The sequence below is a fragment of the Streptomyces sp. SID8352 genome (genome assembly GCF_009862265.1).
Taxonomy (GTDB): Bacteria; Actinomycetota; Actinomycetes; order Streptomycetales; family Streptomycetaceae; genus Streptomyces.
This window is the reverse complement of sequence record NZ_WWGX01000006.1, coordinates 120,427-175,214: the sequence shown is the minus strand read 5'-3', so window position 1 is coordinate 175,214 and position 54,788 is coordinate 120,427. Positions and strand designations below refer to the sequence as shown.

At 75.9% G+C, this 54,788-nt stretch carries 52 protein-coding genes and 2 pseudogenes (2 of these 54 only partly in view); 26 read left to right on the top strand and 28 right to left on the bottom strand.

Features of this window, described 5'->3' with window-relative positions; translation table 11 throughout:
* From GTY84_RS01920 to GTY84_RS01890, 7 genes and pseudogenes are all read right to left on the bottom strand, one after another.
* Nucleotides 1-418 (bottom strand): annotated as a pseudogene (locus GTY84_RS01920) (aminotransferase class I/II-fold pyridoxal phosphate-dependent enzyme); it reaches 759 nt to the left of the window's first position.
* Between the two features lie 168 nt (nucleotides 419-586).
* Nucleotides 587-772, bottom strand: a complete 186-nt coding sequence (locus tag GTY84_RS01915) for a hypothetical protein (protein WP_161224245.1) — start codon at nucleotides 770-772, stop codon at nucleotides 587-589.
* Nucleotides 773-919: 147 nt separating this feature from the next.
* A complete protein-coding gene (locus GTY84_RS01910; RefSeq protein ID WP_161224244.1) occupies nucleotides 920-1,615 on the bottom strand; it encodes a L,D-transpeptidase family protein in 696 nt (231 codons plus the stop codon).
* 143 nt (nucleotides 1,616-1,758) lie between these two features.
* Nucleotides 1,759-2,559, bottom strand: a complete 801-nt coding sequence (locus GTY84_RS01905; RefSeq protein ID WP_161224243.1) for an SDR family NAD(P)-dependent oxidoreductase — start codon at nucleotides 2,557-2,559, stop codon at nucleotides 1,759-1,761.
* Between the two features lie 101 nt (nucleotides 2,560-2,660).
* The gene (locus GTY84_RS01900; RefSeq protein ID WP_161224242.1) at nucleotides 2,661-3,293 is read right to left on the bottom strand and encodes an MBL fold metallo-hydrolase; all 633 of its coding nucleotides are present in this window, start codon (nucleotides 3,291-3,293) and stop codon (nucleotides 2,661-2,663) included.
* Entirely contained in the window at nucleotides 3,293-4,381 is a 1,089-nt protein-coding gene (locus GTY84_RS01895; RefSeq protein WP_161224241.1) for an S-(hydroxymethyl)mycothiol dehydrogenase, read from the bottom strand. Before GTY84_RS01895 ends, GTY84_RS01900 begins: the two co-directional genes overlap by 1 nt.
* 133 nt (nucleotides 4,382-4,514) lie before the next feature.
* Entirely contained in the window at nucleotides 4,515-4,796 is a 282-nt protein-coding gene (locus GTY84_RS01890) for a hypothetical protein (protein WP_161224240.1), read from the bottom strand.
* 170 nt (nucleotides 4,797-4,966) lie between these two features.
* Here GTY84_RS01890 and GTY84_RS01885 point away from each other — a divergent pair, with 170 nt between their 5' ends.
* Nucleotides 4,967-5,332 carry a nuclear transport factor 2 family protein gene (locus GTY84_RS01885; protein ID WP_161224239.1) on the top strand — a complete coding sequence of 122 codons (366 nt, stop codon included), beginning with the start codon at nucleotides 4,967-4,969 and terminating at the stop codon, nucleotides 5,330-5,332.
* A 323-nt stretch (nucleotides 5,333-5,655) separates the two neighbouring features.
* Here GTY84_RS01885 and GTY84_RS01880 read toward each other — a convergent pair whose 3' ends face one another.
* On the bottom strand, nucleotides 5,656-5,835 hold the full coding sequence (locus GTY84_RS01880; RefSeq protein ID WP_161224238.1) for a hypothetical protein: 180 nt from the start codon (nucleotides 5,833-5,835) through the stop codon (nucleotides 5,656-5,658).
* A gap of 176 nt (nucleotides 5,836-6,011) precedes the next feature.
* On the opposite strand from GTY84_RS01880, the gene GTY84_RS01875 reads away from it, so the two are divergent.
* The 3 genes and pseudogenes from GTY84_RS01875 to GTY84_RS33315 form a co-directional block, all read left to right on the top strand.
* Nucleotides 6,012-7,040, top strand: a complete 1,029-nt coding sequence (locus GTY84_RS01875; RefSeq protein WP_161224237.1) for an iron-containing redox enzyme family protein — start codon at nucleotides 6,012-6,014, stop codon at nucleotides 7,038-7,040.
* Between the two features lie 25 nt (nucleotides 7,041-7,065).
* Nucleotides 7,066-7,731, top strand: coding sequence for a HemK2/MTQ2 family protein methyltransferase (locus tag GTY84_RS01870; protein WP_161224461.1), 666 nt, complete (start codon nucleotides 7,066-7,068; stop codon nucleotides 7,729-7,731).
* A pseudogene (locus tag GTY84_RS33315) lies at nucleotides 7,712-7,906 on the top strand (CDGSH iron-sulfur domain-containing protein); the annotation flags it as partial. The gene GTY84_RS01870 and the pseudogene GTY84_RS33315, both read left to right, overlap by 20 nt.
* A 1,040-nt stretch (nucleotides 7,907-8,946) precedes the next feature.
* On the opposite strand, the gene GTY84_RS01860 reads toward GTY84_RS33315, so the two are convergent.
* Together GTY84_RS01860 and GTY84_RS01855 are read right to left on the bottom strand one after the other, a co-directional pair.
* Nucleotides 8,947-9,330 (bottom strand): toxin Doc, encoded by a 384-nt coding sequence (locus GTY84_RS01860; protein ID WP_161224235.1) that lies wholly within the window; start codon nucleotides 9,328-9,330, stop codon nucleotides 8,947-8,949.
* 3 nt (nucleotides 9,331-9,333) lie between these two features.
* Nucleotides 9,334-9,579 carry a hypothetical protein gene (locus GTY84_RS01855; protein WP_161224234.1) on the bottom strand — a complete coding sequence of 82 codons (246 nt, stop codon included), beginning with the start codon at nucleotides 9,577-9,579 and terminating at the stop codon, nucleotides 9,334-9,336.
* Between the two features lie 685 nt (nucleotides 9,580-10,264).
* Between GTY84_RS01855 and GTY84_RS01850 the strand changes: the two genes are divergently transcribed.
* Together GTY84_RS01850 and GTY84_RS01845 are read left to right on the top strand one after the other, a co-directional pair.
* Nucleotides 10,265-12,643, top strand: coding sequence for a SpoIIE family protein phosphatase (locus GTY84_RS01850; RefSeq protein WP_161224233.1), 2,379 nt, complete (start codon nucleotides 10,265-10,267; stop codon nucleotides 12,641-12,643).
* A 223-nt stretch (nucleotides 12,644-12,866) separates the two neighbouring features.
* Nucleotides 12,867-13,631: a DUF4232 domain-containing protein gene (locus tag GTY84_RS01845; RefSeq protein WP_345943307.1), complete on the top strand. Its 765-nt coding sequence runs from the start codon at nucleotides 12,867-12,869 to the stop codon at nucleotides 13,629-13,631.
* A gap of 168 nt (nucleotides 13,632-13,799) precedes the next feature.
* On the opposite strand, the gene GTY84_RS01840 is transcribed toward GTY84_RS01845, so the two are convergent.
* Both GTY84_RS01840 and GTY84_RS01835 read right to left on the bottom strand, forming a co-directional pair.
* Entirely contained in the window at nucleotides 13,800-14,768 is a 969-nt protein-coding gene (locus tag GTY84_RS01840) for an aldo/keto reductase (RefSeq protein ID WP_161224232.1), read from the bottom strand.
* 162 nt (nucleotides 14,769-14,930) lie between these two features.
* Nucleotides 14,931-15,365 (bottom strand): nuclear transport factor 2 family protein, encoded by a 435-nt coding sequence (locus tag GTY84_RS01835; RefSeq protein WP_161224231.1) that lies wholly within the window; start codon nucleotides 15,363-15,365, stop codon nucleotides 14,931-14,933.
* Between the two features lie 187 nt (nucleotides 15,366-15,552).
* On the opposite strand from GTY84_RS01835, the gene GTY84_RS01830 reads away from it, so the two are divergent.
* The 3 genes from GTY84_RS01830 (at nucleotide 15,553) to GTY84_RS01820 (ending at nucleotide 17,640) form a co-directional block, all read left to right on the top strand.
* Nucleotides 15,553-16,002 (top strand): nitroreductase family deazaflavin-dependent oxidoreductase, encoded by a 450-nt coding sequence (locus GTY84_RS01830; protein ID WP_161224230.1) that lies wholly within the window; start codon nucleotides 15,553-15,555, stop codon nucleotides 16,000-16,002.
* Between the two features lie 269 nt (nucleotides 16,003-16,271).
* Nucleotides 16,272-17,300 (top strand): glutathione S-transferase C-terminal domain-containing protein, encoded by a 1,029-nt coding sequence (locus GTY84_RS01825; RefSeq protein WP_161224229.1) that lies wholly within the window; start codon nucleotides 16,272-16,274, stop codon nucleotides 17,298-17,300.
* A gap of 40 nt (nucleotides 17,301-17,340) precedes the next feature.
* Entirely contained in the window at nucleotides 17,341-17,640 is a 300-nt protein-coding gene (locus GTY84_RS01820) for a DUF4235 domain-containing protein (protein ID WP_161224228.1), read from the top strand.
* 125 nt (nucleotides 17,641-17,765) lie between these two features.
* Here GTY84_RS01820 and GTY84_RS01815 read toward each other — a convergent pair whose 3' ends face one another.
* On the bottom strand, nucleotides 17,766-18,161 hold the full coding sequence (locus GTY84_RS01815) for a VOC family protein (protein WP_161224227.1): 396 nt from the start codon (nucleotides 18,159-18,161) through the stop codon (nucleotides 17,766-17,768).
* A gap of 311 nt (nucleotides 18,162-18,472) precedes the next feature.
* On the opposite strand from GTY84_RS01815, the gene GTY84_RS01810 reads away from it, so the two are divergent.
* A complete protein-coding gene (locus tag GTY84_RS01810; protein WP_161224226.1) occupies nucleotides 18,473-19,504 on the top strand; it encodes a 7-epi-alpha-eudesmol synthase in 1,032 nt (343 codons plus the stop codon).
* A 366-nt stretch (nucleotides 19,505-19,870) separates the two neighbouring features.
* On the opposite strand, the gene GTY84_RS01805 is transcribed toward GTY84_RS01810, so the two are convergent.
* From GTY84_RS01805 to GTY84_RS01785, 5 genes are read right to left on the bottom strand one after another with little or no spacing between them, the layout of a single operon-like run.
* Nucleotides 19,871-21,112: a cytochrome P450 gene (locus tag GTY84_RS01805; RefSeq protein WP_161224225.1), complete on the bottom strand. Its 1,242-nt coding sequence runs from the start codon at nucleotides 21,110-21,112 to the stop codon at nucleotides 19,871-19,873.
* Entirely contained in the window at nucleotides 21,109-21,714 is a 606-nt protein-coding gene (locus GTY84_RS01800; RefSeq protein WP_161224224.1) for an ATP/GTP-binding protein, read from the bottom strand. Before GTY84_RS01800 ends, GTY84_RS01805 begins: the two co-directional genes overlap by 4 nt.
* Nucleotides 21,695-22,066, bottom strand: a complete 372-nt coding sequence (locus GTY84_RS01795; RefSeq protein ID WP_161224223.1) for a DUF742 domain-containing protein — start codon at nucleotides 22,064-22,066, stop codon at nucleotides 21,695-21,697. Before GTY84_RS01795 ends, GTY84_RS01800 begins: the two co-directional genes overlap by 20 nt.
* Entirely contained in the window at nucleotides 22,063-22,476 is a 414-nt protein-coding gene (locus GTY84_RS01790) for a roadblock/LC7 domain-containing protein (RefSeq protein ID WP_161224222.1), read from the bottom strand. Before GTY84_RS01790 ends, GTY84_RS01795 begins: the two co-directional genes overlap by 4 nt.
* 5 nt (nucleotides 22,477-22,481) lie before the next feature.
* On the bottom strand, nucleotides 22,482-24,302 hold the full coding sequence (locus tag GTY84_RS01785) for an ATP-binding protein (protein WP_161224221.1): 1,821 nt from the start codon (nucleotides 24,300-24,302) through the stop codon (nucleotides 22,482-22,484).
* Between the two features lie 361 nt (nucleotides 24,303-24,663).
* On the opposite strand from GTY84_RS01785, the gene GTY84_RS01780 reads away from it, so the two are divergent.
* Together GTY84_RS01780 and GTY84_RS01775 are read left to right on the top strand one after the other, a co-directional pair.
* Complete coding sequence (locus GTY84_RS01780) at nucleotides 24,664-25,050, top strand: anti-sigma factor antagonist (protein ID WP_161224220.1); 387 nt, start codon at nucleotides 24,664-24,666, stop codon at nucleotides 25,048-25,050.
* Between the two features lie 248 nt (nucleotides 25,051-25,298).
* A complete protein-coding gene (locus tag GTY84_RS01775; protein WP_161224219.1) occupies nucleotides 25,299-25,850 on the top strand; it encodes a VanZ family protein in 552 nt (183 codons plus the stop codon).
* 701 nt (nucleotides 25,851-26,551) lie between these two features.
* Here the strand turns inward: GTY84_RS01775 and GTY84_RS01770 are convergent.
* A complete protein-coding gene (locus GTY84_RS01770; RefSeq protein WP_161224218.1) occupies nucleotides 26,552-26,788 on the bottom strand; it encodes a hypothetical protein in 237 nt (78 codons plus the stop codon).
* Nucleotides 26,789-26,980: 192 nt separating this feature from the next.
* Between GTY84_RS01770 and GTY84_RS01765 the strand changes: the two genes are divergently transcribed.
* Nucleotides 26,981-28,021, top strand: a complete 1,041-nt coding sequence (locus GTY84_RS01765) for a PHP domain-containing protein (protein ID WP_161224217.1) — start codon at nucleotides 26,981-26,983, stop codon at nucleotides 28,019-28,021.
* Nucleotides 28,022-29,666: 1,645 nt separating this feature from the next.
* Here the strand turns inward: GTY84_RS01765 and GTY84_RS01760 are convergent.
* Nucleotides 29,667-30,956 (bottom strand): ROK family protein, encoded by a 1,290-nt coding sequence (locus GTY84_RS01760; protein ID WP_161224216.1) that lies wholly within the window; start codon nucleotides 30,954-30,956, stop codon nucleotides 29,667-29,669.
* 328 nt (nucleotides 30,957-31,284) lie between these two features.
* Between GTY84_RS01760 and GTY84_RS01755 the strand changes: the two genes are divergently transcribed.
* From GTY84_RS01755 to GTY84_RS01745, 3 genes are all read left to right on the top strand, one after another.
* Nucleotides 31,285-31,779 carry an FBP domain-containing protein gene (locus GTY84_RS01755; RefSeq protein WP_161224215.1) on the top strand — a complete coding sequence of 165 codons (495 nt, stop codon included), beginning with the start codon at nucleotides 31,285-31,287 and terminating at the stop codon, nucleotides 31,777-31,779.
* Nucleotides 31,780-32,008: 229 nt separating this feature from the next.
* Nucleotides 32,009-33,250 carry an FUSC family protein gene (locus GTY84_RS01750; protein ID WP_161224214.1) on the top strand — a complete coding sequence of 414 codons (1,242 nt, stop codon included), beginning with the start codon at nucleotides 32,009-32,011 and terminating at the stop codon, nucleotides 33,248-33,250.
* 184 nt (nucleotides 33,251-33,434) lie between these two features.
* The gene (locus tag GTY84_RS01745; RefSeq protein WP_161224213.1) at nucleotides 33,435-34,478 is read left to right on the top strand and encodes a hypothetical protein; all 1,044 of its coding nucleotides are present in this window, start codon (nucleotides 33,435-33,437) and stop codon (nucleotides 34,476-34,478) included.
* A 44-nt stretch (nucleotides 34,479-34,522) separates the two neighbouring features.
* Here GTY84_RS01745 and GTY84_RS01740 read toward each other — a convergent pair whose 3' ends face one another.
* The 5 genes from GTY84_RS01740 to GTY84_RS01720 all read right to left on the bottom strand — a co-directional run bounded on the left by GTY84_RS01740 (nucleotide 34,523) and on the right by GTY84_RS01720 (nucleotide 39,668).
* Nucleotides 34,523-35,251: a DUF2470 domain-containing protein gene (locus tag GTY84_RS01740; RefSeq protein WP_161224212.1), complete on the bottom strand. Its 729-nt coding sequence runs from the start codon at nucleotides 35,249-35,251 to the stop codon at nucleotides 34,523-34,525.
* A gap of 444 nt (nucleotides 35,252-35,695) precedes the next feature.
* Nucleotides 35,696-36,538 carry a pentapeptide repeat-containing protein gene (locus GTY84_RS01735; protein ID WP_161224211.1) on the bottom strand — a complete coding sequence of 281 codons (843 nt, stop codon included), beginning with the start codon at nucleotides 36,536-36,538 and terminating at the stop codon, nucleotides 35,696-35,698.
* Between the two features lie 51 nt (nucleotides 36,539-36,589).
* Entirely contained in the window at nucleotides 36,590-37,492 is a 903-nt protein-coding gene (locus tag GTY84_RS01730; RefSeq protein ID WP_161224210.1) for a sigma-70 family RNA polymerase sigma factor, read from the bottom strand.
* Nucleotides 37,489-38,232: a PIG-L deacetylase family protein gene (locus GTY84_RS01725; protein WP_161224209.1), complete on the bottom strand. Its 744-nt coding sequence runs from the start codon at nucleotides 38,230-38,232 to the stop codon at nucleotides 37,489-37,491. Before GTY84_RS01725 ends, GTY84_RS01730 begins: the two co-directional genes overlap by 4 nt.
* A gap of 131 nt (nucleotides 38,233-38,363) precedes the next feature.
* Nucleotides 38,364-39,668 carry an alpha/beta fold hydrolase gene (locus tag GTY84_RS01720; protein WP_161224208.1) on the bottom strand — a complete coding sequence of 435 codons (1,305 nt, stop codon included), beginning with the start codon at nucleotides 39,666-39,668 and terminating at the stop codon, nucleotides 38,364-38,366.
* 669 nt (nucleotides 39,669-40,337) lie between these two features.
* Between GTY84_RS01720 and GTY84_RS01715 the strand changes: the two genes are divergently transcribed.
* The 8 genes from GTY84_RS01715 (at nucleotide 40,338) to GTY84_RS01680 (ending at nucleotide 49,747) form a co-directional block, all read left to right on the top strand.
* Nucleotides 40,338-41,195, top strand: coding sequence for a MoxR family ATPase (locus tag GTY84_RS01715; protein WP_161224207.1), 858 nt, complete (start codon nucleotides 40,338-40,340; stop codon nucleotides 41,193-41,195).
* A complete protein-coding gene (locus GTY84_RS01710; RefSeq protein WP_161224206.1) occupies nucleotides 41,192-42,640 on the top strand; it encodes a VWA domain-containing protein in 1,449 nt (482 codons plus the stop codon). The genes GTY84_RS01715 and GTY84_RS01710 overlap by 4 nt, the downstream gene beginning before the upstream one ends.
* A gap of 283 nt (nucleotides 42,641-42,923) precedes the next feature.
* The gene (locus GTY84_RS01705) at nucleotides 42,924-43,439 is read left to right on the top strand and encodes a GntR family transcriptional regulator (protein ID WP_161224205.1); all 516 of its coding nucleotides are present in this window, start codon (nucleotides 42,924-42,926) and stop codon (nucleotides 43,437-43,439) included.
* Nucleotides 43,436-44,359, top strand: a complete 924-nt coding sequence (locus GTY84_RS01700) for an ABC transporter ATP-binding protein (protein ID WP_161224204.1) — start codon at nucleotides 43,436-43,438, stop codon at nucleotides 44,357-44,359. The genes GTY84_RS01705 and GTY84_RS01700 overlap by 4 nt, the downstream gene beginning before the upstream one ends.
* Entirely contained in the window at nucleotides 44,356-45,312 is a 957-nt protein-coding gene (locus GTY84_RS01695) for a transporter (protein ID WP_161224203.1), read from the top strand. Before GTY84_RS01700 ends, GTY84_RS01695 begins: the two co-directional genes overlap by 4 nt.
* A gap of 72 nt (nucleotides 45,313-45,384) precedes the next feature.
* Nucleotides 45,385-46,185 carry a class I SAM-dependent methyltransferase gene (locus tag GTY84_RS01690; RefSeq protein WP_161224202.1) on the top strand — a complete coding sequence of 267 codons (801 nt, stop codon included), beginning with the start codon at nucleotides 45,385-45,387 and terminating at the stop codon, nucleotides 46,183-46,185.
* A 333-nt stretch (nucleotides 46,186-46,518) separates the two neighbouring features.
* A complete protein-coding gene (locus GTY84_RS01685) occupies nucleotides 46,519-48,183 on the top strand; it encodes an alkaline phosphatase D family protein (RefSeq protein WP_161224201.1) in 1,665 nt (554 codons plus the stop codon).
* A 226-nt stretch (nucleotides 48,184-48,409) separates the two neighbouring features.
* The gene (locus GTY84_RS01680; protein WP_161224200.1) at nucleotides 48,410-49,747 is read left to right on the top strand and encodes a S1 family peptidase; all 1,338 of its coding nucleotides are present in this window, start codon (nucleotides 48,410-48,412) and stop codon (nucleotides 49,745-49,747) included.
* A 138-nt stretch (nucleotides 49,748-49,885) separates the two neighbouring features.
* On the opposite strand, the gene GTY84_RS01675 is transcribed toward GTY84_RS01680, so the two are convergent.
* Both GTY84_RS01675 and GTY84_RS01670 read right to left on the bottom strand, forming a co-directional pair.
* Nucleotides 49,886-50,518 (bottom strand): class I SAM-dependent methyltransferase, encoded by a 633-nt coding sequence (locus GTY84_RS01675; protein ID WP_161224199.1) that lies wholly within the window; start codon nucleotides 50,516-50,518, stop codon nucleotides 49,886-49,888.
* Between the two features lie 614 nt (nucleotides 50,519-51,132).
* On the bottom strand, nucleotides 51,133-52,131 hold the full coding sequence (locus tag GTY84_RS01670) for a mechanosensitive ion channel family protein (protein ID WP_161224198.1): 999 nt from the start codon (nucleotides 52,129-52,131) through the stop codon (nucleotides 51,133-51,135).
* Between the two features lie 275 nt (nucleotides 52,132-52,406).
* On the opposite strand from GTY84_RS01670, the gene GTY84_RS01665 reads away from it, so the two are divergent.
* Together GTY84_RS01665 and GTY84_RS01660 are read left to right on the top strand one after the other, a co-directional pair.
* Complete coding sequence (locus GTY84_RS01665; protein ID WP_161224197.1) at nucleotides 52,407-52,610, top strand: hypothetical protein; 204 nt, start codon at nucleotides 52,407-52,409, stop codon at nucleotides 52,608-52,610.
* A gap of 166 nt (nucleotides 52,611-52,776) precedes the next feature.
* Nucleotides 52,777-53,178 carry a TIGR03618 family F420-dependent PPOX class oxidoreductase gene (locus GTY84_RS01660; RefSeq protein WP_161224196.1) on the top strand — a complete coding sequence of 134 codons (402 nt, stop codon included), beginning with the start codon at nucleotides 52,777-52,779 and terminating at the stop codon, nucleotides 53,176-53,178.
* On the opposite strand, the gene GTY84_RS01655 is transcribed toward GTY84_RS01660, so the two are convergent.
* A protein-coding gene (locus tag GTY84_RS01655; RefSeq protein WP_161224195.1) for an efflux RND transporter permease subunit crosses the window boundary here: on the bottom strand, nucleotides 53,148-54,788 show its 3' portion. Its footprint extends 522 nt past the window's final position; the window shows 1,641 of its 2,163 coding nt (coding positions 523-2,163); its start codon lies off the right edge, out of view; the stop codon is at nucleotides 53,148-53,150. The genes GTY84_RS01660 and GTY84_RS01655 overlap by 31 nt on opposite strands.

Sequence of the window (54,788 nt, the reverse complement as noted above, 5' to 3'; positions counted from 1 at the left end):
CGGTCCATGTGGGCGACGAACTGGTGGAACGGCGGGTGGACCGGGGGTTGAGGATCACGGGGTCGCCGGGTCCGGTGACCGGCTTGAGCATCCCGACGACGCCGGGCATCACGTCGGGCACCAACGCGACGCGCTCCACGGCGGGGCACTCCCGGTCCCAGCGCCGCCGGGCGAACCCGGCCAGGGCCTCGGCGCGGGCGGTCCCGGCGGCGTATCCGGTGTCGCCGAGTTCCAGGGCGTCGGTGACGGCGCGGACGACGGGGCGGGCGAGCGGCACGTCCGTCTCGGCCACCCACAGCGGCAGCACGTCCTCGGGGCAGGTGCGCCACTTCATGCTGGCGCGCCGGCGCAGCCGGTCGAGGTCCAGCGCGCGCAGGGGGTCGGGTTCCCCGGCGGGGTCCTGCGAAGTCCTGGTCATGGGGCCCAGGACAGGCGGCGGGACCGGGTCCGGAAAACGGGGCGGACGGGGTGATCCGGCGGCCGGCACGGGGTCAGGCGGCCGGGGCTCGGCGGAGGGCGTGGGCCGCGGGGTCGTGAGGAGGGCGGCGGCGCGGGCGGCGCCCGAGTGCCGGGAGGGCCGGGCCCGTCAGGCGGCGGTCTTCCGCTCCGGGGCCGCGGTGGCCCACTCCATGACGAGCCGCTGGTACTCCGCGCGCTGCTCGACGCTCAGTGTCCCGCCCGACCGGAGCCACAGGGCCCGGATCTCCTCGTTGACCTCGTCAGCCGATCGCTCGGAGGAAGGCTCAACAGTGGTGGACATGGTGTGAAGCATACGGTGCCCGGCGTGAAGGCGCTGTGAGCAATCACGCCGGAACCGGACATAGTGGACCGTGTCCCTGGTCACGTCGATCTTCTCATCTGTCAAGGTCCACCGGTGAGTTCGTTTCCGGAACGTGTTCTCCGGCGGGCGGTGCGGGGGTCAGGTGCCCGGCTTGCGGCCGTACACGTAGACGTCGTCGCCGTTCTTCAGCAGGGACCAGTACTTCTTGGCGTCCGCCTTGGTCATGTTGACGCAGCCGTGCGAGCCCGGCGGGTTCCACATGCTCACCCCGGCCGAGTGGAAGGCCTGGCCGCCGTCGAAGAACTGGCTGTAGGGCATCGGCACGTTGTAGATCGTCGAGACGTGGTCGATGTTCCGCCAGTAGATCTTCTTCAGGCCGGTGCGGGTCTCGTAGCCGTCGCGGCCGGTGCGCACCGGGACGGGCCCGTGCACGAGCTTCTTTCCGTCCTGGATCCAGCTCAGCTGGAGGGTGAGGTTCACACAGGCGATGCGGCCCTTGTTGACCGGGCACTTGCCCGCCTTGTTGGGGTTCTTGCCGACGGCCTTCTGCTTCGTCATCAGGTCCATCGCCCCCCAGGTGACGGGGCCGGCGTAGCCGATGGTCGGGGTGATGCCGTGCTTGCTCTGGAAGGCGCGGATCGCCTTGCAGTCGGCGGCGGACTGCTTGCCGTCGACCGGGCGGCCCAGGAACTTCTCCACCTTCTTCTGGTAGGGGCCGGTCTGTGTGGTGCAGCTCGCGGCCTGGGCCGGCGTGCTGCTCAGCGCGATGGTGAGCGGTGCCACCAGTGCGGTGACCCCGAGTACGACGGTCCCCCGTCGTCGTGTGTCCCCCATGGCCGGTCAGCCTTTCGTGGTCGAAGGATGGGCGGGCCCGCCGTGCTGCGGGTCCGCCTGGTAGACCGGTGCGCGGTGGCTTCGGTTGCCCTCCCCGGCCGACCGCGACCGAACGGTGACCTCCGTGCCGGGCGCTGAGGCCGTCAGCGGGGGCCGGCCACCTCGCCGAGGGTCTGCCGGAATCCGGTGTTCACCGAGGTCAGGCCGCCGTCGACGACCAGGGTGGTGCCGGTGACCCAGGCGGCGTCGCGGGAGGCGAGGAAGGCGACGGCCGCCGCGATGTCCTCGGGCTCCCCGATCCTGCCCAGGGGGTAGCGGGGGCGCAGCGCCTCCAGGTCCGCCTCCCGCCCCTCCCAGGCCGTGGTCCGCACGGTGCCCGGCGCCACCAGGTTGGCCCGCACCCCGCGCGGCCCCCCGTGCCCGGCGAGGGTGCGGGTGAGCGAGGCCAGGCCCGCCTTGGCTGCGCTGTAGGCGTGGTTGCCGAAGTCCTGGATGCCGTTGACGGAGCCGATGCTCACGATGGCGCCGCGGCCGGAGGCGGCCAGGTGAGGAAGGGCGGCGCGGGAGCAGCGGTAGGCCCCGGTGAGGGTGATGTCGAGGTCGCGCGCCCAGGTCTCGTCCGCGTCGTCCTCGAAGAGCGAGGCGTCCCGGGAGCAGGAGTAGGCGTTGTTGACCAGGACGTCGAGGCCGCCGAAGGCGTCCACGGCCCGGTCCACGGCTGCCTCGACGGAGGTCCGGTCGGCCACGTCGCAGGGGAACGCCTCGGCGTTCAGCCCCCGCTCGCGCAGACCCGCCGCGGTCCTCTCGGCCGCCGGCGGGTCCACGTCGGTCACCAGCACTCCCGCCCCCTCCTCCGCGAGCCGTCTCGCGGTGGCGGCACCGATGCCGCGCGCGGCGCCGGTGATGAGAATGCCGTGTCCCTCGAACCGCTTGGTGTGCGTCATGGGCCGACCGTAGTGCGTCGTCGGCCGCGGGTCAGCAGTCCTGGGCGGTATTCGGGCGCCGTCCGGTCAGCAGTCCTGGGCGGTATTCGGGCGCCGTCCGGTCAGCCGCCGCGCCGGCTGATCCACTCCTCCAGGTGCGGGGCCTCGGCGCCGATGGTGGTGGAGTCGCCGTGGCCGGTGCGGACGACGGTCGCGGGGGGCAGGGTGAGCAGCTTGCCCCGGATCGACTCGATGATCGTCGGGAAGTGCGAGTAGGAGCGCCCGGTGGCTCCCGGACCGCCCTGGAAGAGGGTGTCGCCGGTGAAGACGGTGCCGAGGCCCGGGTCGTACAGGCAGACGGCGCCGGGCGCGTGCCCGGGGGTGTGCAGGACGGTGAGGTCGGCCCCGGCCGCCTCGATGACCTGCCCGTCGGCCAGCCAGGCATCGGGGTCGCGGTCGGGGTGGGTGAGCTTCCAGAGCGGCAGGTCGTCGGGGTGCAGCCAGATCAGGGCGCCGGTGCGGTCGGCGAGGGCGGGGGCCGCGTTCACATGGTCGTTGTGGGCGTGGGTGCACACGATGGCGGTCAGCCTGCGGTCCCCGACGGCCTCCACGATTGCGTCGGCGTCATGGGCGGCGTCGATGACGACGACCTCGTGGTCGTCGCCGACGAGCCAGACGTTGTTGTCGACGTCCCAGGTCCCTCCGTCGAGGCTGAACTGCCCGGAGGTGACGACGCGTTCGATGCGGGCGGACATCACAGCACCACCACCGAGCGCAGGACGTCGCCCGCGTGCATCCGCTCGAAGGCCTGCTCGATCTCGTCGAGCCGGATGGTCTCGCTGACGAAAGCGCCCAGGTCCAGGCGGCCCTGGAGGTGCAGGTCGATCAGCATGGGGAAGTCCCGGGAGGGCAGGCAGTCGCCGTACCAGGAGGACTTGAGGGAGCCGCCGCGGCCGAAGACGTCCAGCAGCGGCAGTTCGAGCTTCATCTCGGGGGTGGGCACCCCGACCAGGACCACGGTCCCGGCCAGGTCGCGGGCGTGGAACGCCTGACGGTACGTCTCCGGGCGGCCCACCGCGTCGATGACGACGTCGGCGCCGAAGCCGCCGGTCAGCTCGCGGATCACCTCGACCGGGTCGGCGGTGCGGGAGTTGACGGTGTGGGTGGCGCCCATGGCACGGGCGGTCTCCAGCTTGCGGTCGTCGATGTCCACCGCGATGATCCGGGACGCCCCGGCCAGGCGCGAACCGGCGATGGCCGCGTCGCCCACACCACCGCAGCCGATGACGGCGACGCTGTCGCCGCGCCCGACCTCACCGGTGTTGATCGCGGCGCCGATGCCGGCCATCACACCGCAGCCCAGCAGCCCGGCGACCTGCGGGGAAACGGCCGGGTCGACCTTGGTGCACTGCCCGGCGGCGACCAGCGTCTTCTCCGCGAAGGCACCGATGCCGAGGGCCGGGGACAGCTCCTGCCCGGTGGAGGCGAGGGTCATCCGCTGCCGGGCGTTGTGGGTGTCGAAGCAGTACCAGGGGCGCCCGCGCAGACAGGCCCGGCACTTGCCGCACACCGCGCGCCAGTTGAGGATCACGAAGTCGCCGGGGGCCACGTCGGTGACGCCCTCGCCGACGGACTCCACGACGCCCGCGGCCTCGTGGCCGAGCAGGAAGGGGAAGTCGTCGCTGATGCCGCCCTGCTTGTAGTGCAGGTCGGTGTGGCACACACCGCAGGCCTGGACGCTCACCACGGCCTCGCCCGGTCCCGGGTCGGGGACGACGATCGTCTCGACGCGCACCGGTTCGTCCTTGCCCGGTGCGATCACGCCGCGTACTTCCTGCGCCATGGTGCTGGCCCCTATCTTCCGCCACGGAACGTTCCTCCCGACCCTACGCGCACGTGATCGCCGCCGGGCCGGGGAGGGGGCGGGGACACGCCCAGGGCGGCCCCCGCCCCGGTCCGCCGGGGTGTGGCGGGGGTCAGGTCTGGACGGCGGGGACGACGCCGAACACCGGCGAGACCAGGCCGGTGACCTGCCGGAGCTGGTTGACGTCGTTCAGCCGGTTGAGCTGGGCGGAGGGGCGGGGGAGCTGGGCCCGCCCTTCGGCGGGCAGGTCGCCCATGGCGAGCGAGTCGAGGGCCCGCATCGGGCTGAGCCCGCCGCCGGCCGCTCCCCCGGCCGCGTTCGCCATCGGGGCGACGAGGCCGGTGACACCGGCGGCGAGACCGACGGCGACTGCGATGCGTCGTGTTGAGATCATGTTCCGGCAACGCGGGGCGGCCGGTGGCGGACACGGGCGGCCCCCGGGGGTCACTCGTCAGGAGGAGTTCCGGGACCGGCCTTGCCGCGGGCGCCGGAGCGTAGGAGCCTCGAAGGAGAGGCCGTCGACGGCCCGACTCCCTCCGGGCCGCGGCCTTGGAGGAGGTCGTCATGGACACCACCACAGCCCCCGCGTTCGACACCGAGGCGCTGCGCCGGGGCATCGAGGGCAGGACGGCGGCGGATCTGCTGTCGCTGTACGCGGACGACGCCGAGATCCGCGTCGTGGACCGCTCCACCCAGCCCAGCAGCCCCAAGGTCCTGCGGGGCCACGACGAGATCGCGGCGATGCTCGACGATGTGTACGCCCGGGACATGACACACCGGCTGGAGGAGTGCGTCGTACAGGGCGACCGGGCCGCCTACAGCGAGTCCTGCGAGTACCCGGACGGGGTCAGGGTCCTGGCGGAGTCGATGATGACGCTGCGGGACGGGAAGATCACCGAACAGACCATGATCCAGGCCTGGGACGAATAGCCCCCCGCCCTTCCGTCCGCCGGCACCGGCGTCCGGCGGCCCGCCTCCCCCGGCTCGGGTCCGGGGCGGCGGGCGGTACTGGACGGTGTCCGGCAGGCCGTCGGCTGGTGCCGTCGTGCGCCTGGCCGGCATGCCCCGGACGGTGCCGGTCATGGTCCGGGGCACTCCGCCCGGAGGCCGGGTTCGCCCGGAGGCCGGGCGGGATGCCCCGCGGGATGCCCCGCCACGCGCGGGCCCCGGGGTCCGGGTGCGGCGGGAGCGGGGCGCGGGCGGGTGCAGGTCCTGGAACCGGCACCCGCCGGTGCCTCCGCGCGCGGGGCGGGTCAGTCCTCGCCCCTCACGATGTGCGACTCCGCGCCGCGGCGCCGGGCGCGCGGTGCGTCGCCGTCGTCGACGGCCGGGACCCAGGTGCGCGGGGCACCGCGGTCGTGCGGATGGCGGGCCTTGGACCAGCCCGACTCGGGCGGACGGGCGGCGGGCGTGTCACGGGAGTCCGCGGTCACGAGGCATCATCTTCCTTCCGTGTCCGGGTGACCTCGCCGGGCGGGTCCCCGCCGCTCCCCCGCCGAAACACCCCATGCCCCGCGCCCGCGCGGGGCGGCCTCGGCCCGGTGGAGCGAGCCCGCGTGCGGCGTCGGCGCACGGGTGCGGGCCCGGGGCGGCCGGGTACCCGCGGCGCATGGACATCGAGCGCGAAGGACCACCGCTGCCCACGCCCAGGGGCCCGCTCTCGGCGGCCGTGGCCGCCTACCTGCTCGGCACGGGCCTGCCCCCGGCGCCCGGCGCCGTCGGCGCCGCCCCGGCCTACGGCGACGACCTCCAGCTCGCCCTGTACCTCTGCTACGAGCCGCACTACCGGGGCTTCGCCGGGGTCTCCCCCGCCCTGGAGTGGGACCCGGCGCTGCTGCTGTTCCGGGCGGCGCTGGAGGACCGGTTCCTGTCGGCGCTGCGGGCCGACGCACGGGTGCACGGGGAGGTCGCGGACGCGGTCGGCGACCTGCTGGTGGAGCCCGCCGACGGCACCGGCGTCAGCCACTTCCTGAGCGACGGGGGCGAGCGGTGGCAGGTGCGGGAGTACGCGGCCCAGCGGTCGCTGTACCACCTCAAGGAGGCCGATCCGCACGCCTGGGTGCTGCCCCGGCTGCGGGGCCGGGCGAAGGCCGCGATGGCGGCGGTGGAGTTCGACGAGTACGGCGGGGGCCGGGCCGAGCGGGTGCACGCCCGGCTGTTCGCGGAGCTGATGACGGACCTGGACCTGGACCCGGCCTACGGGCGGTACCTGGACGCGGCCTCCGCGGAGTGCCTGGCCACGGTGAACCTGATGTCCCTGTGCGGGCTGCACCGCTCCCTGCGCGGCGCCCTGGTCGGGCACTTCGCGGCGGTGGAGATCACCTCGTCGCCCGGCTCCCGGCGGCTCGCGCGGGCGATGCGCCGCACCGGCGCGGGCCCCGCCGCCGAGCGCTTCTACGACGAGCACGTGGAGGCCGACGCGGTGCACGAGCAGATCGTGCGGCACGAGGTGATCGGCGGCCTGCTGGACGAGGAGCCGTGGCTCGCGCCGGACGTGGTGTTCGGGCTGGACGCCACGGGTCATCTGGAGGACCGCTTCGGGGCGCGGCTGCTGGCCGACTGGCGCGCGGGCCGCTCGTCGCTGCGGACCCCGCTGCCCGGGGACGGTCCCCCCTCCGGCCCGTCCGAGGGGCCGTGAGGCTACTCCGCGGCGGCGTGGGTACCTGGGGCCGGTGAACTTCTTGGTGCTGCCGGGGGTCTACGCCCCCCAGGAGGACACCGCCCTGCTGGCCGGGGCCCTGTCCGAGGAACCGCTGCCGGTCGGCGCGGCCGTTCTCGACGTGGGGACCGGCTCCGGGGCACTGGCCCTGGCGGCGGCCCGGCGGGGCGCCCGGGTGACCGCGGTGGACCTGTCGCGGCGGGCGGTGTGGGCCGCCAGGGTCAACGCCGGGCGGGCCGGGCTGCGGGTCCGGGTGCGGCGCGGCAACCTGTTCGCGCCGGTGCGGGGCGAGTGGTTCGACCTGGTGCTGGCCAATCCGCCGTACGTCCCCGCGCCCGACGGCGGCGCCCGGTGTCCGCGCGGCGCGGCCCGCGCCTGGGACGCGGGGCACGACGGGCGCCTGGTGCTGGACCGGATCTGCCGCGAGGTGCCCGCGCTGCTGCGGCCCGGCGGTGTGCTGCTGCTGGTGGAGTCGTCGCTGAGCGACCCGGGGCGGACCGTGGGGCTGCTGTGCGAGGCCGGGCTGAAGGCGGCGGTGACCCGGCGGCGCAGGATCGCGTTCGGTCCGGTGGTGCGCGGCCGGGAGGGCTGGCTGCGACAGCGCGGGCTGCTGCCGCGGGCCGGGACGGAGGAGGAGCTGGTGGTCGTCCGTGCCGAACTCCCGCTCTGAGGAGCCCCGCAGGATCATGGCCCGCCGCCGGGGCCCGCTGCTGGTGGAGGGCCCGGTGGAGGTCGAACTTGAGGACGGGTCGGTGGTCCGCTCCGACAGGGTCCGGGTCGCCCTGTGCACCTGTCGGCGCAGTCTCCGCTTCCCCTGGTGCGACACCAGCCACCGCGCCCGGTCGTCGTCCGTCGGGCCCCGCGGCGAAGGCCCCGGCGGTGACCCCGGCGCCGGGGCCGTCGCCCGGGAGGGCGGGGGTCCCGGGCCGGACGGCGGCCGCGCCCGCGGCAAGGGCGGGGGTCCCGGGCCGGACCGTGGCGGTCACGGCGGGGACGGGAGCCCCGGGGCCTGACGGTGGTGACGGTCGCGGCACGGCGGCGACGGCGGTCCGGCCGGCCGCGGCCGGGGACGTGAATTCCGGGGGCGGCGGGCGGCCCCACTCCGCCCGCCGCCCCCGGTGCGGGACCGCGCGTCCGGTACGGCGGTGGCTCGCACTCCCCAGCGACGAGCCACCGGATCACACCGCACGGACCGCGACGGCCCCGGCCTTTCAGTACGTGGGGCCGCTCGCACCGCGGGCGGATCTCACGCACTCGTCGAGAGGGGCGCGCCCGTGCGCGGCGCGCCCCTGGGTACGGCGGCCCCCGGCGGGCCCGCGCCCCCGGTGCCGGTCCTGGGCGGCGGCACCGGACGCCGGGCGTCCGGCGGGCCGCGCCGCGCCACCGCGCGCGGGCGTCCCGAGGGGGCGCGACGCGACGCGGGGGCGGTGACCGGGGAGGCACGGAAGGACCTCACCGGGTCCGTGCCCGGCGGTGGTGCCGCCCGGCCCGGGAGCCACGGTCCGGCACGCGGTGTTCCCCATCGTGCGCGTCCTTCCGTTCGGTCGAGGGCATGCCAGGTCCCGGCACCGTGGGAGCGCCGGGCTGGCGAAGGCGAGTCTGCCGAGTCGGCCGCCGAAACTCACCCCCACCCCACCACTTTCGGTAACCTTGCGTATTCAAGCAGTGGCGGGAAGTCACGGACTCCGAACACATCAAGCCCGTAACCCGGTGCCCGACGGGCACGCCGACCAGCGGAATGGCGTGATCCATGCGTTCGGCAATGGGCCGGAAACACACCCCCTGACGCCACTCCCACCCGCCTCCGCGGCGCTCTGCGGCGCCCTGCGGCGGCGGACGGTGGCGGCCGGGGCACCGCCCGGGACGGCGGCACCCCCGGCCCCGGTCAGATCTGCCAGGAGCGCAGCCGGTCGGCCGCGCCGTAGACATCGGTGTCGCCGGCCATGAGATCGCGCGCGAGGTCGACGAGGGCGCCGTAGGGCGGATCGATCCCGGCACCGCTGGCGTACATGTACGCCACGGCCGTGGCACAGGCGAACCGGGCATTGGCGGAGGGCAGCGGCCGGAGCACGGCGAGGGTGTGCAGCAGGGCCGCGGCCCGCCAGGCGGAGTCGGAGTCGACGCCGAGGCGGGGCGGGTCGACGCGGTGCCGGGCGACGGCGGCGACCAGCGCGGAGAAGTCGTTGATGGTGGGCTGCTCCGGGAGCACCTCCTCGTGGCGCTGGAGCAGCCAGGGGACGTCGATGTGCAGGGCGGGGGCGGGGGCCATGGGTCAGTCGGCCCGCCCTTCGCCCCGGGAGGGCGGTTCGTCGTCGGGGAAGGCGGCGGCGAACTCGTCGGCGTGGGCCGAGAAGAACTGGCGGAACGCCTCCGCACCCTCCTGGAGCGCCCGGTGCCGCGCTATGTCGGCGGCGGCCGCCGCCCGCACGAGGGCCTTCATCGACGTACCGCGCTCCTTGGCGATCTGACGCAGGTCCTCGAGTTCGCGGTCGCTGAACTCCACGTTCAGAGCTGGCATGGTGCCACGGTACCGCTCGGGTACTGAGCCGTAAATAGTCCCAGCTCAGAGGAGTGTTTCAGCGGTACCGCGAGGGGCGCGGGGGCGGCGGGACACGGGCGGGCACCGGCACCGCGGGGTGCGCCCGGCTCGGGCCGCCCCGGTCGTCCCCGGCCCGGCTCACCCGCCCGCCGGCCCGGTCGCGGAGGAGGCCGCGCGGGCGCCGTACTTTGGGCCGCGGGTGTCCGGTGGGGCGCCGGGCCGGATGCCGTCGACGCGGTGGCACCGGGCGACGCCGACCCGACCCGCGCGCGGGAAGGGGCGGGGACGCAGGAGCCGGGTCCACCGTCCCGGCACCCCCTGGTGGGCGGGGCAGGCCCGGCGGGCGCACCGGCGGCGGCACCGGCCGCGGGCGCCCGGCCCCCGTGGCCGCGGCGGACCCGCGCACGGCGCCCCGTCGGCGGCACGGGAGGGACGCGCCGCGCGGCGCCCGGCCGCCCCGGCACATCCGGCGCCCCGTCCCGGCGGGACGTGACCGCCGGGACGGAACGGGAACGGATGTCCCCTTCCGCCCCGCCGGGCGGTGACCGTGCGGCGGGGCGGCCGGAGGCGCCGCGATACGGGTCCGCCACGGGCCCGGACGCACTAGGCTGGCCTCCCAGCGACGCGCCTGATCGCTGCGAGTGTGCGCAATGGAGTGGCGACGATGAGTCCGGTCAACCCGTCCGACGATGCCGCTACCGCCCGCGTCCTCGTCGACAGCTCCGGGACACTGCGGGAGTGGAACGAGGGCGCGCGCCGGCTGCTGGGCCACCCGGCCGCCGCCGTCGTCGGACGCCCCGCGGCCGCTCTGCTCGCCGGAGCGGCCACCGAGCGCCTCCCCGGGCCCGGCGAGCGGCACTGGCAGGGCACCCTCGCGCTGCGCCACCGGGACGGCCACACCGTGCGGGTGCGGGCGCTGGCCCACCGCAGGCCCCCGACGGGCGGCGGACCGGGCCCCTGGCTGGTCGTCACCCCCCTGGAGCGCGGTCCCGAGCAGCTCGACGACCCGCTGGTCAGGGCGGCGCTGACGCAGTCCCCCTGCGCGACGCTCATCGTCGACGACCAGTTGCGGCTGCGCGGCGTCAACGACGCGATGGCCGATCTGGTCGGGCTCCCCCCGGACCTCGTCCGGGGGCTGCGCCCCACCGATCTGGGGAGCCGCCCGCAGACGGTGGAGCTGGAGGCCCATATGACGCGGGTGCTCGCCACCGGCCACCGCTACGACATGCACACGCACTTCAAGGCGCCCGGCGAGAGCCGCGCCCACGCGTGGCTGGCCCGGATCGCGCCGCTCACCGACGCGAACGGCCGGGTGCGGGGCGTCTGCGTCAGCGCCCACGACTTCACCGAGCAGCATCTGGCCCGCGAGCGGCTCCAGTTGGTCAACGAGGCGAGCGTGCGCATCGGCAGCACCCTCGACGTCACCCGCACCGCGCAGGAGCTGGCCGACGTCTGTGTGCCGACGCTCGCGGACTTCGTCAGCGTGGAACTGCTCGACCAGCAGGAGCCCGGCGCCGATCCCGCCCCGGCGTCCGCGCCGCCGGTCGCCCTGCGCCGCACCGCGCACCAGTCGGTGAACCCGGGCTGCCCCGAGGCCCTCACCGAGCCGGGGCACCTGCACCACTTCCCGGCCGCCTCGCCGCAGGCGGAGTGCCTGGCCGCCGGGCACGCCATCGTGACCGAGGTGCCCTCGGCCCCCTTCGAGCGGTGGCGGGAGGAGGATCCGCAGCGGGTGCGCCGGTTCATGGAGTACGGCGTCCACTCGATGCTGTGCGTGCCCCTCCAGGCCCGGGGGACCACGCTCGGCGTGGCGGTCTTCAGCCGGTTCCGGCGCCCCTTCGCGTTCACCCACGACGACGTGCTGCTGGCCGAGGAGGTCAGCGCCCGCGCCGCCGTCTGCGTCGACAACGCCCGCCGCTACTCCAGGGAGCGGGAGACCACCCTGGCCCTGCAGCGCAGCCTGCTGCCCCGCCGGCTGCCGCCGACGGCCGCGGTGCAGGCGGCCTCCCGCTACCTCCCGGCGGCGCGCTCCGGCGTGGGCGGCGACTGGTTCGACGTGGTCCCGCTGTCCGGGATGCGGGTCGCCATGGTCGTCGGCGACGTGGTCGGCCACGGCATCCAGGCCTCGGCCACCATGGGGCGGCTGCGCACCGCCGTGCGCACCCTCGCCGACATCGACCTCACCCCCGACGAGTTGCTGACCCACCTCGACGACCTGGTCGTCCGGCTGTCCGACGAGTCCGGCGACGACGGCGCGGGCGAGGTCGGCGCGACCTGCCTGTACGCCGTGTACGACCCGGTGTCGCGGCGCTGCGCGATGGCGCGGGCCGGGCATCCGCCGCCGGTGCTGATCCCGCCGGACGGCCCGCCCCGGACCGTCGAGCTGCCCTCGGGGCCGCCGCTGGGCGTGGGCGGGCTCCCCTTCGAGTCGACCGAACTGGAACTGGCCGAGGGCAGTGTCCTCGCCTTCTTCACCGACGGTCTGGTGGAGAGCCGGGAGCGGGACGCCGACGCCGGGCGGGCGCTGCTGGTCGAGGCGCTGGCGGCCGGGACCGACTCGCTGGACGCGGCCTGCGACCGGGTGATGGACACCCTGCTGCCGACCGGCGGCGCGGCCGACGACGTGGCCCTGCTGCTGGCCCGGACCCGGGGGCTGCCGCCGGACCGGGTGGCGGCCTGGGACATCCCCGCCGATCCGGCGCTGGTGGCGCCCGTACGCAAGCAGGCCGTCGACCAGTTGGCCGCCTGGCGGCTGACGGAGGCGTCGTTCACCGCCGAACTGGTCGTCAGCGAGCTGGTCACCAACGCCATCCGGTACGGCGCGCCGCCGATCCGGCTGCGGCTGATCCACGACGGGACGATCCTGATCTGCGAGGTGTCCGACTCCAGCCACACCGCCCCGCATCTGCGCCGGGCCAGGACCTGGGACGAGGGCGGGCGCGGACTGCTGCTGGTCGCCCAGCTCACCCAGCGCTGGGGCAGCAGGCACACCACCGAGGGCAAGACGATCTGGGCGGAACTGGGACTGTTGGACGAGGGGTGAACCACCGTTTCCGCGCCCCCGCGCCGGGACACTCGTCTCAGCAGGGCGTGCGGTCCCCGCGAGGATCCGGCGCCCGTACGACGACGTGCGGGAGGGTGGAGGAGCCATGGCGACCAGGGGCCGGCGTGCGGACCGGAGCGGCGGGGCGGGGCTGGGCCTGCGGGCCGAGGCGCGCGGAGCGGGGGGCGCGCGGGCGCGCGGCGGGGACGGCCGCGGAGCGCCGGTGACCCGCGGCCACGCGGCGGAGGCCATGTCTCCGGCCGGTTCCACCGCTCCGGGCGGCGGCGCCGGGCGGGTCCCCGCGCCGGGCCCGGGTCCACGGCCGCCGCGCCGGGCGGCGGTCCTGGTGGGCGCGCTGCTCGCGTTCGGGCTGGTCACAGCGTGCGGCGCGGAGGACGGCGCGGCGAGCGCGAGCCGGTCCTCCGAAACGGCCCCCTCGGCAGCCGCCACCGCCCCCGGCACCACGGAGCCGCCGGGCGCGGAGAGCACGCCGCGGGACGAGGGCGGCGCCGGGAGCACGTCACCGGGCACCAAACCGTCCCGCGACGGCGCCGGATCGCCGGTCGCCTCGACCCGCTGCCACACCTCCGAACTGCGCGCCTCCGTCGGCCGCGACGATCCGGGCGCCGGCCAGCGCAACTTCCCGGTGGTGCTCACCAACGCCTCCGCGCACACCTGCACGCTGCGCGGCTATCCGGGCGCCGCCTTCGTCGACACGGCCGGCGAGCAGCTCGGCCCCGACCCCCGGCGCACCGCCGGGTCGCCCCGGACCCTCTCGCTGGCACCGGGCCGCAGCGCCTGGGCGGGGCTGTCCTTCTCCAGCCCGGAGATCACCGAGGCCCGGACGGCGACCCCGGCGGCACTGCTGGTTACCCCGCCCGACGAGCGGGACCCCCTCCGGGTGGCGTGGACCGCGGGGGAGGTCCCGGTGGGCGGCAACGCCTCGTCGGTGGTCCTGACGGTGCTGGAGCCGGGCACCGGTCCCTGAGCCGTCGCGCCGGACCCGCCTCCTGAACGTCTTTGGACCTCCGGGGACGCGGGCCCGGCGTCACGGGCGGCACGGTGCGCGGCACGGGACCGGCGCGCGGAGCAGCCCCGGGTCGGGGTCCCCGGACGCGACGGCGCGGGGACCGGAGCCGGAGGCCGCGTCGGCGGTTCAGTGGCCGGAGACCGGATGCGGGGTGTAGGGCCGCTCCAGCACCTCGTTCTCCTCCTCGCCGAGCACCAGGTCCACGGCGGCCACGGCGTCCGCCAGATGCCCCGGCCGGGAGGCACCGATGATCGGCGCGGTGACCGTGTCCCGGCCCAGCAGCCAGGCCAGGCCGACCTGGGCGCGGGACACCCCCCGGTCCTTCGCCACCCGGCCGACGGCGTCCACGACGGCGCGGTCGCCCTCCTGGTAGAGGGTCCCGCCGAAGGCGTCCGTGGCGCTGCGGGCGGTGGCGGTGTCCCAGTCCCGGGTGAGCCGTCCCCGGGCGAGCGGGCTCCACGGCAGGACACCGGTGCCCCGGTCGGCGCAGAGCGGCAGCATCTCGCGCTCCTCCTCGCGGTAGAGGAGGTTGTAGTGGTTCTGCATGGAGGCGAAGGCCGTCCAGCCGTTCCGCTCGGCGGTGTACTGCATCTTGGAGAACTGCCAGGCGTACATGGAACTGGCCCCGATGTAGCGCGTCTTGCCCGCCTTCACCAGGTCGTGCAGTGCCTCCATGGTCTCCTCGACCGGGGTGTACGGGTCGAAGCGGTGGATCTGGTAGAGGTCGACGTAGTCGGTGCCCAGGCGGCGCAGGCTGTGGTCGATCTCGGTCATGATCGCCTTGCGGGAGAGCCCGGCGCCGTTGGGTCCGGAGCGCATCCGGCCGTGCACCTTGGTGGCGAGCACGATCTCGTCCCGGGAGGCGAAGTCCCGCAGCGCCCGGCCGACGATCTCCTCGCTGGTGCCGTCGGAGTAGACGTTCGCGGTGTCGAAGAAGGTGATCCCGGCCTCCAGCGCCTGCCGGATCAGCGGGCGGGAGGCGTCCTCGTCGAGGGTCCACTCGTGCGTGCCCCGGTCGGGCACGCCGTAGGTCATGCATCCCAGACAGATCCGCGACACGTCCAGGCCCGTCGATCCGAGCTTCACGTACTGCATTCGGCTGCTCCCGCCTTCGCGACCGGTGGTCCGGGGCCGAGCGTACGTGCTGGAGCGCACTCGAAGGCCGGCTCCCGGCCGCCCCATCCCGCCGGAGGCCGCGGGACGCCCGGTCCCGTGCGCCGTCCGCGCGGGCCGTCCGTCGGGCCGCCGGACGGCCCGTCAGCCGGCGAAGGCGTGGTACACGCCGAGCGAGTCCCCGTAGACGTGGTGGCGGACGAGCAGGCCGTCGCGGACGGTCAGCCGCAGGGCGACCCCGGCGCGGTGGGCGCGCCCGGTCGAGGCGGCGGTCTGCCGGATCTCCCCGAGCACCACGGCGTCCTCGCCGTCGACGAGGACCGTCCCGATCCGGGTGGCCGCCGCTCCGGGGACGTGGTGTGCGGCCGGCTCGCGGTAGTGGACGGCGGCGTCGGTGCGGGGTCCCTGGTGGCGCGCCCAGGGCGGGTCGGGGCGGCCGTGCTCGTCCTCGGGCCAGGCCGGCAGCCAGTCGCAGGAGGCGTCGTACAGTTCCGCGATGTGCTCGGGACCGCCGCCGGCGATCCGGCGCAGCAGTTCCTCCACCACGGCGCGGGTGGTCTCTCCGGTGGCGGTGGTCATGGGGGGGCTCCTTCGGTCGGGGGCGCGGCCGGATCCGGCTGTGCCCCGGATGCGCCGACGGCGCGATGACGCGCGGGGTAATGGCGGAAGTACCGGTCGCCGGGGTACGGCGTGCGGTATGGATGGTCCGACGACCCGGCCGCCGGTGACGGTGGCGGCCGTACGACGTGACGATGGGACGGAAGCCATGCCTCTGGACGGCGAGTACGAACCCAGCCCGACGCGGTGGGTGCGTGAGCAGGTCGAGCTGTACGAGAGCTCCGGCGGCACCGCGGGCACGACGCTGCTGGACACGGGGATGCCCGTGATCGTGCTGACCACCCGGGGCGCCCGCAGTGGCAAGATCCGCAAGACGCCGCTGATGCGGGTGGAGCACGACGGCCGCTACGCCGTGGTGGCCTCGCAGGGCGGGGCGCCCAAGCACCCGGTCTGGTACTTCAACGCGACGGCCGAACCGCTGGTGGAGCTGCAGGACGGCCCGGTCAGGCGGGACATGACGGCCCGTGAGGTCACCGGTGAGGAGAAGGCCCGGTGGTGGGAGCGTGCGGTGGCCGCGTTCCCGCCGTACGCGGAGTACCAGGAGAAGACGGACCGCGAGATCCCGGTCCTCGTGCTGGAGCCCGTCGACGGCGGCTGACCGGCGCGCTCCTCCCCGTGTGTGTTTCCGCGCGGGGAGGGCACCCGGATCTCCGGGCCCCGCCGCGTTCCCCCGTCGCGGCGGGGCTCCCGCACGCCCGGGGCATGGCCGGGCGGCCTCGGGGACCGGGGCCCGGACGGCACCGCGCGCCGCGGAGGTCCCCACGACGGCGGGGCCGCCGGAGCGGGTCCGTCCGGACGCGTCCGTGCCGGTGGCCGAAAAAGGGGAACGCGTCCTCCAGGAGTGACGGACGACAGGGAGGCGGCCCCATGAGCGGCGGTGACGGGCGGGCGCCCGGCAACAGCGCGTACGGCAGGAAGGCGTTCAAGCGGTCCCGCAGCCACTTCGCGGACCGGATCACCGCGGACGGCCGGGACGGCTGGCCGGTGGAGGCGGGGCGCTACCGCCTGGTGGTCAGCCGTGCCTGTCCGTGGGCGAGCCGCTCCCTGGTGTCGCGGCGGCTGCTGGGGCTGGAGGACGCCCTCTCGCTGGCGGTCGCGGACCCGATCCAGGACGACCGGAGCTGGCGCTTCACCCTGGACCCGGACGGCCGCGACCCGGTGCTCGGCATCCGCTACCTCAGCGAGGCCTACGACCGGCGGGAGACCGGGTATCCCGGCGGGGTGAGCGTGCCGGCCGTCGTGGACGTGCCCAGCGGAGCGCTGGTGACCAACGACTACCAGCGGATCACCCTGGACCTCGCGACCGAGTGGACGGCCCTGCACCGGCCCGGCGCCCCCGACCTGTATCCGCACGCCCTGCGCGACGAGATCGACGAGGTCATGGACGGCGTCTACGAGGACGTCAACAACGGGGTGTACCGGGCGGGCTTCGCCACCGGCCAGGAGGAGTACGAGGCGGCCTGCGAGGGCGTCTTCCGGCGCCTCGATCTGCTGGAGCCCCGGCTGGCGCGGCAGCGCTACCTCGTCGGGGAGAGCATCACCGAGGCGGACATCCGGCTGTTCACCACGCTGGTGCGATTCGACGCCGTCTACCACGGCCACTTCAAGTGCAACCGCTGGAAGCTGGCGGAGAACCCGGTGCTGTGGGCGTACGTCCGCGATCTGTTCCAGACGCCCGGATTCGGGGACACGGTCGACTTCGACCACATCAAGCGCCACTACTACCGGGTGCACACGGGCATCAACCCGACCGGCATCGTGCCCGTCGGCCCCGACCGGTCCGGCTGGCTCACCCCGCACCACCGGGAGGAACTGGGCGGCCGTCCCTTCGGCGACGGCACGCCGCCGGGCCCGGTGCCGGCCGGCGAGGAGATTCCGGCGGCCGGCCGGCCGTGACCGGTCCGGCCCGCCGCCGAACGACGGTAAGGAGACACACGTGGGCACGGCGAAGCAGAAACTCCCCCTCGTCTACCAGCCGCTGGGATTCGCCCTGAGCTGGGCGGGCGGCGCGCTGGCGGGGCTGGCCTTCCGGCGGACCTGGAAGCTGCTCCGGCACGAGGACCACGCGCCCGGCCCGCTGGACGAGGACCGGGGCTGGGGCGAGGTCCTGGTGGCCGCCGCGGTGCAGGGCGCGATCTTCGCGGTGGTGCGCAGCGCCGTGGACCGCGCCGGCGCCAAGGCGATCCGGCGGTCCACGGGCAGTTGGCCGACGAAGGACCGCGGCGGAGAGGAGTGACCCGGCTCCCGTCGGGCGGCCGTCGGCGGCACGGCCCGCCCCGGTCGCCCGCCCCGGTCGCCCGCCCCGGCGCCCCGCCCGCCCCGGCGGCCGGGCGGGGCGCCGGGGCGGGCCGGGCTCCGGGCTCAGCCCTGCTTGGGAGCCGCCGGGACGGCGGAGCGGCGCAGGGTGAAGGGGTGGCCCGCCGGGTCGCTGAAGCCGCGCTCCTCGTGGGGGCCCGGTCCGTCCTTGGCCTCCACCGGCCGCCCGCCCAGGCCGACGATGCCGCGCTCCGCCTCGTCCAGGTCCGTGACCACGAACTCCAGGTGCGTCTGGAGGGAGTTCTCGGGGCGGGGCCAGCTCGGCGGGGTGGCGTTGACGTCCCGCCGGAAGGCCATCCGGAAGCCGTCCGCCCCCCTGATCTCGACGCGGTTGGGGCTCACCCCGGTCTCCCGGGCGCCCAGCAGCTCCGTGTAGAACGCGGCGAGCGCCTCGGGGTCCGCGCAGTCGAGCACCACGACGCCCGCGTCCACCAGTGCCATGTCTCCTCCGAAGGGTCCGGGTCCGGGCGTCGGCGTCCCGGTCCTCTCCCCCTGCGGATATCCCGGCTCGCCGGTTTCACACGGTCACGGCGAGTGACGCAAAGCGAGGGAGTGTACGCGGCTCCTGAGGTGCCGTCAGTAACGGAGATCACGAAAGTGACTCGTGTAGATCGTTTCCGGCCTGGGCAGTCTGCTACCGCCTCCCGGTCCCCTGACCATGGACCGGGGCGCGGTTCGAGTGTGCGGGCGGCCGGGCGGCCGTCCGCTCGCAGGGCGGGGGGACTCTGCGTTCGTCTCCCGGAAGGAAGCACATGCCTCAGGACGTCCTGTTCGACATACCGTTCGACACCCCGGTCAGCCCGCATCTGGAGTACGCGCGGGAGCGCCATCTGCGGTGGGTGTGGGAGCGGGGACTGGTGCGCAGCGAGGCCGGTTTCGAGGAGTACCGGTCCTGGGACCTCTCCGAGGCCGCCGCGCGCACGTATCCGCACGCGTCGGCGGACGACATGGTCGTTCTCATGAACTGGTTCTCCCTCGCCTTCCTCTTCGACGACCAGTTCGACGCCGGGCGCCCGGACCGCGCCGAGCGGATAGCCGAGGTGGCCCGGGAGCTGATCGCCACACCGCTGCGCCCGGCGGGGACGCCGCCCCGGGTGGTCTGCCCGATCACGCTGGCCTGGGTGGAGGTCTGGGCGGGGCTCGCGGAAGGCATGTCGCTGACCTGGCAGACCCGGTTCGCGGCCTCCTGGGGCCGGTTCCTGGTGGCGCACTGCGAGGAGGTGGATCTCGCGGCGCGGGGCCTGGAGGGGACGCTGGGGCTCGCCGCCTACACCGGGTTCCGCCGCCGCACGGTGGGCATCCACCACAGCATCGACGCGGGTGAGCGCAGCCGCCGCTTCGAGGTGCCGCCCGCGGCGATGGCGCACCCGCTGATGGAGCGGATGCGGGACCTGGCCGCGGACACCATCGGCTTCATGAACGACATCCACTCCTTCGAGCGCGAGCGGCGCCGGGGCGACGGCCACAACCTGATCGCCGTGCTGCACCGGGAGCTGGGCTGCTCCTGGCAGGAGGCCGCGGAGGAGGCGTACCGCATGACGGCGGGGTGCCTCGACGAGTACATGGAGCTGGAGGCCCGGGTGCCGGTGATGTGCGAAGAGCTGGGTCTCGACGCGGGGCAGCGGGAGCGGGTGTGGATGGGGGTGGAGGCCATCCGGGGCTGGATCAACGGCAATTACGAGTGGGCGCTGACCACCGGCCGCTACGCGGCTGCCAAGGAGGGGCCGGTCGCGACGGCGGAGCTGGCCGGGCGGGGGTCGGTGGACGACCTGCTGACGGTCTGACACCGGCGCCGTGCGGCCGCGCCCGGGGGGCGCCGCCGCACCTCGGCCGGAGGGCGGCCCCGAGTCCTGCGCGGCCGTGCCCGGACGGTTCCGACCGCCGTCCGGGCGCCCGTCCCGCGACCGCCTCGCGAGCGGGCGCCGCGCCTCGGGCCTCGGGCCTCGGGTGATCCGGCTCGGCTGACGGGCTCGGCCGACCGGGCTGGAGGGCCCCGCGCCCGGCCACCCCGCGAGCGGCCCGCCGGAGCGGGAGCGGGAGGGAGACGGGCGGGCGCGGAAGGGGCCGACGCGGAGCGCCGCCGGGGTGACGGCGACGGCACGCGCACCGGCCCCGGCGGACTCCCCGCGCGGACCGGAGGGGGAAGGACCCTAGACCGGGAACTCGACCGGGAGGCGGTCCAGCCGCGACTCCCAGGTGGAGGCGGTGGAGGTGAGGTCGGCCGGGGGGACGGCCAGCCGCAGGCCGGGCAGGCGGTGCAGCAGGACGTCGACACCGGTCTCGATGATGGCCTGGCCGATGTTCTGCCCGGGGCACTCGTGGGGCCCCGCGCTGAAGGCCAGGTGCGAGGAGTTGCCCTGGAGGGCCGCGGAGGCGTCGGGGCGGACCTCGGGGTCATGGTTGCCGGGGGCCAGGCCGAGGACGAGCAGGTCGCCCTCCTGGATGCGCCGGCCGCCCAGTTCCAGGTCACCGGTGGCGAACCGGCCGGGCATGACGGCCAGTGGCGGCGAGTCCCACATGACCTCCGCCACCACACCCGTGACGTTCAGCTCCCCGCTGATCAGACCGGAGAGCCGGTCGGTGTCGGTGAGGACCAGTTGCAGCACCCGGGCCAGCACGTTGCTGGTGGTGGTGTGGGCGGCGATCAGCACCAGGCGCAGATGGCTGACGACCTCGTCGGCGTCGAGCCCGGCGGGGTGCTGGATCAGCGCGGTGGTGAAGTCGGGCCCCGGCTCGGCGCGCTTGCGCTCGGCCAGGTCGCCGAGGATGCGCACGATCCGGTCGTTGTGCTCGACGGCGTCCTCGCCGCCGCGCAGTACCTGCGCGCTGGACTCGACCAGACGGCGGCCCTCGGCCGCGGGCAGGCCCAGGATGCGGGTGAGCACGAGCATCGGCAGGTACTCGGTGTACTGGGCGACGAGATCGGCGCGGCCGGTGGCGGCGAAGGCGTCGATCTGCCGGTTGGCGAAGTGGGTGGCGTGGCGCCGCACCCCGCGCCCGGTCGCGGCGAGCAGCCCGTCGGTGACGGCGCCGCGCAGCCTGCGATGGGGTTCGCCGTCCTGCGAGACGCAGTCGGGGCGCCAGGCCAGCATCGGCACCAGCGGCGAGGTGTCCGCGATGCGGCCCTCCCGCCAGTCCCGCCAGATCCGGGCGTCCCGGCTGAACTGGCGGGGGTTGTCCAGCACCCGCCGGTTCTCCCGGTAGCCGAGCACCAGCCAGGCGGGTACGTCGCCCTCCAGCCGGATCGGCGCGACGGCTCCGTGCTCCTTGCGCAGCCGGGCGTAGACCTCGTACGGGTCGGTCGCCACGTCGGGTCCGTAGAGCCGGAAGGCCGCCTCACCGTGCGCGACGGGGCAGCCGCCGGGCGCGGGCTGCGCGTTCTGCTCGTTCATCGGGTCTCCAGGGCGACGGCCGAGCGGTCCTTCAGATGCTTGATCAGGGCGACCAGCACATCGCGGCTGGCGGCCCGGTCACGGGCGTCGAAGGAGACGACGGGGGTGTGGGGGGAGATGTCCAGGGCATCGCGGATCTCGTCCACCGGGTACTCCTGGGAGTCGGGGAAGACGTTGAGCGCTATCACGAAGGGCACCTTCTGCCGCTCCATCTCCTCGATGGCCCGGAAGCTGGAGGCCAGCCGCCGGGTGTCCACCAGGACGATGGCGCCGAGGGCACCCTTGAACAGGCCGTTCCACAGGAACCAGAAGCGCTCCTGGCCCGGGGTGCCGAACAGGTAGAGCATCAGCGAGTCGTTGAGACCGATCTTGCCGAAGTCGAGGCTGACGGTGGTCTGCGTCTTGTCGGCGACGCCGATCAGCCGGTCGTCGCCGGCGCTGGCCTGGGTGAGGGTCTCCTCCGTGGTCAACGGCCGGATGTCGCTGACCGAGCGGACCATGGTCGTCTTCCCCGTTCCGAAGCCGCCGGCGATCATCACTTTCACCGAACGGGTCGCCCCGGACGCCGGCTGCCCGGGGCGGTCAAAGCCTTTGAAGTCCACTGAGTACCTCCTCAAGGAGCGCGAGGTCGGGCCCGCGTCCGGCGTCGTGGGCCGGGATGGGGTCACGGGCTTCCACACGGCCCGCCTGGAGCAGGTCGGACAGCAGCACCGCGAGAATGTTGAACGGCAGTTGGAGGTGCGCGCCGAGCTCGGCCACCGACAGCGGTTCGCGGCAGCGGCGGAGGATCTCCTCGTGCTCGTGCTGCATGCCCGGTAAAGCGGCGGCGCGGGCGACCACCAGGGTCGCCACGTCGAGGGTGGAGGCCGCACCGCCCGGTCCGCTGCGTCCTCCGGTGAGGACGTAGTAACGCTCGAGACCGGACGGGTCGGACGGTCGGCGGGGGTCGTTCATCCAGAGTGCTCGTCGAGGCGCGGCGTGGTGCCGAGCAGTTCGCCCATGCGCCGGGCCAGGTCGCGCATCTGGTGGCCGAGCAGGCCCTGGTCGAGGCCCTCCCGGGCGAGCACGCCCAGATAGGTCTCGACGCCAGCGCGGACGACGAAGAGGTGACCGCCGTCGACCTCGATCATCGCCAGCCGCAGTTGCCCCGCGTGCTGGGGGAACTGCTCCGCGACCGGCTGGGCCAGTGCCTGCAGTCCCGCCACCACGGCGGCGAAGCGGTCCACGTCGTCGGGGTCCTCGGCGCCGTAGGCGGTGATGGCCTTGCCGTCGCTGGAGGCCACGAGCGCGAAGCGGATCTCCTGGATGCTCTCCACAAGGTCGCGGAGCGCCCAGCTCACGTCGGTTCCCTGGTGCGTCGTCATGGGGACTAGTCGCCTTCTTCAGTGCGGTGCTCGGTGGAGGGGCCACCGGTGGTCGGGTCGCGGTCGTCGCCGGCCCAGGGCGTCGTGGAGGGGCCTGCCGCCCCGCCGGGCTCGCGCCCCGCGGTGGCGAAGGCGGCGAGACCGGCGAAGGAGGCGTCCGGCGGCACGGCGGGGACGGCCGGCCTGCGGCTCTCCCCGGCCGGGCGGCCGGTCCCGTTGCCGGTGTCCTGCTCCGCGCGCCTGCTGCGGCGGCGGGGCAGTCCGCCCGGGGTGGTCTCCCCGGCCTCCCCGGCGGTGGCCGGGGCGGATTCCGGGGCGGCCTGGGCCTGAGCGGCCGGTGCCTGCTGGACGGGGACGGCGGCGGGCCGCGCGGGCGGCACCGCCGGGATCTCCGTCGCGGCCAGGGCGGCGGCGACCGCCGGGCTCTCGGTGGCGGCCGGGGCGGTGGCCGAGGACGCCAGCGGACTGAAGTACTTGTGTGGTACGACGACCACCACGGAGGTGCCGAGCCAGGGCGAGTCGGCGAAGGTGACGCGGATGCCGTAGCGGCGGGCGAGGATGCCGACCACCCGCAGACCGATGTTGGCGTCCTCGGAGATGCCGCCGAGGCCCGCGCCGGGCGAGGTGCCCGCGAGGGCGTGCTCGGCCTCGCGCTTCTTCTCCTCGCTCAGGCCCTTGCCGGAGTCCTGGATCTCGATGCCGACGCCGTTGGGCACCTCCTTGCCGGAGACGATCACCGGCTCGGTCGGCGGCGAGTAGCGGGCCGCGTTGTCCAGGAGATGGGCGAAGATCAGCGTGAGGTGGTCCACCAGACCGCCGTCGACGCCGAGTTCGGGCAGGTGCCGGAGCTGGACGCGGTGGAAGTCCTTGATGCGGCCGATACCGCCGCGCGCCACGCTGAGCAGCCGCTGCGGCTCCTGCCACTGACGGCCGGGCCGGTCCGAGCCGCCGAGCACGCCGATGCTGGCGGCGAGGCAGTCGGCGGGGCCGATGGCCTGGTCGAGTTCCATCAGTCCCTGGGCGACGGCGGGCAGCCGGCCGTGCTCGCCCTGCATCTCGTGCAGTCGGCCGCGCAGCTTGCTGGTGAGGACGTGGATGCGGTTGCCGACGCCGATGACGGCCTGTTCGGCGGAGGTGGAGCGGTCGAGTTCGGCCTCGATGCCGATGAGCGCCGTCCTCAGGACCCTGCGCAGTCCGGCCTGGAGTTCGGCGCCGACCCCTGCGCTGTGCTCCAGCAGGGGCAGGATGTCGTCGATCGCGTCGCCCTCGCGCAGCTGCCGCATGGCCTCGGGCAGTTGTTCGTCGGCGAGCCGGGACACGGCGGCGAGCTGCCGGTTCAGCTGCTCCTGCCACGCCTCGGCCTGCTCGGCGAGCCGGGCCTCGTAGGCCGCGGACTGCTCGGTCAGCCGCTCCTCGCAGGTGCGGGTGTGCTGGGCGAGCTGGTTCTCATGGGTCTGCGCGCGCTCGGCGAGCCGGCTCTCCAGGGTCTCGGTCCGCTCGGCGAGCTGGGCCTCCAGGGCGGCGCGCTCGGCGGCGAACGTGCGTTCCAGGCCGGAGACGTGCTGCTGCCACTGCTGGGCGTGCTCGGCCTGGCCGGAGCGGTGCCCGTCCTCGACCCGGCTGAGCTGGGCGCGGGTGCGGAGCAGCAGGCGCACGCAGAGCGCCCCGGCCACCGTGACCGCGGCACCCGCGACGGCGGTGGTTATCCGTTCCGCGCTCATGAACGTGGCGGCGACCGTCCCGCCTCCCATACCCAGTGGCATGAGCCACCAGCTGTACCAGGCGACAGGGGGCCGCGCCGCCGATGGCGGAGTGGCGAGTTCCATGTGCATCCTTCGAAGCGAACGATCGGACGGGGGTGTGAACGGATTCGCACTCATGAGTACGCGCCGCGGATCGGCCCGGCAAGGCCGTACCAACTCGCGGCGCCTTCCCGGAGCTTATCGGTTGCACAGTCGAAAAGATCAAATGCGGGGTCCGGGACAAGTAAGTATCCCGTCACTCTGGGTCGCCCCGGCCGGGCCCCCTCGGGACCGGCCGTGAGAGTTCGGTGACACATGCCGCCCGACCATGCTCAAATTCTGTGCTTCGGGGGTAACTTGCTGAAGCGGAAAGGGTGTTGGGGCCTCTTCGGGGTGCCCGCGACCCGCTGTCCGCGACGGGTCACCGGCTGGAGGCGATGGCGCAGTGCGGCAGGATTCCGTGTCGCTCACCCGGCATTTGACGGTCTGCCGTGACGGCGGACACATCGTGCTGGCGCTGCGCGGCGAGATCGACATTTCGACCGCGACCGAAATAGGTCCGTACCTGGACCGGGAGACGGGGCGCCCCGGCGCGCTCGTCGTGATCGATCTCGGCGGCGTCGAGTTCTTCGACTGCTCCGGGCTGCGGCTGCTCTACCGGGCCCGCCGCCGGGTGCTGGACCGGGGCGGCCGGGTGGCGCTGGTGTGCGCGCACCCGCTGACGCTGCGCATGCTGCGGATCACCGGGCTGACACGGCTGCTGCCCCCGCTGCCCACCCGCCGGGACGCCCTCGACGCGCTCGGAACGGAGGACGGCCGCCCGGCGCGCTGAGCGGCACCGGCCGCCCGGCGACCGGGATGTCCGGCCGCCTCACGGGCCTCCGGCCGACCGTCGGGTGAACGGTCCCGTTCGCGACCGCGACTCCTCCGCGCTCCGTACCGGTCGCGCCGGCCCGGACCGTGGGGACGGGTGCGGGTGGCATCCGGGGCGGGGTACGGCACGGGCGTGCGGCATCCCGGGCGGTTCGCGGGGTAACCGCCTCCTCACGCGGGGAAGCCGACGACCGGAGGACCGATCCCATGGCTCGTGCCGTCTCACGCTCCCTCTCTCTGCCGCATCCCCTGCGCGCCCGCCGCGCCCGGGCCGCCGCCCCGGCATCGCACGCCGGACGGCGCCCGCTGCCGCTGCCGCTGCGCCTGCTGGCCATGGTGTGCGCGCTCGCCTTCATGGTGGCGTTCGCCGTGGTGCTGGCGCAGTTGACGCTGCGGCCCTCCCCCGCCTCGGAGGCGCTGACGCACACCAATCTGCGTCCGGGCGCCTCCCTGCGGGCCTATCTGGACCGGCCCGCACTGCGGGACGCCGTCAAGCAGATCGGCGGCAACCTGCTGCTGGGGGTGCCGTTCGGGGTGCTGATGCCCGTCGTGGCGCCCCGGACCCGGGGCACGCTGCGGGTCCTGCTGCTGACCACCGGGGTGATGCTGCTGGTGGAGTGCGCCCAGGGGGTGCTGATCACCGGGCGCGCCTTCGACATCGACGACGTGATCCTCAACAGCGCCGGGGCGCTGCTCGGCTATCTGCTCCTCGGACGGCGGATGAGCCGGGCGGTGCACGCGCGGCGGGTCCGCCGGTGAGGAGGGGCGCGGGCCCCGGGCGGACGGCGCCCGCCGGGCGTCGGCGCCCGGGGAGCACGCCCGGCACCGGGCCGGACGGGAACCGGCCCGGGTCCCGCACCCCGGGCACCGGGCCCGTCACCGCGGTGCGGGACCCGCCCGCGCGGTACGGGCCTCCGGCCGGTACGCGGCGGGCACGGCGAACGCGCCGGGCACCGGCCCGGAGCGCTCCGGCGCGCGGGTGGCACGGCTCCGGCGGACGAGCGGGGCACGGCCCGGCCCCCGGTCCGCTCCGGCCGCGCCCGGCGGCGGTGCGTTCCGGGCCGTCCGGGCGGGGAACCGGTGGACGAGGAGGCGCGGACGGCGGAGGAGGGGCCGACGCGGAGCGTCGGCGGGTGGCGGCGCGGCGCCTCGGACCCGTGCGCCGGTGCCCCGCGCCCCCGGGCGCACTCCGAAGGTGCGGGAGTGGGGTCTGTCCGACCATGGCCGTCGTCGCCCGCAGGGCCGCGCGGCGTCAGGTGCGTGCTGTCAGCGCGCCGGCCCCGGGACTTCGTACGGGACCGTACTCGGGGCTGGGGCCAGTGCGGCGGGAGTGCGTGCATGGCGCCGCGCGGCGGGCGGCGGGCGGCGAGCGGCGGGCGGCGGGCGGCGAGCGGCGGGCGGCGAGCGGCGGGCGGCGGGCGGCGGGCGGCGGGCGGCGGGCGGGAATCGTCGGACCGGCCTCAGCGCGGCGTCCAGGTGAACTTGTCGCCGCCGACCCAGCGGACCACGGCCGGGTCGTCGAGGTCGTGGACCCTGATCCCGAACGCCGCCGCGGCCTCCAGGACGTCGATCACGGTCCTGGCCTCGCCGACCACCTCTCCGTCGATCTCCACGATCCGGAACGGCGGTGTGCCCGGCTGCACCCCGAGCACGAGAATCCGCGGACTGTTGATGTGCGGGCTCGCGATTTCGGTCATGCATCGAGGGTAGGCCGCGACCCCCGCCCCCGGCCCGGCGAATGTCCTCCGGGGGCCGGTGCCGGCGACGCGGGGCTCACCCGGGTACCCGTGGGCCGGACCGTCGGTCCGGGCCGTCCGCTTCCGGGCCGCCGTGCGGCGGACCGGACCCTGGGGAACCCTGGAGGGGCCGACAGCGAGGAGGAGGCGCCGATGGACCCCGTCGAGGCGCTGGAGCGGATCGCCTTCCTGCTGGAGCGGTCGCAGGCGCCGACGTACCGCGTCAAGGCGTTCCGCACCGCCGCCCGGGTGCTGGCGGCCCTGCCCGAGGGCGAGCTGCGGCGCCGGGCGCAGGGCGGGCAACTGGAGGCGCTGCGGGGCGTCGGCCCCAAGACGGCGCGGGTGGCGCACGAGGCCCTGGAAGGGCGGGTCCCCGACTATCTGGAGCGGCTGCGCGGGGAGACCGCCGGCCCGCTCGCGGAGGGCGGCGGGGAACTGCGGGCGCTGCTGCGCGGCGACTGCCACCTGCACTCCGACTGGTCCGACGGAGGAAGTCCGATCGAGGAGATGGGACGCACCGCGGCGGCGCTGGGGCACGAGTGGGCGGCGCTGACCGACCACTCGCCCCGGCTGACGGTGGCCCGCGGGCTGTCGCCCGAGCGGCTCCGCGAGCAGTTGGACGTGGTGGCGCGGCTGAACGAGGCCTGGGCGCCGTTCCGGCTGCTGACCGGCATCGAGTGCGACATCCTCGACGACGGTTCGCTCGACCAGGAGCCCGGGCTGCTGGACCGGCTCGACGTGGTCGTCGTCTCCGTCCACTCCAAGCTGCGGATGGACGCGGCGGCGATGACCCGCCGCATGGTGGCGGCCGTACGCGATCCGCACGCGGACGTCCTCGGGCACTGCACCGGGCGGCTGCTGTCGGGGCGGGAGCGGCCGGAGTCGCGGTTCGACGCGGACGCCGTGTTCGCGGCCTGCGCGGAGTCGGGCACCGCCGTGGAGATCAACAGCAGGCCCGAGCGGCTGGACCCGCCCCGGCGGCTGCTGCGCAGGGCGGTGGCGGCGGGGGTGCTGTTCTCCGTCGACACCGACGCGCACGCGCCGGGCCAGCTGGACTGGCAGTCGCTGGGGTGTGCCCGGGCCGAGGAGTGCGGCGTCCCCGCCGAGCGGGTGGTGACCACCTGGACGGCACCGGAGCTGCTCGCCTGGACGCGCGAGGGGCGGCTTCCGACGCGGGTGGCGGCGGGCGGCTGATCCGGGGCCGCTCCCCCGCCCGGCACCCCGCGCCGCGCCGTCCCCGGCCGTCCCCGGCCGTCCGGCGCCGGTCGGGGCACGCGGGGGCTGATGGGTGCGCCGGGGCGCGCCGTCCGCCGGGCCGTGGGGCCGTCACGCGGCGCCCCGGCCGGGCGGCCGCCCGTCGGTCGCGACCGGGAAGGGCCGACGCCCCACCGCCGGGCACCCTCACCCGCGCGGCCGTGGAGCCGTACGCCGACCGGCCCGCCTGCCCGCCGTCCCGCCGGGCAGAGGTGCGCCGACGCGGGTCCCCGGCCGGGGGCGGCAGACCGTTGGAGCACCGGTGCTCGCGACGGAGCCGAGCGAACCGCCGCTCCGGGCCGCGCACCCGGCCGTCGCCACCACCGCCGGCACTCGCCTCCGTCGCGGGCGCCGGGAACGAACCGTGACCACGACCGGGGCCGGGGCCGGGTCGGGGCCCTGACCCGGCCGGCTTCGTGGCGGGGCCGGACCGGTCCGTGCCGGCGCACCGCGCCGCCGGAAGCCGCCTGGCCACCGGCCGGATGTGGTGAAACAGGGCGAGTGACGCCTATCACCGCGAAACATGGCAGAAGGTGGAACACCGGCCGACGCCGCACCGTTGAACAGGACGTGGGCGCGGAGGGAACTGTGACCTCGGGCCACATCTTCCGCCCACGGGGACGATCGTTCGGCTGAAGCCCCGTGGAGCCCCCCGCCGAGAGGCGACCGCCCTTCGCGTCCACCCGAAGACCGCCCCGGCCGTGATCCCCCCGTCCGGCCGGGGCTCTCCCCCGAGCCCCCGCCCCGCCGGGGGCTTCTTCCTGCCCCGCCGCGTGCACTACGTCCCGCGCCGCCGATACGGGCGGCGGGAAGAGGGAACGCCCGACAGGGGCCTGCCCGGTTGCCGGCCCGTGGCGCCGTCCTCGCCCGCGAGGGGCCGTCGCGGGCAGGCGCGGGGCGGCACACACCCGCCGGGCGGCGTCCCGCCGGTGCCGCCGGGCGCGAGCCGGGACCACTGGGACGCACATCGTCGGGCGCCCGACGGAGCCTTCGGAGTCCGGTCCGGGACACACGTGTGCGGCAAGAGGTGCGCGCATACCGGGGCACCAAGGCGCAGCCGGGTCCCCGCGGGAGCGGGGCGTCAACGCCCCGCGACGCCCGTGGGGACTCCCGCCGGACGCTCAGCCGGGGGACTCGTCGGGGACCGGGTGCCCGGGGCGCACGGCGTCGGACCGCGGCGCCCCCCGGCGGCCGGTGCCCGCCTCGTCGGTGTCGGGAACGTCGTCCGCCGGGTCCGTCCCGTCCTCCGCGCGGCTCCGGCCGCGCTCCGCGCCGGAACTCCCACGGTCGGCGCCCCCGCTCCCGCCGCCGTCCCTCCGCGGCCGTCGCCCGCCGGGTCCGCCGCCACCGCGGGAGGCGCGGGCCGGGGGGACGTCCCACGGGTCCTCGGGGCCGTCGGCCTGCTGGTCGGGCATGTCCCGGGGGACGGGGGCGCCGCGCCTTCCGGGCGCGCCCCGCCGTCCGGTGCCTCCGGCTCGGTGATCGTTCACGGCGCTCTCCTTCCGCGGTCCTGCCGGGTGTCCGACGGAACCGGGTAGCCCGCGCGCCGTCCCGCGAAACCCGGCCGCGCGGTGTCCGCCGCGCCTCAGCGGGGGGTGCGCTCCTCCAGGGCGGTGCGCCAGGCCGGGAGCGGGCTCTCCGGCGCGGGCTCGGGGCGCCTGCCGCCCCGGGCGAAGAACTCGGCCAGGGGCAGGATCGCCGCGCCGACGGTGACGGCGTCGGGGCCGAGCCGTCCCAGGTCCACCGTGACGTTCCCGGCGGGGTGGCGCAGCGCGTAGGAGACGGCGTGGCGGCGCACGGCGGGCAGGAAGCGGGCGCCGAGCCGCAGCCCGGCCCAGCCGCCGATCAGGATGCGCTCCGGCTGGAAGAGGTTGACCAGGTCGGAAAGGCCGGCACCCAGGTACTCGGCGGTCTCCTCCAGGACGGCGAGCGCGACGGGGTCGGCCGGGCGGTCGTCGTCCGGATGGGCCGCGGCGAGCAACGCGTCCAGGGCGGTCTCCTCGTCGGCGCCCTCGGGCACCGCGCCGCCCGCCTCCCGCCAGCGGGCCAGCAGCGAGGCGGCGCCCGCGTACGCCTCCAGGCAGCCGAGCGCGCCGCAACGGCAGCGGCGGCCCCTGACCCGCACCGTCAGGTGCCCCCACTCGACCGCCCGGCCCTCCTCGACCTCGGGGCTGACGAGGGAGGCGCCGACGCCGGAGCCGAGCAGGACGACGGCCGCGTTGCGGGCGCCGCGCCCGGCGCCGAACCACATCTCGGCCTGCCCGACGGTCCGGACGCCGTTGTCCATCAGGTACGGGACGGAGTCGGGCAGCGCCGAGCGGGCGCGCAGCAGGGACTCCAGCGGGACCGCGTCCCAGCCGATGGTCTGCCCGTGGACGACGGCACCGCGGTCCGGGGTCCGCTCGACGATGCCGGGCACGCCGATCCCCACGCCGAGCAGCCGCTCGGGCGGGAGTCCGGCGGCGCGCAGCACCTCGCGGATGCCGTCGTCGACATGGCCGACGGTGGCGGCCACGTCGTGGCGGGGCTGGGGCACCGGGCGTTCGGCGCGGGCGAGTTCGGTCAGGGTGAGGTCGAAGAGTTCGACGCGCACCCGGGTCTCGCCGATGTCCACGCCGATCATGTGACCGCTGCCCGGTGCCACCCTCAGCAGGGTGCGGGGTCTGCCGCCGTCGGAGTCGACGCTGCCGGCCTCCTCGACCAGGTCGTCCGCGATCAGATCGGCGACGACGTTGCTCACGGAGCCGGAGCTGAGCCCGGTCGCCGGGCCCAGTTCGAAGCGGCTGAGCGGTCCGTCGAAGTAGAGCCGTTGCAGTACGGCCGTACGGTTGGCCCTTCTGAGGTCGCGTACCGTGCGCCCGTTCCGCCCCGCCATGTAGCTCCTCCGTAGGGTCCCGGGCTGAAACATACATCCGACGGGCCGTCATGTGCGACTTCCCTTTGCCCTTAATCCATGGAATGAGCCACCTACGGGACCTCGCGCGGGGATTGCCGGGCAGGGGAGGCCTGGGCCGGGACGCCGGAGCGGACCCCGGCTCGCACCACTGGAGCCCCGGCGGCGGCCCGCGCCGACGCGCGCCGACCCGCACCGGAAAAACCGTTGGCCCCGCCACCCGCCGGGTCCCTACGCTACGCAGGAACCCAGGAAGCCTGAGTTCCGGCGACGGCTCCCTCCGGCGCCGGCCGCACCACCGGAGTCCCCCATGAGAACACTCACCGAGCAGGAGATCCGCGCGTCCTTCGTCAACTGCTCGAAGGGCGAGGCCAAGCGCGTCGCGGTCCCCCGCGACCTGGACGCGCTGCCGTGGGGCGACCTGGACTTCCTGGGCTGGCGCGACCCGGGGGCACCGGACCGTAGCTATCTGGTCACCGAGCTCGGGGACACCCTGACCGGTGTGACGATGCGCTTCCAGCAGGGGCAGCGCGGATTCTTCCAGCGCAGCCTGTGCTCCCTGTGCCTGACCGGCCATCCCCGGGGCGGCGTCTCGCTGATGACGGCCCGCAAGGCGGGGCCGGCCGGGCGCGAGGGCAACTCGGTCGGTCTCTACATGTGCACCGACCTGGCCTGCTCCCTGTATCTGCGGGGCAAGAAGGTCTCCCAGAGCGGTGCCCGCTACGAGGAGAGTCTCACCCTGGAGGAGCAGGTCGCCCGCGCGATGGAGCACCTCTCCGCCTTCCTCGCCAAGGTCACCGCCTGACGGCAGACGCCCCCACCCCGCGGCTCCCGGCACCCGAGAGCCCCGTACGGGGCTTCCTCCCGCCGGCCGTCCCGTCCCTCCGGCACCGACCGCCCCGGGCGCCGGTACCCGGTGCCGGGGCACGACACGTCCGGCGCCGTGCGGCGCGTGAGCGGTCCCCGCCGCCCCCGGCCGGATACCTTCCTGTCCGGATCTGTTCGACGCGCCGGGGGAAGGGAACCGCCCGAGGATGCTGGATGCACGCCGGGCCGCCGCGTCCGCCGCACGCCTGGTCGCCTGGCACCGGGACCCCACGGTCGTCCAGGCCCTGCGTTCGGCCGCCGCCGCGTCCATCGCCTATGTGATCGCGCTGCGGATCAGCCCCGAGGCGGCGCCGCTCACCGCTCCCCTCACCGCGCTCCTGGTCGTGCAGGTCACCCTGTACGCCACGCTCAAGACCGGCGTCCGCAGGGTCAACGCCGTCGTCGCCGGGGTCCTGGTGGCGATCGCGTTCAGCGCGGTGGTGGGGCTGAGCTGGTGGAGCCTCGCCCTGGTGATCGTGGCCTCGCTGGGCGTGGGCCATCTGGTGCGGGCGGACGAGTTCGTCGCCGAGGTGGCGATCAGCGCGATGCTGGTGCTCGGAGTGACCGCGCACGGGACTCTGGCCTGGGTGCGGGTGGTGGAGACGCTGATCGGGGCGGCCGTCGGGCTGGCCTTCAACCTCGTCCTCGCCCCTCCGGTCTGGGTCGACCAGGCCGCCGGTTCCATCGAGGAACTGGCGCGCAGGGTCCGGCAGTTGCTGCTTCGGATGGGCGAGCAGGCGGCCGGCCGCACCGCGCACCACGAGGCCGCCGAACGGTTGCACGAGGCGCGGCGGCTGGACCACGACATCGCGCGGGTCGATGAGGACCTGCGGCAGGCCGAGGACAGCCTCCGCCTCAACCCCCGGGTCCGCGAGGGGCTGCTGAACCGGGTCGTGCTGCGCACCGGGCTGGACACCCTGGAGATCTGCACCGTCGTGCTGCGCGTCCTGGCCCGGAGCCTGACCGACCTGGCCCGCGAGCGCGAGCCGGAGCCGCTGTTCTCCCGGGAGACGGGAGCCGTCATCGAGCGGCTGCTGTCGGAGGTCGCGGACGCCGTGGTCAGCTTCTCGGTGCTGGTGACCAGCAGTGCCAGCACCAACGCCGAGTCCGCGGAGGACCGGCTCACCGCCGAGCTGCGGCAGGCCACGGCCACCCGGAACCGGCTGGCCGAGATGCTGCTGGCGGAGATCCGGCGCGAGCCCCGCCAGTGGCAGTTGCAGGGCGCGGTGCTGGCCGAGGTGGACCGGATCATCGACGAGATGGACACCGAGCACCGCTCGCGCCGGCTGCTGGAGGAACTGGACCGGCACACCCGCGAGCAGCGCGACCGCCGGCCCCGGCTGACCGGTCTGCGCGACCGTCTGCCGCGGAGGGGGAACCGCGGCACCCGGGGAACTCGTTCTCGGTGAGGAAGCGTGCCGCGGCGAGGGCCGCACGGCACGAACGGCGGGCCGTCCCGCCGCGGACACGTCCCCGTGCGCCCCGTCCGGACGCACGGGCGCCGGACGACGCGTCAGTCACGTCAGTCGCGGCACGGTGGTCCGGCGGGCACGGCGCGTCCGGTACGCAACGGGATGACAGGGGGCCAGAGGGATGAGCGACAGTACGGTGCGGATCGAGGGGAACGGGCTGCGCCTGCCGGGAGGGGTGTCGGTGCGGTTCATCCGCACGCTGCGGCTGCCCGAGGCGGGCACGTACGCGCTGCCGCCGGGACTCGGCGAGTTCCCGGTCCGCCGGGTCGCGGACCATGCCGACACCGTGCCGCCGGAGTGGCGGGCGCGCGGCGGGGTGATGGTGCCGATGTACCTGCGCGAGGCGATGTGGCTGAGTTTCGCCGGCACGACGGAACCGGCCGCGCTCCAGGTCGGGGTGGGCAAGGTGTGCGCGGTCTCGGGCCGCCCCTGGAGCGACCGGCTCCGCCGTGATCCGCAGAACTACGTGGTCCTCCCCCGGCAGCCCTGGCTGGACGGCATCAACTCCGGGAAGGGCACGGTCCGCCAGTTCGTGGCGGTGCCGCTGGGGCTGGGGGCGACCGTCGAGGGCCAGGTGACCGGCGAGGAGGTGTGGGGCGGCGTGCAGTTGCAGTCCTTCACGCTCAACGAGGGGGAACGGGAGCGCTGGCGCGCGGCGCAGCGCCGACTGGCCCGGTCGCCGCGCGCCCGCGGTGCCCTCGCCGCCGGCCCCCCTCCCCCGGGCATGGCGCCCATGGCGGCTCCCGCGGCACCGGGTTCCCCGCCGCCGTCCGGTGGTCCGGCCGCGCCCGCGATGGGGCTGGGCGTCGGCGGCACCATGCGCCAGGAGGTGTACCGGGACGAGCGTCCGGCGGAGCACTGGGCGGACGCCCCGGCGGGCCGGGTCTTCGTCCATCTGGTGACGCCCCCGCAGTGGCGGCGGATCACCGGCGAGGTGGCACCGCCCTCCCCCGCGGACCGCGCGGCGTACACCCGGGCCGGGCTGCCCTGGTACGCCTACGACGACGAGGACGCCCGGGACCTCCCACCGGCCGGGCCGCTCACGGACGTCCAGCCGGTCGGGGACTGGCTCGGCGACGACCACCAGCCCTGGCAGTCGCCCGCACCGCACCAGGTGCACCGGCTCAAGGCCCCCGGCTCCCCGGTGGAGGACGGCGACTGGTAGGCCCGGCCGGGCGCGGCCGGTGCGCGGGGCGGCTCCCGCCGGGCTCAGCGATGGCCGCGCTCCGGGCGGTGGTGCTGCCGGGCACGGTGGCAGGAGGCGGCGTCCGCCTGGGTGAGCAGCACGTGCATCCGCTCGGTGAGCTGGGCGGCGCTGTCGGCGGGGGCGTGGAAGGGGAGCCGTACGTCACCGTGGGCGCGGGCGCGTTCGACGCGCAGCGTCAGCCCGTGGCGGTCGACGGCGAGCGGACGGACCCGCACCGCCCCGTGCAGGCTGCGGGCGTCGACGAGTCGGGTGAGCCGCTCCACCGCCTCGCCGTGGCAGTCGGCGAGATGGGTCAGCAGCGCGGCCTCGGCCAGGGCGAGGGGGTCGGGTTCGGCGGCGGCGAACTCGTCGGCGTCGACGACCACGGCGCCGGAGGCCCGGCGCAGCACCACCCGGGTCGTCCGGAAGGCGAGGTGCCCGTCCTCGGCGGCCAGCCAGCCGACCAGCCAGAGCCGGGCCCGGACCCGGCGCCGCACCGGAACGGGGGCCACGTCGGCGAACTCCAGCACGGCGGACGGCTCCCCGCGCGGGGCGCAGATCGCGGCGGTGACGAGGGGGCTGTCCTCCGGCACCCGCAGCAGCACCCGGCCGTCGTCGGCCACGGTGTGCGCGCCGACGAACTCCTCGCGGCCGCACTCGGCGGTCACCGCGCAGGACCACGCGGCGGCGAGCACGGAGCGGGCCTGCTCCGCCGCGGCGGGCGCGGCCGTCCAGGTGTCGTTCTCGCCCATCCCCAACCTCCGTCATCAAGTTCTTTAGGTAAGGCTTGCCTAACTTAGCGGAGATCGCGGTGCACGCCAACCGGAACCGGTGATCCCGGAGGGGCCTTTCGACGCGTGGAGGGGCGCACGGCTGCACCGGGCGTGCGCGTCGGACGGCGCATGACGGCAGCGTCATCGCGAGGCGGTGCCCGGCGGGATGCGCACGGGGGCCGGCCGGGCACCGGCCCGGCGAACGGAGCGGCACCGCCCGTCACGGCCCGGCGGGACCGGTCCGGCACACGGCCGGGACCACGCGGGGCCCGGCGCGGGAACGGGGCCCGGCGCGGGAACGGGGCCCGGCGCGGGAACGGGGCCCGGCGCGGGAACGGGGCCCGGCGCGGGAACGGGGCCCGGGACGGGAGCGGGGCCCGGGCGGCGGGCGCCGGGGCAGGGGCGGCGGGCGCGGGCGGCGGGTCAGGGGCGCCCGGTCCAGTGGGCGGGGCGCTCGACCGCCCCGGGCAGCCGGGTCCCCGCGCCGCCCCGGGCGGCGGTGACCTGCGGCTGGGTCAGGAAGAGCGCGCCGGTCAGATCGGCGTCGGTCAGATCGGCGTCGCGCAGGTCCGCGCCGATCAGGTCGGCGCCCCGCAGGTCCGCGCCGGTGAGGTCGGCGGCGATCAGGCAGGCGCCGCGCAGATCGGCGCCCCGCAGGTCGGCACCTCTGAGGCGGGCGCCCAGCAGGTCGGCGTGGCGGCGGTTCTTCTTCCTGCCCCGCGCGTCCGGCCGGGCCAGCTCGCTGGTGCGCAGCAGCAGCACGTTGACCCGCTGCCGGTGGGCGGGCACGTCCAGGGCGGTCAGTTCCGCGGGGGTCCCGGCGGCGAGCCGCTCGGTGTCGTCCCGCAGGCCGCGCAGTTCGGCGTGGAGGGAGCGGGCTGCGGGCACGGCCAGTGCCTCGGTCAGGTACCAGAGCAGTTCGTGCAGTTGGCGGACGACGGGGAAGACGTCGAACATGCTGCGGGCGTGTCCGGGCGGGCCGGTGCGCCAGTCCTGTCCACCGAAGGTGTCCCGCGAGACCCGCTGCCCGGCGCCGAAGCAGTCGTAGACGGTGCAGCCGCTGAAGCCCTCGCGGCGCAGCACGGTGTGGATGCCGCACCGGCTGTCCGCGCGCAGGTTGCGGCAGGGCGTCCCGGCCGCCTTGTCCACCGCGAAGTCGGCCGAGGCGGCGAACGGCAGCGCCACGCAGCACAGTCCGTAGCACCGGGCGCAGTCGCCGCGCAGTTCCGCCGGGGCGGCCCCCTGTTCTCCCATGGTGTTCAGCATAGGGAACGGGGGGTCGGCCCCGGGCACGGGGGCCACCCGTGCCCGGACGGTTCAGCCGCGCTCGGCGGGCACCTCCAGGCGGGCCAGGCGGTCCGGGTCGGCGAGGACGTATATGCCGGTGATGAGACCGTCGGTGACGGTGAGGGTGAGGACCGATCCGATCCGGCCGTCGACGACGCTGAGCAGGCCCAGCGAGTCGTTGACCACGATCCGGCGGGCCACCGCGTTGTAGCGGGCGAACAGCAGTGCCGATCCGGCCACGGTCCGCGCGCCGCGCAGCGTCTTGGACCCGGCGGCGCCGCGGACCAGGGCGCCCGCGTCGGCCCGCAGCACCACGTCGGGGTGGAGGACGGCGACCAGCGCCTCGAAGTCACCGGTGCGCGCGGCGGACTGGAAGGCGTCGAGGGCCCGGCGCTGGCGGCCGAGGTCCGGGTCGGGCGGCGGGCCCGCGTCCCTGACCCGGCGGCGGGCGCGCGAGGCCAGTTGCCGGGTGGCGGCCGGGCTGCGCTCCACGACGGGAGCGATGTCGTCGAAGGGCACGGCGAACATGTCGTGCAGGACGAAGGCGAGCCGTTCGTCGGGGGCCAGGCTCTCCAGCACGACCAGCAGCGCGACGCCCACCGAGTCGTTGCGCAGGGCCTCCTGCTCCGGATCGGCGGGGGCGAGGGGGCGGAGCACGGGGTCGGGCACGAAGGTGTCGTCGATCGGCTGCTCGCGGCGGGCGGCGCGCGAGCGCAGCAGGTCCAGGCAGATCCGGCCGGTGACGGTGGTGAGCCAGGCGCCGAGGCTCGCGAGGGCGCCGGTGTCCGTGCGGCGCAGCCGCAGCCATGCCTCCTGGACGGCGTCCTCCGCCTCCGAGGGCGAGCCGAGCATGCGGTGGGCGACCGCCCGGAGCCGTCCGCGGTGCTCCTCGAAGCGCTCCGCGAGCAGGGTCTCGTCGCTCACGGCGGTCACCGGGGGAAGAGTTCGAAGGAGACCGCGGGCCGGCCGCCGAAGCGCCGTCCGGCCTCCTCGGTGGCGCCCAGGAGGAAGCCGCGGGCGTAGGTCTCCGGGTCCTCGTCGGTCAGGACCTCGATGTAGGTGCGGTGCGCCAGCAGGGAGCGCACACCGCGCTCCAGGCCCCGGCTCGCGTCCACGGCGTGCGTGGGGGCGCTGGAGCCCGCGACGGCGACCCAGCGGACCCCGTCCCACGGGTCGAGGCCCCGCTCGGCCAGTTCGGGGAAGATCCAGCGGTTGCCGGCGTCGGCCGCCGCGTCGAGCGTGGCGCGGCCGACCGCGACGTGGTCCGGGGTGTTCCAGGCGACGCCGCCCCAGGTGTCGCGGTGGTTGAGGGTGAGGACCAGCTCGGGTCGGTGGCGGCGGATCGCGGCGGCGATGTCGCGGCGCAGCTCCGTGCCGTAGGCGACGACACCGTCCGCGTGGTCCAGGAACTCGACCCGGTCCACGCCGACCTCGGCGGCGGCGGCCCGCTGCTCGCGCTCGCGCAGGGGGCCGCACTCGGCGGGCGGAAGGGTGTCGATGCCCGCCTCGCCACGGGTCACGAGGAGGTAGGAGACCTCGCGGCCCTCGTCGGTCCAGGCGGCGACGGCGGCGGAGCAGCCGTACTCCAGGTCGTCCGGGTGGGCGACGACGGCCAGGGCGCGCTGCCAGTCGCCGGGCAGGGGATCGAGTTGCGGGGGCGTCGGCTCGGTCATGTCCGCACAGTAACCGGTGCCCGCGGCACCGCTCCCGGTGAGCTCGCCGCCGGGGGCGGTCACAGGGGGGTGCCGTGGGCCGGACGGGGGAAAGCGCCGGGCGCGCCCGGCGGTCCCGTCCGGCCGCCGGTTCAGACCTCGTCGCGGGCGAGCGCGAGGAGCCGGTCCAGGACACGGGGGCCACCGGTGCGGACGCCGTCGTGCTCGAACTCGTCGGTGACCCAGGTGCGCAGTCCCCGCACGGCGCGGGCGGTGGCCAGCGAGTGGGACGTCTCGACGTACATGTCGTCGTGGTAGACGGCCGCGGCGGCTGGCACCTCGTTGGCGGCGAGGCGGGCGGGGTCGTACAGGGGGGTCCAGCCGGTGCGGGCGGCGAGCAGTTCGGCGGTCTCGCGCAGCGGGCGCAGGGCCGGGTCGCAGTCGAACATCCAGGGGTGGATCGTCTCGCCGGTGAACAGGAGCGGCGCGTCCCCGGCGAGGGTCCGCTCGGCGTCGAAGCCGGGGAACTCGGCGCGGACCCGTTCGGCGGCCCAGGCGGTGGGGCGGGAGTCCTGGCCGTAGATGGCCTCGTGGACGAGGGCGTACAGGGGGTTGCCCGCGAACGAGAGGAGGGCCCGGACCTGCTCCTGGAAGGAGTCGGACAGCTCACTTCCCCCGGGGGCGCGCACGAAGGCGTCCTCCAGGAGGAAGTGGAGGCGGTGGCTGCCGTCGCCGCTGCCGAGCATGAGGCCGAGGGACTGGAAGGCCTGCGCGGTGAGCCGGTAGCCGCCGGGCAGGACCACGTCGTGGGTGAGCAGGTGTTCCGCGATGCGGCGGGCGCGCTCCACGTCCTGGGGGTAGCGGTGGTAGTGCGCGGCGACCTTGCGGGCGACGCGCGGGTAGGCGGCCCGGTAGACGTCGTCCGCGTGGGCGTCCAGGGAGGGCAGCCCGCCGGTGATCAGGGCGGTCTCCAGGCCCTCGGGCGCCAGGGACAGGTAGGTGAGGGTGCAGAAGCCGCCGAAGCTCTGGCCGAGGACGGTCCACGGGGCGCCGCCGGTCACCTGGGGACGGACGGCCTCGCAGTCGCGGACGATGGAGTCGGCGCGGAAGAGGGCGAGGTGTTCGGCCTGCTCGGCGGGGCCGCCGCGGAGCGGGAGGGTCTGCCGGTTGGCGGGGGTGGAGGCGCCGGTGCCGCGCTGGTCGAGGAGGAGTACGCGGAACTCCTCCAGGGCCCGGCCGAGCCAGGCCGGACGGCCGACGAAACGATTCGCCCCGAATCCGGGGCCGCCCTGGAGGTAGAGCAGCCACGGCAGGTCGTCCCGGTGGGCCCGGTCGCTCGCGACGACCTCGCGGGCGAAGAGTTCGATCGTCTCCCCGGCCGGGTCGTCGTGGTCGAGGGGGACGGTGAACCGGCGGTCGGTGAGGACGACGCCGGGCTGGCGGTAGCTGACGCTCAAGAGGGGCTCCCGGGAGGGACGGATGGTACGGGTGAATCTTCGGTGCGTGCCCCAGTTCAGCACATGGCCCTGCGGCCCCCGACGGCCGGGACGGCGGATCGTGCGGAGCACCGTTCCCGGCAAGTGCCCCGGCAGGCCCTCTGGAGCCCCGGATCCCGGCCGGGAGGGTGGTCCGGCACCACCCCCGGGACGGGTTCCGCGCCCCGTGCGCGGCGCCGGTGCAGGCGTAGTGCCGGGAGCCGTGCGCCGCACAGGGTGGACGCCGTCACGGAGGGTGACGGCGATGCCGCGCGCCCGGAACCGGTCGCCGCAGGCCCCGGCCCCACTCCGAGTCACTCCGGCTGACCGGGGCGACCCGGGTGCACGCACGGCACCGGCGCGGGCGCGGTGGCCGCGCCGGCGGGGGTGGTGCCGTTCACCATGGTCCGCGCCGACGGTGTGGTGCCGGGGCCGGTTCCCCGGTGTCCGGCCGGCCGTGGTGTCGCTCTCGGCGGTCCTGACGCCGGGCGCCAACCCGGTGACGGTCCGGCGGGCCCCGCGCGGCCCGGCGGTGCGGGCGGCGGGGGCGGTGCGGGCGGTGGGGGCTTCCGCGCCGACCACGTGACAGCGAGCCTGAACAAGCGCTTGGATAGGACCCGTTGGCGAGTCCGTCCCGTGCTGGAGGTCCCGGTGTTCACTTCCGTCGACGATGTCCGCGACCGGCTCGCCGGGACCGGATACCTGGCCTCGCCGTCCGTCGCCACGGCGGTGTTCCTCGCCGCCCGGCTGGGCAAGCCGCTGCTGGTGGAGGGGCCGGCCGGGGTCGGCAAGACCGAACTCGCCAAGGCCGTCGCCCGGGTCGGCGGCGCCCGGCTGGTGCGGCTCCAGTGCTACGAGGGCGTCGACGAGTCCCGGGCGCTGTACGAGTGGAACCACGCCAAGCAGTTGCTGCGGATCAGCGCCGGACGCGACGAGAGCTGGGACGAGACCCGGACGGACATCTTCGGCGAGGAGTTCCTGCTGGCCCGGCCGCTGCTGACCGCGATCCGCGGCGACGACCCCAAGGTCCTGCTGGTCGACGAGACCGACAAGGCCGACATCGAGGTGGAGGGGCTGCTGCTGGAGGTGCTCGGCGACTTCCAGGTGACCGTCCCGGAACTGGGCACGATCACCGCGACCCGCCGCCCCTTCGTGGTGCTCACCTCCAACGCGAGCCGCGAGCTGTCGGAGGCACTGCGCCGCCGCTGCCTCTTCCTCCACCTGGACTTCCCCGACGAGGAGCTGGAGCGGCGGATCGTGCGGACCCGGGTGCCGGGGCTCGACGAGACCCTCGCCGCCGCACTGGTGCGGGTGGTGGGCGCGCTGCGCGCGATGGACCTGCGGAAGGCGCCGTCGGTGGCCGAGACCATCGACTGGGCCCGCACCCTGCTGGCGCTCGGCGCCGGAACGCTCGACGAGGGCCTCGTACGGGACACCCTCGGCGTCGTCCTCAAGCACCAGGAGGACGTGGTACGGGCGACGGCCGGGCTCGATCTGGACGCGCTGTGACCGACGGCGCGGCCGGCGGGGACCCGGCCGGGGAGGTCGCGGGGCGGCTGACGTCCCTGGTGGCGGCGTTGCGCGCGCACGGCTTCCGGATCGGCACCGGGGAGAGCGTGGACGCGGCGCGGGCCGTGGCGGAGCTGGGCATGGCGGACCGGGAGCTGCTGCGGGAGGGGCTGGCGGCGACGCTGCTGCACACCGCCGGGCAGCGGCGGGTCTTCGACCCCGTCTTCGACCTCTACTTCCCGCGCGCGGTGGGCGGTCCGGCGGCCGGGACCGAGCCGCCACCGGGCGGCCGGGAGGCACTGCGCGACCGGCTCGCCGCGGCACTCGCCGACAACGACCGGGCAGTGCTGGAACAGTTGGCCGCGCGGGCGGTCGCGGAGTTCGGCGGCCACGGCGCGCCCGGCGGCGCGCCCGCTCCCGGGAGCACCGGCGGTACGGGCGGCGGGGGCGGTGCCGCCGCCCCGGGCGTCGGCGGCTGGTCGTCGCACCAGGCGCTCGACCGGGTGCGCCCGCAGACCCTGCTCGCCCGGGTCCGGGACGACCTCCGGGCGCGCGGCGGGGACGGAGGGTTCACGGACCGGCTGCTGGAGGACGAGATCCGGCGCCGCGTCGAGGAGTTCCGCCGGATGGTGGCGGCCGACGCGCGGCGCCGGTCGGCCGAGCGGCGGGGGCCCGGCGAGATCGCCCGCCGGGCGGTGGCCCCCACGCCCGACCGCGTCGACTTCCTCCAGGCGGGCCGGCCGCAGCTCGATGAACTGCGCCGCACGGTACGGCCGTTGGCCCGCAAGCTCGCCACCCGGCTGACGGCCCGCCGCCGGGCGCACCGGGGAACCGTCGATCTGCGGCGCACGCTGCGCGGTTCGCTGTCGACGGGCGGGGTGCCGATGCGGCCGGTGCTGCGACGGCGGCGGCCGACGCGGCCCGAACTGGTGCTGCTCTGCGACGTGTCGGGATCGGTGGCGGGATTCTCGGACTTCACGATGCTGCTGGTGCGGGCGCTGCACGAGCAGTTCGCGAAGGTGCGGGTGTTCGCCTTCGTCAACCGCACCGACGAGGTGACCGGTCTGCTGGAGCGCGGGGCCGTCGGCCCGGAGGGGCTGGGTGCCCGGATCGCGGCGGAGGCGACGCTCAGTTCCCGGCACGGCAGCAGTGACTACGGCCTCGCGCTCGGCGAGTTCGTCGAGCGGTTCGGGGACGCGGTCGGCCCGCGCACGACGGTGTTCGTGCTCGGTGACGCCCGGACCAACAGGACCGACCCCAACACGGCCGCCGTACGGTGGATCAGGGGGCGGGCGCGGCGGGTGTACTGGCTCAACCCCGAGCCGCGCTCCCGGTGGGGCACCGGCGACTCGGCGGCACCGGCGTACGCGGCGCTGGTGGAGATGCACGAGTGCCGTGACGCCCGGCAGCTCGGCGCCCTGGTGACCCGGCTGATGCCGGTGTGAACGGCCCCCGGGACGACGACCGCCCCGGGAACCGCCCACGATCCCCGGCGCCGCCGGACACCCCCGAGCACACGCGCCCCTCCCCCGGCAGCCGGCGGAGGGGCCTTCCCGGTGCCCGCGCGCCGATCGACGGACCCGGGCGGCGGGTTCCCCCGGGTCAGGCCCCGGACGGCGGGCCCCGGGCACGGCGGACGGACGGCGCGGCCCCGGCGGTCCGGGCCCCGCCGTCGTTTGACAGGCGAAGATCAGTTCCTCATGCTTGTACTAATGAATTAATGAAAGCATGGAAGGTGACGTGGTCGAGTACCGGATCGATCGGCGGAGCGGCGTCCCGGCCTATGTGCAGATCGTGCGGCAGACCGAACAGGCGCTGCGCATGGGTGTCCTCCAGGTCGGGGACAGGCTGCCGACGGCCAAGGAGGTCGTCGCCGCCACCGCCATCAACCCCAACACCGTGTTCCGCGCCTACCGCGATCTGGAGCAGGCCGGCCTGGTCCGCTCCCGGCGCGGGCTCGGCACCTTCGTGACGCGGTCGCTGGCCCGGCCCGGCGCGGAGGACGGCTCCCCGCTGCGGGCGGAACTGGCACGGTGGATCGGCCGGGCCCGGGAGACCGGGCTGGACCGGGACGACGTGCTCGCCCTGGTCACCGCGGCCCTGGACGAGCACGAACGGTCGGGGGACGCGCGGCACCGGCCGCCGGAACACCACGGCACACAGGAACGAGACGAACGGCACCAGCGAGATGAGCGACACGAGCACGACCCGGGCCGCCCGGCGCGGCGCGAGGAGGACATATGACCGGGCCTGACGAGCCCGCCGCGCTGCGCGCCGGAGACCTGCGGTTCCGGTACCGGCCGCGCGGCGAGTGGGCCCTGCGGGACTGCGCCCTCACGGTGCCCCGCGGCCGCATCGCCGCCCTGGTCGGCCGCAACGGCGCGGGCAAGAGCACCCTGCTGCACCTGGCCGGGGGCCTGCTGCGGCCCACCTGCGGGGAGATACGGTCGCTGGGCCTCGTCCCGGACACCGCGGAGGCCCGTGCCCGGGTCGCCCTGCTGACCCAGGAGAAGCCCCTGTACCCCCGCCTCACCGTGGCCGGGACCCTGCGCATGGGCGCCCGGCTGAACCCCTCGTGGGACTCCGCCACCGCCGAGCGGGTGGCGTACGAGGGCGGCATCTCCCCGACGGCCCGCGTGGGCGAGCTGTCGCCGGGCCGGCGCACCCGGGTGGCGCTCGCCCTGGCCCTCGGCAAGCGGCCCGAGCTGCTGCTGCTGGACGAACCGCTCGCGGACCTCGACCCGGTGGTGCACGGGGAGATCATGGCGACGCTGATGACGGAGGCGGCCGAGCGCGAGATGAGCATCGTGCTCTCCTCGCACGTCCTGCCCGACCTGGAGCAGACCTGCGACTGGGTGGTGCTGCTGCGGGACGGCCGGATCGAGCTCAGCGAGGACGCCGACGCGCTCCGTGACGCCCACGCCCTGGTCACCGGGCACATCGACGACGAGTCCGCGCTCGCGGGCCACACCGTGGTGCACCGGAGCGCCCACGGCCGGCAGCTCACCGCGCTGGTGCGGACCCGCGGTCCGCTGGGGGGCCGGCTGCGGGTGGAGCGGCCCGGCCTGGAGGACATCCTCCTGGCCCGTCTGCGGGCCGGCGCCCCGGCGACCGCCCGCACCCCGGACACCACCGGCGCCCCGGACCCGAAGGAGGCGGCGTGAAGGGCTCGTTGTGGCTGGCCTGGCGCCAGCAGCGGGTGCTGCTGCTGTGCGCCGCCGCCGTCCTGGCGGCCGCCGCGCTGCTCGCCGTCCACCACCGCTCCGCGATGCTGGACGCCCTGCGCAGCGGCCTGTACGACCACTGCGCCCCGGGTCCGCTGCACTGCACCCGCCCGGAGGACGGGCTGCCCCTGACCCTGGACGTGGCACCGCTGAAGCTGCTCGGGGCGCTCGTCATGGTCCTGCCCGTGCTCATCGGCATGTTCTGGGGCGCGCCGCTGCTGGGCCGCGACCGCGAACTGGGCACCCACCGGATGGTGCTGGCCCAGGGCGTGAGCCGGTGGCAGTGGTTCACCGCCCGGTTCGCGCTCGCCGCGGTGGGCACCACGCTCCTCTCGGGCGGTCTCGTCCTGCTGTTCCGCTGGTGGCGGGAGCCCGCCGCCGACCGCAGCTACGGGGTGTTCTGGTACGAGGCCACGGCCCTGACCGGCTCGGGGCCCAGCGCCGTGGCCGCCGCGCTGTTCGGCCTGGCGGCGGGCACCCTCGCCGGTCTGCTGGCCCGCCGGGTGCTGTCCGCGATGGCGTGGACGCTGCTGGCCACCGCCGTGACCGCGGTGCTGGTGCAGTGGAGCCACCATGCCCGGCTGCTGGTCCCGCCCCGGCGCTACGTCAGCCAGGGCTGGGCACCCAAGCCGCCGATGGGCGAGAAGTGGTCCACCGGCGACTACGGCCTGCTCACCGCCTCCGGACGCGCCGACTCCGTACTGAGCTGCGCCTTCCCCTCCGGCCGGGAACTGCGCGCGTGCATGACCGAGCACGGCTACACCGCCCGCTTCTACCGGGCCAACCCCCCGGGCGACTACTGGGCCTTCCAGTGGACCGACACGGTGCTCCTCGGCGGGCTCGCCCTCCTGCTCGTCGCGGCCTCGGCCCTGCTGCTGCGCCGCCGCGTCTGACACCCGCGCGGCCCCGGGCCACCCGCCGCGTCACCCCCTCTTCCCACCCCCCGTCACGGAGGTCGATCCGCCATGCCCAAGGACGCCAAGTCCCCCGCCAAACTGCGCAGCAACCGCGCCGCGCTCACCCACAAGGTCGGCTACGCACTGCGCCACCCCGAGCGGGTCGGGCCCTATGTGCGCCGGGCCGGGCGGGACGCCTGGCTGCGGCTCAGGCACCCCGACCACGTCGGCTACTACCGGGCCGTCATGGCCTCCGACACCCGCCGCAACCCCGAGGCGGCGGTCGGCAGCCGCACCCACGACCGCTGGCTGGCGCTCGGCCGGATGCAGTTCGACTACCTCGTGGAGCACGGGCTGCGCCCCGGGCACCGCATGCTCGACATCGGCTGCGGCAACCTGCGCGGCGGCTGGCGGTTCATCGACCACCTCGACGCCGGGGACTACTACGGCATCGACATCTCCCCGGACATCCTGATCGCGGCCAAGGCGACGCTCGCGGAGCGCGGACTGCAGGCCAAGCTGCCCCACCTGACCATCACCGGCGACCTCACGCTGGACTTCCTGCCCGACGACCACTTCGACGTCGTCCACGCGCACAGCGTGTTCTCCCACTCGCCGCTGGGCGTCATCGACGAGTGCCTGGCGCACGTCGGCCGCGTCCTCACCCCCACCGGGTTCTTCGACTTCACCTTCGACCGCACCGAGGGCACCGAACACCAGGTGCTCCGCGAGGACTTCTACTACCGCACCGAGACCCTCCTGGCCCTCGCCGGGCGGCACGGGCTGCACGCCCGGTTCATGGAGGACTGGGAGAGCCGCCCGCACGGCCAGTCGAAGATCCGGGTCGGCCGCGCGCCACTGCCCGGATAGGGGGCGCGCGGCGGGGGTCCCGGCCCGCGGCGCTGCGCGCGCCGGGACCCCCGCCGGACGGCCGGGTGCGGGCGGAGCCGGTGACGGAGGTACGCCTCCCGTGTGATCGGCCCGCAAGTCCTGCCTGTTTCGCGGGGATTGCCTGCTAAGCATGCGGAGTCCGCGTCACACGGACCGGCACCGCCGAGCAGGGCGGCCCCGGGGTGTGGACGGCGTACACCGGCGCGCGCGGCCCCCAGCACCCGTGCCGGCGTGCGTGGGACGACCGCACCGGGCCGCAGGCCCCGTGCCGCTCGCCCCCGGTCTCCCTCCGCCCGCACGAGAGGACACCAGATGGCGCCCACGGGCCGTCACCGCGCACCGGCCGAACCCCCCTCCTCCCCGCACGACGCCGTACTCGCCGCCGCCGCCCGGCATCCGGGACGCCGGCGCTTCCTGACGGTCGCCGCGGCCACCGCCGCGCTGGCCTTCTCCACCAACCTCCCGGCCCGGGGCGCCTCGGCCCCCCGGCGGCTGGACGCCAACCTGATCGACCGGGACCCGTTCACCCTCGGGGTGGCCTCCGGCGACCCGATGCCGGACTCGGCGCTGCTGTGGACCCGGCTGGCGCCGGAGCCGTTCGAGGCGGACGGGGGCCTCGGGCAGCGGCGGGTGACGGTGGAGTGGGAGGTGGCGCTCGACGAGCGGTTCGCCCGTGTCGTGTTCCGGGGCAGCGCCCAGGCCCTGCCCGAGTACGCGCACAGCCTCCATGTCGAGGTGGCGGGCCTGGCACCGGGCACCGTCTACCACTACCGCTTCCGCACCGGCGGCTGGCTGAGCCCGGCCGGCCGCACCCGCACCGCGCCCGCGCCGGGCTCCGCCGCCCCCTCGCTGAGGCTCGCTGCCGTCTCCTGCCAGGCGTACCAGGACGGCTACTACACCGCGCTGCGGCATGTCGCCGAGGACGACGTGGACGTGGTCCTCCACCTCGGGGACTACCTCTACGAGTACGCGGTGAACGCCGTGGGCGGGGAGCGCCGCTACACCGGGACCGCCCTGCCCGACGTCTTCGACCGCGAGACGGTGACGCTCGCCGACTACCGGCTGCGCTACGCGCTCTACAAGAGCGACCCCGACCTCCGCGCCGCCCACGCCGCCCACCCGTTCGCGGTCACCTGGGACGACCACGAGGTGGAGAACAACTACGCCGCCGACCGGCCCGAGAACGCCGTGCCGCCCGCCGACTTCCTGCTCCGGCGGGCCGCCGCCTACCGCGCCTGCTGGGAGAACCAGCCGATGCGCGCCGCCCAGTTGCCGCAGGGCGCCGACGCCCGCGTCTACCGGCGGCTGCACTGGGGCTCGCTCGCCCAGTTCGACCTGCTGGACACCCGCCAGTACCGCTCCGACCAGACCTACGACGACCGGCCGCACGCCCCTGGACCCGAGTCGGACGACCCCGCGCGCACCATCACCGGCGCCGCGCAGGAGCGCTGGCTGCTCGACGGCTGGCGCGGTTCCACCGCGCTGTGGAACCTGATGCCCCAGCAGGTCTGCTTCTCGCGGCGCCGGTTCGCCGAGGGGGCCGACGCCCCGCTCTCCATGGACGCCTGGGACGGCTACCGCGCCTCGCGGGACCGGGTGGTCGCGGGGGCCCGGTCGGCCGGGATCGCCAACTGGCTGATCCTGACGGGCGATGTCCACGTGGGCTACGCCTTCGACGTCAAGGAGGACTTCGACGACCCGGGCTCGCGGACCGTGGGCACGGAGGTCACCTGCACCTCCGTCGCCAGCGGCCGGGACGGGGCGGAGCGCCCGGCCAACTGGGACACGTACATGCGGGCCAACCCGCACCTGCGGTTCTACGACGGCCGCCGCGGCTACCTCCGGGCCGAACTGGACCGGAAGGCGGCGCGCCTGGACTTCCGCACCGTGCCCGCGGTCAGCACGCCCGGCGCCCCGGTCACCACCGCCGCGTCCTTCGTCACCGAGGCCGGCCGTCCGGGGCTGAACCCCGTGTGAGGCCGCCCCGGCGCGGCTGTCGGGCCGGGGCGGACCGCCCCGGGCGTACTGCACCTGGCGCCCCCGTCGTCCCCCATCGCGCGAAAGGGACCCGTCCGGGGCATTGCCGCCCGCCCCGGTGGCAAGGGCTGTTGCTCCGCCACCGGCCGCGCCGGTGCTCCCCGGCGCGTGCCGGGGCCACCGGCGCCCCACCGGTCCGCACCGCCCTCGAAGGAGGCACCCCCGCATGGTCGGCAGAACTGGAGCGGGCCCCCGCCGCGCCGCCCTGGCCGCGCTCGGCGCCCTGCTCGTGACCGCGCTCCCTCCGGCCGCCTCGGCCGCGTCACCGCCCGCGCCGCGAGCCCCGTCCGGCGTGCCCCGGACCGCGGGCGCCGACCGGCCGCCTCCCGGGGTGCTGGCGGCCGTGGAACGCGATCTGCGGCTGACGCCGGACCAGGCGACGGCCCGGCTGGCCAACGAGGCGGAGGCCGGTGTCCGCGCGGGCCGCCTGCGGGAGGCACTGGGCGAGCGCTTCGGCGGGGCCTGGCTGAGCGGCGCCACCTCCGCCGAGCTGACCGTCGCCACCACCGACGCGGCGGACACGGCCGCGATCGAGGCCGAGGGCGCCCGCGCGCGGATCGTGCCGCGCGGACTCGGCCCGCTGCGGGCGGTCCGGGCGAGGCTGGACGCCGCCGCCCTCCGCCTGGACACCGCGCGGACCCCGGTGTGGTCCGTGGACGTGCGGACCAACCGGGTCGTGGTGCGCGCCGCCGACACGGCCGCGGCCGAGGCCTTCGCCGAGGCCGCCGGGGTGGACCCGGCGGAGCTGGGCGTCGAACTCTCGGCGGAGCGGCCCCGGCTGCTGAAGGACCTCGTCGGCGGCGACCCGTACGTCATCGACGGCCGGGCCCGCTGCTCCGTCGGCTTCTCCGTCACCCGGGGGAGCGAGCCGGGCTTCGCCACCGCCGGCCACTGCGGCGCTCCGGGCGCGAGCACCACCGGGTACGACGGCACCGCCCAGGGCACCTTCCGGGCGTCCGTCTTCCCGGGCGCGGACATGGCGTGGGTGGGGGTGAACGCCGACTGGACCGCCACGCCCGGGGTGCGGGACGGGAACGGCGGCACGGTGGAGGTCACCGGCTCGGCGGAGGCGCTGGTCGGCGCGTCCGTATGCCGCTCGGGCTCCACCACGGGCTGGCACTGCGGCACCGTCGAGCACCAGGACGTGAGCGTCCGCTACGCCGAGGGCACCGTGAACGGGCTGACCGGGACGACGGTGTGCGCCGAACCCGGCGACTCCGGCGGCCCGTTCGTCTCGGGCACCCAGGCGCAGGGCACCACCTCGGGCGGATCGGGCGACTGCGTCCGGGGCGGGACCACGTACTTCCAGCCGGTCAACCCGCTGCTCGACGCCTTCGGGCTCACGCTGACGACCACCGGGACGGGGACGGCCGCGTTGACGGGGGCGGCCGGGGACACCACGGGTACGGGCACGGGTCCGGCCGCCGGGCCGATGACCGCCGAGGCGATCGCCGGGCGACGGGGCGCTCCGTGGGAGGACGCGCCGCGGGAGGGCCGGGACTGACCGGGCGCCCCCGGTGCCGGGCGGGACCGGCCGAGCGGCGCCCCCGATGCCCGGCCGGTACCGGCGGAGCGGGCACGGCGGCAGCGGAGCACGGGGAAGGCCCGGCCGAGGCGGGAGGGGCGGTACCGGGGGCGGGGCTCATGCCCTGCGCAGGCGCCACACATGGTCGTCGCGGTGGCCCGGGACACCGTCCGGGCCGGCGCTGGGACGGCGGACGGTCTCCCGGGCCTCGACGGTCCACTCGTCCTCGGGGAGGCCCAGCTCCGCGAGCACCTCGTCCAGGGTGGGGAAGACCGCGTCGAACGGCGGCTCGGTCTGCCAGGACGGCCAGGCCGCGTGCATCACGAGGAGCAGGGTGCCCCCCGGGGCGACCGCGCGCGCCGCGTCGCGCAGCACGGCGCGCCGGTCCAGCTCCACCGGGGACTGGAGGTACTGGGCGCTCACCAGGTCGAAGACCCCCTCGGGGAAGGTGCGGCCCAGTTCGTGCCGCTCCCAGCCGGTCCGGTCGCCGACCCCGGCGTCGGCGGCGTGTCCGGCGGCGCGCCGGAGGGCCGTGGCGGAGATGTCCGCGCCGGTGACGCGCCAGCCCTCAAGGGCCAGCCAGACGGCGTCCGCGCCCTCGCCGCACCCCAGGTCCAGCGCGGTGCCCGGGGTGAGACCCGCCACCTCGCGGACCAGGAGTTCGTTGGGGCGGCCGCTCCAGACGCGGTCGGCGCCACGGTAGCGGGACTCCCAGAACTCCTCGGCGGGTGCGGGGGTGTCGTCGGTCATGGGTGCCTCCGGGGCGGGTCGGCTGCTCGGCCGGGCGCGGGTGCGGCCCGGCCACGCGTCCAGGCTGCACCCCACCCGGCCCCGGCGGCGAAAGCCTTTGCCGAACCGGCAAACCACCGGCGGACCGCCGCCGCGCACGTGCCGCCGGGACGCCCCGGCCGACATCCCGGCGGCACCGTCCCGGCCGCCCGGCCCCCGTCACGGCGGCGGGACGCCCCGGCCGCCCGTCGCGAGGAGGTCGCCCCCGGGTGGCGAGCGCCACGGCCCGGCGTACCGCGGGGCCGACGCCGGGGAGCGCGCACGCCGGTTCCCGCCGCACGGGGGGCGCCACGCAGACCCCGGCCCCGTGGCGGTGCGGGGAAACCCCGCCCTCGCCGCACCGCCGGTCCCGGCGCTCCACCGCCCCGGCCGCGCGGCGTCCTCGCCTTCTCCCGCCGCCGGGCCGGGGCGAAGGGCACCGCGTGAGCGGACCGCGCGGACACCGGCCGCGTGAGCGGACGGCGCGGACGCCGCCGGGCCCGGTCGCGCCGGTCCGGGAGCCCCGGGGCCCGGCCCTCCGCCCGGACCGGCACCGTTCCGCCGTACCTCCGGTGCCGCTCCCCGTCCCCGCCGGGTCAGCGCCGGGTGCCCCCGGCGTCCGGCTCCGGGGACTCCCCGCGCACCCACACGTTGCGCGCGAAGGGGATCTCGATGTCCGCCGCGTCCAGGGCCTCCTTGACCCTGCGGCGCAACTCGCGGGTGACGCCCCACTGCTGGAGCGGCACCGTCCGCACGGCCACGCGCACCACGACGCCCTCCGCGTCGAGGGACTGGACGCCCCAGACCGCGACGTCCTCCAGGAGCAGGTCCTCGAAGTCGGGGTCCTCCCGCAGGGTCCGGCCCGCCTCCTCCAGCACGCGGTAGACGGTGTCGAGGTCGGCCTCGTAGCCGACCGTGACGTCCAGGACGGCGCGCGCCCACTCCTGGCTGTCGTTGCGGACCCGCATGATCTCGCCGTTGCGGATGTGCCAGAGGCCGCCGTTGAGGTCGCGCACATGGGTCAGCCGCAGGCCCACGTGCTCGACCTCGCCCACCGCCTCGCCCAGGTCGACGGAGTCGCCGACGCCGTACTGGTCCTCGATCATGATGAGCAGCCCGGAGAGGTAGTCGGCCACCAGGCTCTGCGCGCCGAAGCCGATGGCCAGGCCGACCACCCCGGCGCTGGCCAGCAGCGGGCCGAGGGCGATGCCCACCTGGTCGAGGACCATGGCCACGCCGAGCATGAACAGCACGATGGTCATGGCGCTGCTGAGCACCGAGCCGATGGTGCGGGCCCGCTGCTCGCGCCGCTGCCTCGCCCGGCCCCGGTCGCGGTGCAGGACGGTGGCGCCCCGGCCGGGGCGGCGGAGGCGGACTCGTTCCGGTTCCGCGCCGCCGGGCTCCAGGACCCGCTGGACGACGCGGGTGATGGCCCGCTTGGCCACCGCGCGCACGGCCAGCAGGACGACGACGATGAGCGCGATGCGCAGGGGTATCCCGATCAGCGCCTCGGTGTGTTCGCCGATCCAGTCCGACCACGGGACCGCGAGGTACGGACCCGCGGCGGGGCCGCCGGAAGCGGGGGTGTGCGTCATCTGCTCCAGTACTCCGTTCTCGGGACGGTCCGGGGCGTCCCGGGCGCGTCGCGGACGCGACCAGGGGCCCCGGGGCCGGGACGGGCCCGGCCGTCGGGGCCACCTACCCAAGCAGGGCCGGAACATGACCTCGCGCCGGCCCCTCCCCCGCTCCGGGAACGGGCGCCTTCGCCCCGTTCGACCGGACTTCGCACCCGTCCTCGCACCGTGCCGGCCCATGCCGGGCTCGTCCGGGGGCACCCGTGGGGCATCACCGACAGGGAGGGGGCGGCGGCGTGGTCATCGTTGCCGTTCTGCTGCTGCCCGGACTCGGGCTGCTGCTGTGCGCCATGACGTGCCTGGAGGACCGGATGTTCGGCGGCGCGGGCCCGGCCCGCCACGCCCGGCGCCGACCGCTGCGGCTGCTCCCCGGGGGCGGCGACTCCCACCGCGCCGCGCGCGCCGGACGGGAGCCGGGGACGCGCCGCGAGGCCGCCTGACCCCCGTTCCGGCGCCTCCCCGCGGCTCTCCGCTCCGCCGCCCGTCCGCCCCGGTGGACCGCTCCGGGACCCCGCCCGCACCCGGTGCCGTCCCCCCGGCGCAGACTTGCGGTGCCCGGGCCCGCCCGACGGGCCCGCGCCGCACCCCGAGGAGAGACGAGCACCGATGAGCACCGACGAGCACGACGACGCCTTCGTCCGCTTCTGGCAGGAGCGCCGTGTGTGCCTGCTGGCCACCCCGCGCGCCGACGGCAGCCCCCATCTGGTGCCGGTCGGGGTGACGTACGACCATGCCACCCGCATCGCCCGGGTGATCACCAGTGGGGACAGCGCCAAGGTGCGCCATCTGGCGCGCGCCGAGCGGCCCCTGGTCGCCGTGAGCCAGGTCGACGGGCGGCGCTGGTCCACGCTGGAGGGCACGGCGACCGTACGGGACGACCCGGAGGCGGTCCGCGACGCGGAGGCCCGGTACGAGGCCCGCTACCGCAAGCCCCGGGCCAATCCGGCCCGGGTGGTCATCGAGATCGGTGTGCGGCGCTACCTGGGCACCGTCCGCCCCTCGGACTGAGCCGCCGCGCCGTCCGCCGCACGGCGGCCGGGGGCGCCCGGCCACCAGGCGACCGCGCCGATGTCCCGGGCCAGGGCCGGGACCAGCAGCGAGCGCACCACCAGGGTGTCCAGCAGGACGCCGAAGGCGACGATGAAGGCGATCTGCACCATGAAGGCCAGCGGGATCACCCCGAGCGCGGCGAAGGTGGCGGCGAGCACCACACCGGCCGAGGTGATCACACCGCCGGTGGCGGTGAGCCCTCGCCGGATGCCCTCCCGCACCCCGTGGCGCAGCGCCTCCTGCCGCACCCGGGACATCAGGAAGATGTTGTAGTCCACGCCGAGGGCGACCAGGAACACGAAACCGTACAGCGGGACGGCGGCCTCGGTCCCGCTGAAGCCGAGGACGTGCCGGAAGACCAGGGCCGAGACGCCGAGGGTGGCGAGGAAGTTCAGCGCCACCGTCGCCACCAGGAGCACCGGCATCAGCAGCGAGCGCAGCAGCAGGACCAGGATGACGAGGATGATGGCGAGGACCACCGGCACGATGACCGTCCGGTCCTGCTCGGCGGTCCGCTGGGTGTCGTACTGCTGGGCGGTGTAGCCGCCGACGAGCGCGTCGGCGCCGGGCACGGCGTGGACGGCGGTCCTCAGCCGCGCGACGGCGTCCTTGGCGGCGTCACTGTCGGCGGGGGCGTCGAGCGTGGCGTCGACGCGGACCCTGCCGTCGACGGTCTTCGGGGGGCCGCCGCCGGGACGCCCGGAGGCGGTGACCGCCTCCGCCGAGGCGACCCCGCGGGTGCCCCGGGCGGCGGCGAGGACGGCGTCCAGCCGGTCGGCGTCGGCGATGACGACGGCCGGGTTGCCGGAGCCGCCGGGGAAGTGCCGGGCCAGCGTCCGCTGGGCGGCCACCGACGGGGTGTCGTTGACGAAGATCTCGTCCAGCGGAACGCCCTTGGAGGTCAGCGCCGGGGCGAAGGCGGCGCAGGCGACCAGGGCGGCCAGGCACACCGCCCAGATACGGCGCGGCGCGCGGTCCACCAGGTCCGCGATCCGGTGCCACACGGGGTGTGCGGCGCCGCCGTCGCCGTCCGCCGCGCCGGCCCCGGCGCCGTCCGCCCGGGTGGTGCGGGTGGGCCGCGCGGGCCAGTACGCCGCCCGGCCCAGCAGGACCAGGGCGGCGGGGAGGAAGGTGAGCGCGCTCAGCACCGAGCAGACGATGCCCACGGCGCCGACGGGCCCGAGCGCCCGGTTGTTCGTCAGATCGCTGAGCAGCAGCGCCAGCAGGCCCAGGGCGACCGTGGCGGAGCTGGCGACGATGGCGCCCCAGGACTCGCGCAGCGCCGCCCGCACGGCCCGGAAGCGGTCCTCGTGCCGGGCGAGTTCCTCGCGGTAGCGGGCGGTGAGCAGCAGGGCGTAGTCGGTGGCGGCGCCGATGACCAGGATGGAGAGGATGCCCTGCACCTGCCCGTCGACGCGGACGAGGTCGCGCCGGGCCAGCGCGTAGACGACGGCGCAGGCCAGTCCGAGGGCGAAGACGGCGCCGAGGATGATCACCAGGGGGAGCAGGACGCTGCGGTAGACGAGCAGCAGGATGACCAGCACCGTGAGCAGCGCGACGCCGAGGAG

Excerpts from the sequence above, each read along its gene's own strand:
- GTY84_RS01840 (WP_161224232.1), bottom strand. The coding sequence starts at position 14,768 with ATGCAGTACGTGAAGCTCGGATCGACGGGCCTGGACGTGTCGCGGATC.
- GTY84_RS01895 (WP_161224241.1), bottom strand. The coding sequence starts at position 4,381 with ATGGCGCAGGAAGTACGCGGCGTGATCGCACCGGGCAAGGACGAACCG.
- GTY84_RS01890 (WP_161224240.1), bottom strand. The coding sequence starts at position 4,796 with ATGATCTCAACACGACGCATCGCAGTCGCCGTCGGTCTCGCCGCCGGT.
- GTY84_RS01875 (WP_161224237.1), top strand. The coding sequence starts at position 6,012 with ATGGACATCGAGCGCGAAGGACCACCGCTGCCCACGCCCAGGGGCCCG.
- GTY84_RS01670 (WP_161224198.1), bottom strand. The coding sequence starts at position 52,131 with ATGACGCACACCCCCGCTTCCGGCGGCCCCGCCGCGGGTCCGTACCTC.
- GTY84_RS01680 (WP_161224200.1), top strand. The coding sequence starts at position 48,410 with ATGGTCGGCAGAACTGGAGCGGGCCCCCGCCGCGCCGCCCTGGCCGCG.
- GTY84_RS01725 (WP_161224209.1), bottom strand. The coding sequence starts at position 38,232 with ATGACCGAGCCGACGCCCCCGCAACTCGATCCCCTGCCCGGCGACTGG.
- GTY84_RS01760 (WP_161224216.1), bottom strand. The coding sequence starts at position 30,956 with ATGGCGGGGCGGAACGGGCGCACGGTACGCGACCTCAGAAGGGCCAAC.
- GTY84_RS01805 (WP_161224225.1), bottom strand. The coding sequence starts at position 21,112 with ATGAACGAGCAGAACGCGCAGCCCGCGCCCGGCGGCTGCCCCGTCGCG.
- GTY84_RS01790 (WP_161224222.1), bottom strand. The coding sequence starts at position 22,476 with ATGACGACGCACCAGGGAACCGACGTGAGCTGGGCGCTCCGCGACCTT.
- GTY84_RS01810 (WP_161224226.1), top strand. The coding sequence starts at position 18,473 with ATGCCTCAGGACGTCCTGTTCGACATACCGTTCGACACCCCGGTCAGC.
- GTY84_RS01685 (WP_161224201.1), top strand. The coding sequence starts at position 46,519 with ATGGCGCCCACGGGCCGTCACCGCGCACCGGCCGAACCCCCCTCCTCC.
- GTY84_RS01910 (WP_161224244.1), bottom strand. The coding sequence starts at position 1,615 with ATGGGGGACACACGACGACGGGGGACCGTCGTACTCGGGGTCACCGCA.
- GTY84_RS01745 (WP_161224213.1), top strand. The coding sequence starts at position 33,435 with ATGAGCGACAGTACGGTGCGGATCGAGGGGAACGGGCTGCGCCTGCCG.
- GTY84_RS01900 (WP_161224242.1), bottom strand. The coding sequence starts at position 3,293 with ATGTCCGCCCGCATCGAACGCGTCGTCACCTCCGGGCAGTTCAGCCTC.
- GTY84_RS01885 (WP_161224239.1), top strand. The coding sequence starts at position 4,967 with ATGGACACCACCACAGCCCCCGCGTTCGACACCGAGGCGCTGCGCCGG.
- GTY84_RS01815 (WP_161224227.1), bottom strand. The coding sequence starts at position 18,161 with ATGGCACTGGTGGACGCGGGCGTCGTGGTGCTCGACTGCGCGGACCCC.
- GTY84_RS01765 (WP_161224217.1), top strand. The coding sequence starts at position 26,981 with ATGGACCCCGTCGAGGCGCTGGAGCGGATCGCCTTCCTGCTGGAGCGG.
- GTY84_RS01835 (WP_161224231.1), bottom strand. The coding sequence starts at position 15,365 with ATGACCACCGCCACCGGAGAGACCACCCGCGCCGTGGTGGAGGAACTG.
- GTY84_RS01785 (WP_161224221.1), bottom strand. The coding sequence starts at position 24,302 with ATGGAACTCGCCACTCCGCCATCGGCGGCGCGGCCCCCTGTCGCCTGG.
- GTY84_RS01905 (WP_161224243.1), bottom strand. The coding sequence starts at position 2,559 with ATGACGCACACCAAGCGGTTCGAGGGACACGGCATTCTCATCACCGGC.
- GTY84_RS01775 (WP_161224219.1), top strand. The coding sequence starts at position 25,299 with ATGGCTCGTGCCGTCTCACGCTCCCTCTCTCTGCCGCATCCCCTGCGC.
- GTY84_RS01860 (WP_161224235.1), bottom strand. The coding sequence starts at position 9,330 with ATGGCCCCCGCCCCCGCCCTGCACATCGACGTCCCCTGGCTGCTCCAG.
- GTY84_RS01915 (WP_161224245.1), bottom strand. The coding sequence starts at position 772 with ATGCTTCACACCATGTCCACCACTGTTGAGCCTTCCTCCGAGCGATCG.
- GTY84_RS01750 (WP_161224214.1), top strand. The coding sequence starts at position 32,009 with ATGCTGGATGCACGCCGGGCCGCCGCGTCCGCCGCACGCCTGGTCGCC.
- GTY84_RS01735 (WP_161224211.1), bottom strand. The coding sequence starts at position 36,538 with ATGCTGAACACCATGGGAGAACAGGGGGCCGCCCCGGCGGAACTGCGC.
- GTY84_RS01675 (WP_161224199.1), bottom strand. The coding sequence starts at position 50,518 with ATGACCGACGACACCCCCGCACCCGCCGAGGAGTTCTGGGAGTCCCGC.
- GTY84_RS01740 (WP_161224212.1), bottom strand. The coding sequence starts at position 35,251 with ATGGGCGAGAACGACACCTGGACGGCCGCGCCCGCCGCGGCGGAGCAG.
- GTY84_RS01825 (WP_161224229.1), top strand. The coding sequence starts at position 16,272 with ATGAGCGGCGGTGACGGGCGGGCGCCCGGCAACAGCGCGTACGGCAGG.
- GTY84_RS01855 (WP_161224234.1), bottom strand. The coding sequence starts at position 9,579 with ATGCCAGCTCTGAACGTGGAGTTCAGCGACCGCGAACTCGAGGACCTG.
- GTY84_RS01850 (WP_161224233.1), top strand. The coding sequence starts at position 10,265 with ATGAGTCCGGTCAACCCGTCCGACGATGCCGCTACCGCCCGCGTCCTC.
- GTY84_RS01700 (WP_161224204.1), top strand. The coding sequence starts at position 43,436 with ATGACCGGGCCTGACGAGCCCGCCGCGCTGCGCGCCGGAGACCTGCGG.
- GTY84_RS01660 (WP_161224196.1), top strand. The coding sequence starts at position 52,777 with ATGAGCACCGACGAGCACGACGACGCCTTCGTCCGCTTCTGGCAGGAG.
- GTY84_RS01830 (WP_161224230.1), top strand. The coding sequence starts at position 15,553 with ATGCCTCTGGACGGCGAGTACGAACCCAGCCCGACGCGGTGGGTGCGT.
- GTY84_RS01705 (WP_161224205.1), top strand. The coding sequence starts at position 42,924 with ATGGAAGGTGACGTGGTCGAGTACCGGATCGATCGGCGGAGCGGCGTC.
- GTY84_RS01755 (WP_161224215.1), top strand. The coding sequence starts at position 31,285 with ATGAGAACACTCACCGAGCAGGAGATCCGCGCGTCCTTCGTCAACTGC.
- GTY84_RS01795 (WP_161224223.1), bottom strand. The coding sequence starts at position 22,066 with ATGAACGACCCCCGCCGACCGTCCGACCCGTCCGGTCTCGAGCGTTAC.
- GTY84_RS01770 (WP_161224218.1), bottom strand. The coding sequence starts at position 26,788 with ATGACCGAAATCGCGAGCCCGCACATCAACAGTCCGCGGATTCTCGTG.
- GTY84_RS01690 (WP_161224202.1), top strand. The coding sequence starts at position 45,385 with ATGCCCAAGGACGCCAAGTCCCCCGCCAAACTGCGCAGCAACCGCGCC.